The sequence below is a fragment of the Lysinibacillus sp. FJAT-14222 genome (genome assembly GCF_001278875.1).
GTDB classification, from domain to species: domain Bacteria; phylum Bacillota; class Bacilli; order Bacillales_A; family Planococcaceae; genus Lysinibacillus; species Lysinibacillus agricola.
This window is the reverse complement of sequence record NZ_LIYL01000050.1, coordinates 57,672-115,342: the sequence shown is the minus strand read 5'-3', so window position 1 is coordinate 115,342 and position 57,671 is coordinate 57,672. Positions and strand designations below refer to the sequence as shown.

The following is a 57,671-nucleotide window of genomic DNA, read 5'->3' as shown; positions in this document are numbered from 1 at the left end:
AGCTTAGGACAAATTCAATATGGTCCAACGGAAGCTGAAAAAGATTCGACTAAATTCCGTCGATCGTTATATATAGGAAAAGACTTAAAAGCAGGTGACGTTTTAACAGGAGAAAATCTTCGAAATGTTCGACCTGGCTTAGGTTTACCGACAAAATACTATGATTTAGTGCTTGGAAAAACTGTTAAGCAAGATGTGAAAAAAGGAACACCTTTAAGTTGGGAGTTACTACTATGAAAAAGCGTAATCAATTCCTTTCCTACGGTTGCCAATCTATAGATGAAGACGATATAGAAGTAGTTGTAGAAACATTACGTTCCCCTTTTTTAACACAAGGGCCAAAAATTAAACAGTTTGAGCAGGCAATTGCAGATTATGTTGGCGCTCAATATGCAGTTGCTTTTTGCAACGGAACTGCTGCCCTTCATGCAGCCTGCTACGCAGCAGGAATTGGCGAAGGAGATGAAGTCATAACATCTCCTATTACTTTTGCAGCAAGTGCTAACTGTGTTAGATATGTGGGAGGAACAGTTGTTTTTGCAGATATTGATGCAAATACATACAATATTGACCCAGCAGAGATTAGAAAGAAGGTAACGCCGAATACGAAGGCAATTATCCCAGTTGATTTCACAGGTCAACCTGCAGATATGGATACAATTATGGAGATTGCACGTGAAAATAACTTAGTTGTTATTGAAGACGGTGCCCATTCGTTTGGTGCTGAATATAAAGGGGAAAAAGTTGGTACACAAGCAGATATGACCATGTTCAGCTTTCATCCGGTCAAACCAATTACCACGGCTGAAGGTGGTATCATCGTAACGAATAATGAAGAGTATTATCAAAAATTACAATTATTCCGAAGTCATGGTATCGAGCAAACTGAGTATTCGGCTGATCAAGGTGGCTGGTATTATGAAATGACGGATCTTGGTTATAATTATCGAATGACTGATTTACAAGCAGCACTTGGCTTATCTCAAATGGCAAAAATTGATACGTTTATCCAACAACGTCGTGAAATTGCAGCATTTTATACGGAGGCATTTCAAGATATAGAAGGAATTATCGTTCCACAGCAGCTAGAGGGAACTAATTCCGGCTGGCATTTGTATATGCTTCAGCTTGAGGGAATATCTCGTAAGTTTGTGTTTGAACAAATGAGATCTTTGAATATAGGAGTTCATGTACATTATATTCCGGTCTATTGGCACCCATATTATAAGGAACAGGGTTATGAACGTGGAATATGTCCAATTGCAGAAATGTGGTATGAAAAAGCTTTGACATTACCAATTCATCTAAATATGACTGTAGAAGATTTATCAATAATCGTGTCGAATATTAAAGAATTATTAAAACAACCGAAATAAGTAGTATAACAAACAGCTTACTTTTAAAAGAGTAAGCTGTTTTAACAGGAGTTGACGATATGATTAATTTTCAGCCACTAACTGATCTTCCTACAATGAAAATTTCGGAAAATCCAAGCATGCAGCATTATAATCCCGTTACTATGCAAGAGCTTTTTTCGATTCAAAATGTTGCAAATCAGATAAATTCAAAAGCAAAAATTTTTCTAGTTATTGGTGTTGGTGGTTCTTTTCTTGGTGCACGTGCGGTGATTGATGCTTTAACTCCTTATTTCCATACTAATAATGGTGTCGAAATTTTATATGCTGGAAATAATATGAGTGGTGCCTATTTAAAGCAGCTATTGTCTTATTTAGATACGAAGGATGTTTATGTCAATGTTATTTCAAAGTCTGGTTCAACAATGGAGCCAGCCCTTGCCTTTCGAGTTGTGAAAAAATATATGGAGCAACGATATGGTAAAGAAACACGTAAAAGAATAATTGTTACAACTGATTCGGAAAAAGGAATTTTAAAGCAAATTGCCATTAAAGAAGGATATCGCCAATTTACTGTTCCGTCTGATGTTGGAGGACGTTATTCTGTATTTACGCCAGTAGGTTTATTACCAATTGCAGTTGCAGGTATTGATATAGAAGCTTTTGTTCGTGGGGGAAGACAAGCGGAATTAGATTTTTCTAGTGAATCGAATAGTGCAGTCGATTATGCTTGTAATCGTTATGCATTATATAAACAAGGTTATTCAGTTGAACTGCTTGCCTCGTTTGAGCCAAGACTTAATAAATTGCATGAATGGTGGAAACAGCTATTTGGAGAAAGTGAAGGGAAAGAACATAAAGGGCTATATCCTTCAACCGTGAACTATTCGACAGATTTACACGCTATTGGACAGTTTATTCAAGATGGTAGTCGTATTATGTTTGAAACACTTATTCACTTTGATAATATCGAAGAAGATATTGAAATCCCTTTTTCTCCTGAAAATATAGATGGTCTGAATTATTTAGCTGGTCGATCAATGAATGAGGTAAATGCAACATCAAAAGATGGGGTAGCACTCGCACATGAAGAAGGTGGCGTACCTGTTATTCGTATAGAATTGCCAAAATTAGATGCATATCATGTTGGATATTTGATGATGTTCTTTATGAAAGCGTGTGTTATCAGTGCCAACTTACTAGAGGTAAATCCATTTGATCAGCCCGGTGTAGAAGCATATAAAAATAAAATGTTAGAGTTGTTAAAGGAAGATGTGGTGAAGGTTCGTGCATAAAGAATTGTATGAGTTGTGGCGACAAAAAGCGAATAGTATGTATCAAGATGAACTGCTGGAAATTGCTGATAATAAACAAGCGATAGAAGATCATTTCTATCAATTAGTTCCTTTCGGTACAGGTGGGATGAGGGGAAAGCTAGGAGCTGGCACCAATCGTATCAATATTCATACCATACGTTTAGTTGCTGAAGGATTAGCTCGTCAAATTGAATGTCAGGGAGAAACGGCGAAAATAAGTGGTGTCGTTATTGCGTATGATACACGTCATTTTTCTAAAGAATTTGCATATGAAACAGCAGGAGTTTTGGCTGCGCATGGTATACAAAGTTATGTATTCAGTGAAAGTAGACCAACCCCTGAGCTTAGTTTTGCAGTCCGTTATTTAGCAGCTTATGCCGGGGTAGTTATTACAGCAAGTCATAATCCTAAAGAATACAATGGTTTTAAAGTGTATGGGCAGGACGGAGCGCAATTAACACCTCAATTTGCCGATGAAGTCTTTGAACACATGAAAAGAGTAGAAGATATTTTTAAAATCCATTCCCTCACAAAAGATGAATTATTTACATCGGGTTATTGCATTGAGATGCTAGAAAAATTGGATGATGCGTATAATGCTGCCCTAAAAACACTTGTTCAAGCTAATGGTAAAAAGGATGTAAACATAGTCTATACTCCTTTGCATGGTGCAGGTCTTGTGCCGACAAAGCGTGCTTTAAAAGAGGCAGGCTTTACAAATGTACATATTGTTAACGAACAAGCTATTCAAGATGGCGATTTTCCAACAGTGCTGTATCCCAATCCTGAAGAAACTCTTGCCTTTCAAATGGGGATTGCTTTAGGGAAGGAAGTTGAAGCTGAATTAATACTAGCTACAGATCCAGATGCTGATCGTCTTGGTGTAGCGATACTTAATGAAGACCAGTATCAACTTTTGACAGGGAACCAACTTGGAGCTTTATTGTTAAACTATATACTTTCTACAAAGCAACTAGTAGGAAATTTACCTTCGAATGGGGCAGTGTTAAAAACTATTGTAACCTCAGAGTTAGGGACAGCAATTGCAGATAGTTTCAACATACAAACAATAAATACACTTACAGGTTTTAAATATATTGCTGAGAAAATCGCAGAATTTGAAACAACTAGTGAGCATTCATTTTTATTTGGCTATGAAGAAAGCTACGGGTATCTAGCAGGAAGTTTTGTAAGAGATAAAGATGCAGTACAAATTGCGCTCTTAACTGTAGAAATGGCTTCTTATTATAAAGAGCAAAATCTATCACTTTTAGATGTGCTGAACTCCCTTTACCAGCAACATGGATACTATCAAGAAAAATTGTTGTCATTTACATATGAGGGGATAGAGGGGCAGAAGCGAATAACCAATATTATGGAGCACTTTAGAAAAAACAAATCTATCGAAATGGCTGGAATCAAAGTTATAGCAACAGAAGATTACAAAGCAGGATTTACATATCTTGCAAACGGTGAGAAACAAGCGTTATCTTTATCGAAAACAGATGTTCTCAAATATAGATTAAAAGATGGTTCATGGATTTGTATTCGACCTTCGGGAACAGAACCGAAATGTAAGATTTACATTGGAGTACGAAAGGATAGCGAAACAGAAGCATTTGAAGCCATGATTAATATAGAAGAGTATATGCAAAAAATGATTAATTAAAAATTAAAAAACCTCGAATTCTGCATATTGTCTGATTTCGAGGTTTTTTAACTATAGCTTGTCTAAAAATGAAATGAAGACTTAACAAGATACTAAGCATTTGTTTACCAAAAAACGTGAAACTATACAAAATCCTTCCGATAATAATGGTAAGCAATTGAAAAGTTTAGGAGGTTGAGTTAAATGCGTATTGCATCGCAAGGGCAGTCAAATGATACGGTTTCTGCACCAACTAATACAAAAGCAATGAATGTGCAAGAAAATATGACGCCTAATGTTTCAACAGTAACCATCTCTCAACCGGTAGTAGAAAATACATCTACTGTTGGAGAAGAGCAGGAAATTTCAAAGGACAAATTACAACAAGCTATAGATGTTGTAAATGAATTTCTAGAAATAAATCATAGTTCTTCAAAATTTGTCTATCATGAAGGTTTAGATCGCTATTATGTAACAATAGTTAATCGTGATACAGATGAAGTAGTTAAAGAGATTCCACCCAAAAAAATATTAGATGCTTTCTATGAAATGCAAAAGATGGTGGGAATGATTGTAGACGAGAAAATTTAAACGAAAATTAGGAGGAAATAAACATGGTAATGAGAATGGGTGGATTAGCGTCAGGGATGGATATTGATAGTCTTGTAGAGAAGCTGATGCAGGCAGAAAGAGTGCCTTTGAATAAAGCTTTTCAAAAAAAGCAAACATTCGAATGGCAACGTGATGCGTATCGCAATGTAAACACGACACTAAAAAAACTAGATGACTTTTTATACAAAAATACATTTTTACAAAGTCAAATGATGAAAAAAACTGCTACTTCTTCAAATGATAAGTTAGTATCTGTTAATGCAACTAATAGTGCCACGGGTACACTCAATATCGAAAGTGTGACACAGTTAGCCACTGCAACACAACTAGTAGGGAAGCAAACTGAATATACAGGTAGTACGAAATTAACTGAATTAGGTATAACGGAAACATCTTTAGAGTTAAGTTCTATAGATAAAGATGGGAATTTAGCAGCCAAACCTACTACAATTAGTTTCGATCCGAATAAAGATACGGTGAATGATTTAGTTAAAAAGATAAATGAAAGTAAAGCGGGTGTAACGGCTTTATTTGAAAATGGGAGACTTTCTTTAACTGCAAACAATACAGGTAGTGTGAAAAGTGGATCAGGTGAGATTGTTTTCGGAAAAGAAGGAAAAGATGTATTTGACGCGTTAGGCTTTGCAAATGAAGCAGAAGTTTCAAAAAGAGAAGGCCAGAATGCCATTTTACAAGTGAATGGAATTTCAATGGAGCGCTCATCCAATAAAGTGAATATTTCTGGTTATGAAATTATATTAAAGGAAACATTCAACGCTAATGCAGGTGCAAAAGAGCGTTTAATCGTAGCACAAAAAGAACGAGATAATGCGGATAAAGCTTTAAATGGTACAGGTGGATTAAAGGACATTAGAAATGCTGCTCGCGAAACATTTGAAAAATACCGCGATACTGATTACAAAGATGCCTATGAAACTCTTTTTGGCATTAATGAATTAAGTCAAGACCAACAAACGAAATTTAATGGGCTTTCAAGTGTGGGAAAAGTAGCTCATTTAGAAACTACCGATTTAGAGGCACTTAGGGATTTAGGTATAACAGATTTCTCAAATGAAGCTAAAGTGAAAGAAATTATTAGTGATGAGACAAACGGCCTATCAGATGATCAAAGAGCAAAATTAATTTCTTTATCAGGCAAAGATTTAGAAGCATTAAACAGCTCAGATGGGGAAGCATTATTGGAAAGAGCAAAGCAAGTTGATTTTGAAAATTCTTATAAAACGCTTGATAAAAAGTTTTTATCTGAATTATCATCAGAGGATATTAATTTTTTAGCGTCTATTAAAGGTAAGAATAGTGCTGAAATTGACGAAGCATTCGCAGGTGCGACAGAAGATATTCGAAAGAAATTTGATGGTTTAGACCGAGTAGATTTAGGGAAATTGTCTGATTTGGCTGACGATGGCAACTTAGATAAATTCAAATCATTTTATGCGATTGATAAACAAAATCAAGATTATAGTGCTGCATATAAAGCAGCAGAAAATGCTGTTACGGCTGGTGAAAAACGATTAGCTGAAGCAGAAAAATCATTAGAAAATGCTAATGCTGCTGTGGATGCTACCAAAGATGATACATCACCATCTGTAGTAGCTGTTAGTGTGAATTCTACAATAGAAACAGAGTCTATTAAAGATCGCATTAAAGAATTTGTCGAAAGCTATAATGAGATGTTAGATTCGTTAAACGGTTTATTGAAAGAAAAAAAATATCGTGACTACCCACCATTAACAACAGAACAGCGTGAAGATATGTCAGAAAGTGAGCAGAAGCTTTGGGATGAAAAAGCAAAAAGTGGCCTTTTACGTAGTGATTCACTAATCCGTGAAGGTCTGTCTAAAATGCGTACGCAATTTATAAGCCCGGTGAGTGGTCTTGGTGATAAAACGATGGATGCATTGGCTGAAATCGGAATTACAACTTCGAAAAATACATCAGACGGCGGCAAGCTTGTTATTGATGACAAAAAATTGGATGCAGCTTTAGAAAAAGATCCGCAACAAGTTGTTGATATTTTTACAAAAACAGGAAGTGTTACTACAACATATGATGCTGATAAAAAGCGCAATGTTACGGAGGACTCACGAGGAATTACTCAACGTTTGCGTAATGAAATTAAAAATCTTACTCAGAGTATTGAGAAAAAAGCAGGAAGAGAAGGCGCAACAGAACAATCGTATAATATAGGTAAAAACATTGTTGATACGGACAATCGTATCACGAAGTTACAAGCAAAATTAAAAGATATCGAAGCTCGATACTGGAAACAATTCACCGCTATGGAACAAGCAATCAATAAAGCAAATCAACAATCTAGTATGTTCATGCAAGGTTAAGGTTTGGCGGTGTTTCTAATTAGCAAAGTAGGAGAAAATTATGCAACTAATAGATCAACTATTGCAGGTGTCAGCTAATTTATTCAAACTTTTGGGCGATGCTCCAAATGGTGAAGAGCGTGATGAATATATTGACAATATCAATAGCATGTTGGACAAGCGTGGAACAATTATTGAAGGTTTAGTTCAAGAAGGCTTTCGCTTCGATGAACAGAATCGCGTTCATCGTATGTTATTAGAATTAGATAATGGGATAAAAGAACGATTGGCTACTGTCATGAGCGCCGTAAAGCAGGATATGGCAAACCTACAGAAAACGAAAAAAAGTGAAGGGCAATATTTCGATCCATACTCGAATGTTCGTGTGATGGATGGGATGTATTATGACAAAAAGAATTAATATTTACCTATTAGCTTTTCTTCGTAAGATGGTTTAAACTAGTAAATAAGTAACCTTTAAAAGGAGTTGTCCTTTATTGGCAGCAAATTTAACAGCACAAAATGCGTATAAACAAAATAGTGTTACCACTGCTTCCCCTGGCGAGCTTACGTTAATGCTTTATAATGGATGCTTGAAGTTCCTGCACAAGGCTAAACTGGCCATCCAGGAAAAGAATATCCAAGAGAAAAATACGAATCTTCAAAAAGCACAGGCGATTATTAGTGAGCTAATGTCTACACTAAATATGGACATTGAAATTTCTAAGCAAATGCTATCTCTATATGAATATATAAATCATCGTTTAGTAGAGGCAAACATTCAAAATGATGTCACTATTATTGAAGAAGTTGAGGGGCTTGTGACGGAATTCCGTGATACATGGAAGGAAGTTATTCGCATCAATCGACAGCAGCAATTCGGTCAGGGTAACACTGGACAAATTTAGACAACATAAGAGGCCATCGAATGATGATGGTCTCTTTTCTTTGCGAGAAAGACGAGACACGGCATTTAAATCATACAAAAGGGAACCGTTTAAGTAGTCATAAAATAGGCCTTTAATCGGTAAAATATGTTACTTATTCCCTCTAGATGTAAAACATGCATCGTGTCATAATCAAGCTAAATAGATGTTTAGAATAGTATTGGGGTGGGTAGATGATATTTAAGCGCCAGGAAGGTTTTCGATTTAAATTCGATGAGCCTGTTAAAATGACTTTTGCAATATATGAGAATGGCAGAGTCAATCAAGCACAAACGGCAATGGCTGATTTGCTCGATATTAGTCCACGAGGTTTGAAGATGTTTACTGAGGTGGATTTAGGAGTCAATCCTCCTCCTCTAGATTTACGCTTTGTTCTTGATACAAGAGAGGTACGAGCCTATGGTGAAATAATTTGGAGCCGTCCTTTTGGTAATGGTAAGCAGTATGGCGTGAATTTCAATAATCAAGAATCGGTTGAAGATTTGATTGTCGAAGAGTTGAAGCTACGCCGAAGAAAAGAAGCGGATGAGGCAAAACTAAATAATATTAATTCCTAAAAATTTTTGTGAAAAAAAGAATTATTTTAGAGGAATTTCTCATACTTGTGTAGAAATATATAGTATAGCAGTTATAAAGGAGGAGTTTACATGTTAAACTTTAACATTCGCGGTGAAAATATTGAGGTAACTCCAGCTATTCGAGAGTATGTTGAAAACAAAATCGAGAAAGTTGAACGTTATTTTAATGAAGATGTTAACGCCAACGCTAACGTAAATTTAAAGGTTTATAATGACAAGCAAACTAAAGTGGAAGTTACAATTCCGATGAAAAACTTAACTCTTCGTGCAGAAGAGCGTCATAATGATATGTATGCTGCGGTTGACTTAATTGTTGATAAATTAGAACGTCAAATCCGTAAGCATAAAACAAAGGTAAACCGTAAATTCCGTGAGCGTGAAGGTACAGGCCTTTATTTTGCTACAACTCAAGCTGTAGCTGATACAGCTTCAGAGGAAGAAGAATACTCTATTGTTCGTACAAAACAATTTGATTTAAAACCGATGGATCAAGAAGAAGCTGTATTACAAATGAATATGCTAGGGCATGATTTCTATATCTTTACAGATGCGGAATCAAACGGCACAAATATTGTCTATAAACGCAAAGACGGTAAATACGGCTTAATTGAAACAACTTAAATTTTATATGAACAAAAGGCTCTCGCCATAGCGGGAGTCTTTTTTATCTTCATTCAGTAGAAAATTATTATCTCAATAGGTGATGGAATGATTGCAGGTATATTTTTTCTCCAAACGCCTACTGAATAAAGATAAGCCTCTGGCAGATGTCACGGATTTTGAAAGGAGTCAATATATGGATATTAGCCTAAAACCGTCGCTTCCTGCGACAACGGCTAACTGACCTGCGTCGTGCAGGCCTTAGCACAATTCAAAATCCGGACGCAATTACGCCAAGGCGAAATTGATTTGATTTCTTTTCATGCTAAGGACACTGTTTGCATGAAACTGTTACACAATGGTAAAATGAAAGTTGAGACTATATAGGAAGTGAAAAAATTCATGGCAAACCTATTAAATAAATTATTTGATTTCAATAAACGTGAGTTAAAAAAATTAGAAAAAATCGCTGACCAGGTTGAGGGATTCGCTTCTCAAATGGAACAGCTTTCAGATGATCAATTACAAGCGAAAACAGAAGAATTTAAAAAACGTTATGCCGACGGAGAGAATTTAGAATCGATTCGTGCGGAAGCTTTTGCCGTTTGTCGGGAAGGGTCAAAGCGTGTGTTAGAGATGTATCCATTCCGCGTACAAATTATGGGTGCTGCTGCACTTGATGAAGGTAATATTGCGGAAATGAAAACCGGTGAAGGTAAAACGTTAACGGCTACAATGTCTGTTTATTTAAATGCCATTACTGGTAAAGGCGTACATGTTATAACAGTCAATGAATATTTAGCTAGTCGTGATGCTGAGGAAATGGGACATCTGTATAATTTCTTAGGCTTAACGGTTGGTTTAAACTTGAACAGCCTATCGAAAGAAGAAAAACGTATGGCATACGAAGCTGATATTACGTATAGTACAAACAATGAGCTAGGCTTTGATTATTTACGTGATAATATGGTGCTTTATAAAGAGGAACGTGTACAACGTCCGCTGCATTATGCCGTGATCGATGAGGTTGACTCGATTTTAATTGATGAAGCGCGTACGCCATTAATTATTTCGGGTCAGGCTGGGAAATCAGCACAGCTTTATAAACAATCTAATGCGTTTGTTCGTATGTTAAATGCAGAAACAGATTACACATATGAAGAGTCAACAAAAGGTGTTACGTTAACAGATGCTGGTGTTGAAAAAGCGGAGAAGTCGTTCGGTGTTGATAACCTATTTGATTTAACGCATGTACGTTTAAACCATGCCATTAACCAATCGTTAAAGGCACATGTAAGTATGCATAATGATGTTGATTATGTTGTTCAAGATGGAGAAATTGTTATTGTTGACAGCTTTACGGGTCGTTTAATGAAAGGTCGTCGTTACTCAGATGGACTACATCAGGCGATTGAGGCTAAAGAAGGCGTGGAGATTCAAAATGAATCGATGACGATGGCGACAATTACATTCCAAAACTACTTCCGTATGTATCAAAAGCTTTCAGGTATGACAGGTACAGCGAAAACAGAGGAAGAGGAATTCCGTAATATTTATAATATGAGTGTTGTGGCGATTCCAACGAATAGGCCGATTGCTCGTGATGACCGTCCAGACTTAATTTTTGCTTCAATGGATGGAAAATATAAAGCGGTGGCGGCAGATATTGCAGAGCGCCATAGAGCAGGACAACCTGTTCTTGTTGGTACGGTTGCAATTGAAACATCTGAAATTATTTCGAATTTATTGAATAAACATAAAATCCCGCATAACGTATTAAACGCGAAAAACCATGAGCGTGAAGCAGAAATTATTGCCAATGCAGGTACAAAAGGTGCAGTAACAATTGCAACAAACATGGCTGGTCGTGGTACAGACATTAAGCCTGGCGAAGGTGTAATGGAGATTGGCGGTTTAGCGGTAATTGGTACGGAGCGTCATGAATCTCGTCGTATCGATAACCAGCTGCGTGGTCGTTCTGGTCGTCAAGGGAATCCAGGGGTTACTCAATTCTATCTGTCACTAGAAGATGAATTAATGCGCCGTTTTGGCTCTGATAATATGAAGTCCATGATGATGAAACTAGGGATGGACGATTCACAGCCATTACAATCTAAAGTTGTTTCAAGAGCAGTAGAATCAGCTCAAAAACGTGTTGAAGGTAATAACTTCGATGCTCGTAAACGTTTATTACAATATGATGATGTGTTACGTCAACAACGTGAGATTATTTATAAAGAGCGTTATGACGTATTAGAAACAGATAATATGCGTGTGCTTGTTGAGTCTATGATTCAAGAAACGATCGACAATGTTGTCGCATTGTATACACAAGGTGAGCAAAAAGATTGGAACTTAAAAGCACTTGATGACTTTGTCGCAGCAAACCTATTAGAAGAAGGCATTCTGAAGGTAGAAGATTTCCAAGGTAAATCTGCAGAAGAGATTATCCAGCTGATTTCTGACGCTGTGCATGTACGTTATGAAGAAAAAGAAGCAGAGCTTACTCCAGAGCGTATGCGTGAATTTGAAAAGGTTATCTTACTACGTTCAATTGATACGAAGTGGATTGATCATATTGATGCAATGGATCAGCTTCGTCAAGGTATCCATCTTCGTGCATATGGCCAAAATGACCCGCTTCGTGAGTATCAACAAGAGGGCTTTGCTATGTTTGAGGATATGGTCGCTTCCATTCGTGAAGATGTAGCGAAATATGCGATGAAGGCAGAAATTCGCAGTAACTTAGAACGTGAGGAAGTTGCAAAAGGTCAAGCTGTTAATCCGAAAGAGGATGGTTCTCCAGCTCCGAAAAAGCAACCTGTCCGTAAGGCTGAAAATGTCGGACGTAATGATTTATGTCCATGTGGAAGCGGTAAGAAGTTTAAAAACTGCCATGGTGCGGCTCAATAAGTATAAATACGAAAAAGATCATTTTAACTATACGTTAAAATGGTCTTTTTTTGATGTTGGGATATCCTGACGATTTGAATACACCTATACCCCTGGCTAACAATCCAAGGAGGCTCGGCGGGAAGGGAGGAGCATTTATCGGAACAGTCAGGTAAGCTAAACATTGCGCCTCGCTAGAACCCTTTTTTAGACTCTATAAAGATGTAACATGACTGAAAGAAGACCAGACCTTGCACGAAATGAAGAGGACATAAAAAAGTGGAGCCCTTTTCTATTTTTCATAAATCCAAAAAGATAAATTGATAGATAATTCAGAAAAAAGTACACAATACTACAACAATAGGTAAATAGTTCAATAAAAAGGGTAATGTTTATAACTTTTTTCTGATTTATTATGAATATATATGGATAGTCGAAAAGTTTTAAAATGTGATAAGTGTGGGCCTACTTTCTTTGAATAGAGGGGGTGATTCATGTGTGGACATAAAAATCCTCGAGTAGCGTAGTCCTGAAAAGACCTACTCGAGGAAATACATTGGAGTATACCAATATAACTATTAGTATACTCCTTTTTACTAGAAAATATAAATATTATTTAAAGGAGGATTAACATGCATTCTGAAGATATTATGAGTAGTGAAACGATGCTGTATATGCCGGAGTATGATGCCTTTGGAAACTTATGTACACTTGTGATAGAAAGGGATTATCAATATATATCCAAATTAGCACCGACAAAATTGATGGATTTTAATTTACGTTATTTTGGTTCTAGTTTAAGAGGTGCCTTAGATGGATCGAAGATGATACTTGGTAAGCTAAACAAAAATCCAATAGTGGTCCATGAGCGAAGTAATATCGTATGGTTCCCAAGTAGATCTGCTCTACATCCTGAATGTATCTGGTTCGCTGTCCACCATATTGATGACTATCAAGTGGTGGATAAAAAGAGGACAAAAGTAACGTTTATGAATGGAAAGAGAATTATTGTGGATCTGAGTATGAGAGCATTTGAATATCGAATTCAAAGAGCGTTTTTACTAAAATATAAACTGGAGAAACGAACAAAGTACTTACTTGTTCAAAATGATCGCGCTAAAGTATTTCAACGTATGGCAAGCCACAGTTCTATGTTTGAGGATGAAGCTTAAGGCGAATAGCTATCGCACTATTTAGTTATGTAAATCATGCTGTATTGTTAAAAAAGTATGTTTTCCGACGTAAAAACGTTATAATAAAAAAATACGGGGCTTACAAAAAATAGAGAAATGAGTATTTTGCATGCATTTCTTATACAGATTTGAATTTCTATAGAAATCTGTGAAACTTGACTGTGGGAAATTGCTCCTGCTGTCTCAGACTGTTGGTACAGAATAGTTTTACAAGATAGCCCCATTAAAAATGTTCGGAGGATTTAACAATGATTGAATTAGCAGATGTACGTAACGCGTTAGACACTTCAGCCAAAAAATTGGCGGATTTTAGGGGGTCTCTTTGACTTAGAAAACAAAGAGGCACGTATTCAGGAACTAGATGAAATGATGCTTGAGCCAGGCTTCTGGGATGATCAGCAAGGCGCACAAGTAATCATTAATGAGAGTAATGGCTTAAAGGCAATTGCAAATGAGTATAAAGATTTATTGGAAACATATGAAAACTTAGATATGACACTAGAGCTATTGCGAGAAGAGCCTGATGAAGAATTGCAAGAGGAGCTGGGCAACGAGCTAGCAGAATTCCAGCAAAAAATGGGCGATTTTGAGCTGCAATTACTATTAAGTGGCCCATATGACCAAAACAATGCAATTTTAGAGTTGCACCCAGGAGCAGGTGGTACGGAATCTCAGGATTGGGGCTCAATGCTGCTTCGTATGTACACACGCTGGGCAGAAAAACGTGGCTTTAAAGTCGAAACAGTTGATTATCTTCCAGGGGATGAAGCAGGTATTAAATCTGTAACATTATCCATTAAGGGTCATAATGCTTACGGCTATTTACAAGCAGAAAAGGGTGTCCATCGTTTAGTACGTATTTCACCGTTTGACTCTTCTGGTCGTCGTCATACATCATTCGTTTCTTGTGATGTTATGCCTGAATTCGATGATAATATTGAAGTTGATATTCGCACAGAGGATTTAAAAATTGATACGTATCGTGCAACAGGAGCAGGTGGTCAGCATATTAATACGACAGATTCAGCTGTTCGTATTACGCATATTCCAACTGGTACTGTCGTACAATGTCAGGCAGAACGTTCACAAATTAAAAACCGTGAAAAAGCCATGACGATGTTAAAAGGGAAGCTCTATCAATTAGAGATCGAAAAGCAACAGGCACAGCTAGATGAAATCCGTGGTGAACAGAAGGAAATCGGCTGGGGTTCACAAATTCGTTCATACGTATTCCATCCTTATTCAATGGTGAAGGATCATCGTACAAATGAAGAAACAGGTAATGTAGGAGCGGTGATGGATGGTGATGTAGATCCATTCATTAATGCATATTTACGTTCAAAGATCGGGTAATGAAAGTCCCTCGGAGGCACAGTAACATTGTGCTCCTGAGGGGTTTTTTTTCTGATTCTAATCAAAAAGGTGGATGATACGGAGTGTCTTGACTAATTTCCTTACGTTCATTCATGTAATGTTTATAGAGCATCGATGCATTGACAAATTGTTTGCTAATTGAAGCATATTGAATGGGTAGCTCAATTTGTTTATCGTTTTTCAGAGTGACGATACAGCCCATTTTACTCGGGACAATATTTGAAATGGCGTGAAGACCGATCCAAATATTGTGGATGGAGTTTGGCGAAAAGGTTGGTAGAAAAATACATGGATAACCATAATCATAAGCAACAACGATTGGAAGCTTATGTTGATTGCCGAAGAAGCGTTTGGCGGAATGTTTTGCTGCCTCATAGGTTGTCCCTAGTGAAATACAAGATTTTCGTAATATATGCAGTGGCTTCCGTGTGACGATGAGTTCATTATGCTTGTCGATTACCCGTGTGAAAATTTTAGAGTCGTACTGAATTGGCTGAAGTAAATAGGTGTTGAAAGACATTAAATATCCATTGACATAGTTTGCTGGCATATATGTAGTGCCTCCTTTTTCTATTTATTATTGAAGTGTAGAACATGAAAATGAATTCAGAAAATATAGATAAATGTAAAAAACCATTGATATATCAAGCAATTGCATAGATAAATTGCTTGAAATTGCACAAGATTAATAGTAAATCGAAGTGATTTTCAGTTCTTAAGCATTGATTTTTAATGTCAATTTTCATATAATTTAGAAAAGGATCGAGGTGAGATCGTTGGATAAATATTATTCGTATACAGATTTTCTAAAAGCCGTTGGTCAGTCAAAGAAAGTTGATGAGGCAGAGAAATTATTGAACGAGATTTATTTAGATTTATTTTTAAATCATATCCAGCGTAAGCATCGTGAAGAGCAGCTCATGGTTCTGATAGATAGAGCACTCGATGACAAAGATGAAAAAGCATTTCATCTATACGCAGACGAACTAGTAGCTTTACACCAAGATGCAAGTGAATAATATGACGAGCCCGCTCTCTGTTATTGGAGAGCGGGATTTTTTTGTGATTTTATTTGCCAAATTGATGATTGGATATCTTTAATTTAAAATCTTTCCCTAAAATTTTTTTATAGTGTCACAAATCCCCATTAATTTCAGTTATATAAGTTAGAAAGGAGGGGAGACATTTGACTGTACCGAATAAATCCAAGGAAAATGCCAAATTAGATATAAAATCTATCGTGGAACAAGTTCAAACAGGTGATATTCAAGCCTATACAGAAATAATTCGTTGTTTTCAAAAGCCAATCTATATTTACTGCTACTATCTTTTAGGAAGCAAAGAAGAAGCTGAGGATGCTTCACAAGATATTTTTATAAAGGGATTAGAGAATATTAATAATTTTTCTTATACTGTTTCTTTCTCTGCATGGCTTTATAAAATTGCTCATCATCACTGTATTGATTTAATTAAAAAGAAAAATAAAGGCTATAAATTTTGGACAAGTTTTAAGAAAGATCATGCGAACGATCACACGCATGAACAAGAATTTCAATACGGCGATATCATTCATGAGTTATTAGAACAGTTAAATGTGGATGAAAGAAGGATTCTGCTACTTCGATCGATAGAGGAATATAGCTTCGACGAAATCGCTTCTATTATGGAACTTAAACCAACGACTGTTCGAAAAAAATATGAACGATTACGTAAAAAATTGATGAAAAAGAATAAGTTAGGAGGGGAAATTTATGAACACTCGTTCAAAACAGGAGGATAAAGAGTTAGATCAGTTAGAAAGATTCATTCGAGAAACCCCTATGGAAATTGATTTAGTTAATCGTACAATGAACAAATATGAAAGCAGTCGTTATACAAAGCAGCCAGAAAGTTCTAGAACCTCTAAGAAAATACGTCAAAGAGTGATAATGATAGCGGCTTCCACAGCAATGATTTTTAGTCTAATATTGGTCACTAGCTTAGTGTCACCAACTTTGGCTGCAACGATAAAGCAAGTACCCGTACTATCATCTATTTTTAAACTTGCGGGTGATCTTGGTCTGCAAACTGCTGATGAAAAAGGGCTCTCAACGAAACTGAATACAAGTGCTACACATGATGATTTTACATTAAATGTATCGGAAGTAGTGTATGATGGTACGCGTGTTTCAATTGCTATTGAACGACTTCATACGGAGGGGGAATTATCAAAAGAAACTTTAATAGATCGTATCAGTAATATTGAATTTTTTATAAATGGTGATCCCCGTAGTTCTTTTGCTCCGGATCCGGAAAATGCAATGAATGGATTTAATATATACTCAGGTAAAGATAATGATTCTGCCATTATTGAAATTGTAGATGAGAGAAATCAAGGGGGGCGTCCTTTTCCCGAACAGTTTGATTTAACATTGAGTACTACAATAACTGGTATACAGGACCCTTTAAAAATCGAAATTCCTGTGAAAAATAAAATTGAAGACACTGTAACTTTACAACCTAATGTAAGTCGACAATATGATAATATTCATTTTACTATTGAAAAGATCCAGCTTACTCCTATTACAACCAATATAACGACAAGACCCATTTTAACAGACAATTCACCTATCGCAGAGCTCGCAATGGGAATAGATGTTGTTGATGAACAAGGGCATAAACTAAAACTAATTGGTGGCCTTGGTTCGTATGAGTCAAATGGTAGCGATATGATTATGGATCATCGATATACACCTTTTGAATCCATTCCAAAAACAATAACCCTTAAGCCTTATATACATCTCTTTAAAGAATATCCAAAAGGTGAATATCAAATGGATGAAAATGGGGAACCAAAGATTCAATATATTCCTGAGCTGGAGGTTACACTACCTATTAACTCACAAAAATAAAAAAGTAGAGAACGTGAGATTTGCCTCACTTTCTCTACTTTTTGGTATTTCAAAATATTTACTTTAAAAGTGTAAATACCAAGTGGATCCCCATTAGATTTAAAAGCTTTCACTTGAGCCATCCCTACTCCTTGCGACTAATATACTATTAATTTTAGTTTATAAATAGGAATATTATTTATAAATATCATTTAAGTATATAAACATCCATTTATTATAATAGAAGTAACTTCAATGAAGATATTGTATTTGATATCTTATTTGACGAGCAGAACCTAGAAATATTCTCTTTTTTTGTTGAACTATTTTGAAAAAAAGAAAAATATGCTAAACTTAGCATTAAGTGAATAGCAAATGCAGAATAAAGGTGCTCTTTTAGGAGCTTAATAGGGAATTCGGTGCAAATCCGAAGCTGTTTCCGCAACTGTAAGTGTAGATGACTACAGAAATTACCACTGTCAAACGAGGAAAAATGCCTCCAGTAGATGGGAAGGTTCTGAATAGGATACACGAGCCAGGAGACCTACCTTTATTCCATCGTATTAACTCTCTTCGGAAGCTAGGAGAACTTACGGCAAATAGATGAACAGGCAAATTGTGTTTTTGTGCCTTTTTCTGTTTTCCTTAGATGCTCTCCCTTTTGTTGGAGAAGCATCTTTTTTATTTTTTGAGTTAATTGCAAATATATTCACCTATAACAAGATCAGGAGGAGAGAAATGGACTTTTATAAGAAATGGTTGAATATAGCGATTGTCTTCATCTTATCATTTTCGCTATTGTCACCTGCTGCTCTAGCAGAAACGCAGCAAATTGAAGCAAGTGATTTAGAAACGATTGAGTTAGAATCTAGCTCTACTATTAATGATCAATCTAATGGTGAAGAAGTTAGTATATCCCAAAAAAATACAAATATTGCAGACGAAGAAGTAGTAATTGATAGATCATCATTACAAACGGCAATTGATAAGGCTAAACAAGCCAAATCATCATTTAAAGTCAGTGCTGATGGAAACGATATAGACCCTGTCGATTACTGGGTAACTCAAGCTGCAATAGATGTGTATACAAATGTAATCCTATCTGCACAACAACTATTAGCAGATGAACATGCAATTCAAGAAGACATTGATGCGAAAGTATTAGCACTAAATCAGGCCACAGAGGAATTGGATAGTGCGAAAAAAGATGGTACAAAATCAAATGCTGAACTAACAACTTCGCAGGCTTACAATACTGTTGCTCAATACATGGTAGATAAACTATCCGAACCTAAATTCGGTTATGAATGGTGGATTATCACATTAGCTCGCGGTGGCTACGAAGTTCCAGCTGGCTATTACGATACTTATTATAAAAATGTCGTTGACTATGTTGTTTCTAAAGATGGCGTGCTAGATCAACGAAAATATACAGAATACTCACGATTAATTATTGCCCTTACAGCTATTGGTCAGGATCCAACAAATGTTGGTGGTTATAACTTAGTTGAAAAACTATCTGATTTCGATAAAGTTGTTTGGCAAGGTGTGAACGGTGCTTATTTCGGGTTAATTGCTCTTAATACTTGGGACTTTGAACTATCTGAAACAGCTACTACAACACGTGAAAAACTTATTGAAAGAATTTTAGAAAAGCAATTAGATGATGGTGGTTGGGCTCTATCGGGGACAAAGGCTGACCCTGATATGACAGCAATGGCTATCCAATCGCTAGCACCATACTATAAAACGGATTCAAAGGTAAAAGATGCTGTCGACAAAGCACTAACTACTTTAGCTGATTTACAATTACCAAATGGTGGTTATAAATCATGGGGGTCGGAAAATTCTGAAAGTGCTGCACAAGTTGTCACTGCCCTTACTAGCTTAGGTATCGATGCGGACAAAGACCCTCGCTTTGATAAAGTTATAGCGAATATTATGACTTATTACAGCACAAAAGAAGGTGGCTTTAAACACGTTTTAAGCGAAACGCAAGCAAATGGAATGGCTACAGAGCAGGTTGGCTATACATTAGCTGCGTATCATCGTTTGCTTAACGGTCAAACAGCGCTATACGATATGTCAGATACGAAGTCTAAGGATCCTTCAAACCCTGGAGATGGTGGTAATCCATCTAACCCTGGGGATGGAGGTAATCCTTCGAACCCTGGAGATGGTGGAAATAACAATAATTCCGGCAACGGCGAAGATAATCCAGGAGGAAATCGTCCAAATGGACATACCACGTTCTCAATCACAATCTCTTCTTCGGAGGTTCCACTAAAAGAAACAAAAGTTGAGCTTTATCCAGGAGAAACAGTATTCGACGTATTAAAACGTGTAACAAAGCAAAATGGTATTGCATTAAGCTACCGTGAAACACAATATGGTACTTATATCGATGGCATTAATGGTCTTTATGAATTTGATCGTGGTCCATTAAGTGGTTGGATGTATCGTGTAAATGGTTCTTTCCCTTCTTACTCTGCAGCACTTTACACATTATCACCTGGTGATAATGTTGAATGGCTATATACGCTCGATTTAGGTAAAGATGTCGGTGGGTACGTTGATGGAATTGAAGGTGGTGGCTCTTCAGCTGGAGGAAACAAAGAATGTAAAGAGAAAGATTGTAAAGAAGTAGAAACGAAATGTCCTAACAAAGATGAAAAGTGTGCTGAAGAAACAAACAAAGATAATAAAGATGGTTCTATAGCTGAGATTACTATTGAAAATGGTAGTAATAAAGCAATTATTACATCAGAAGATATTCAAAAACATCTTGAAAAGAACATTAAAAATTTTGTTATTCAAAGTGAAAAGAATTTCAAAATAGAAATACCTACTTCTATATTTAGTGGCATTAAGCTTACTGAAAAAGAACAAGTAAAGGCATCCGTAACGAAAGATGCTAAAAATAAACAATTCACTGTCACATTCGAAATTGAGAATGCTAATGGTAAATCAAAGTCAATTTCTATAGATAAAGAATATTTAAAAGTGACATTACCAGCTAACGAATTAAAATCAAATACAGTCGTTTTACAACTTGTTGGTGGCGAATACAAACCTGTTCCACATAAAATTGTGAACGGTGAAATTGTCCTATTCACAAAAACAAGTGGTACCTTCGTTTTAAAAGAAAGTACAGTAACATATAAGGACATTGAACATTTAGTATACAAAGAAGAAATAGAATTTTTGGCGAGTCGACACGTTATTCAAGGAACTACATCAGAGACATTCGAAGCGAATATATCAATTACTCGTGCGCAATTTGCAGCATTAGTTAGTCGCGCACTTGGTTTACAAGCAACAGGTGAAAATCCATTTGACGATACAAAAGGCAAATGGTATGCGACAGAAATTCAAGCTCTGTACGAGGCGGGTATTACAAAAGGTTCAACTGCTTCAACATTTAACCCAGAGAAACCAATTACACGTCAGCAAGCGGCTGCATTGATGGCACGCATTTTAGAATATTTAAATGCGGATGTGAAAGCTGGTGGAGAGATTAACTTTAAGGACGCTAACAATATTAGCTCTGAATACCTCCCTTATATTAAGCTATTAAATAGTCTTGATATTATGACAGGTATGCAAGATGGTTCCTTTGATCCTACTTCTTCAATTACTCGTGGGCAAACTGCGAAAATTTTAAAACGTACGTTAAATATCTCAGGCATCATGTAATTTCTTTACTAACCCAAACGCTCAACGCATTTGGGTTAGTCCCTTTTTAAAGAATGGAGGTTGTTCAAATGAGAAAAAAATTATCGATGTTTATCATAGTACTTGCTCTGTTACTTTCTACTGTGACTCCGATCTCTGCACAGCAATTATCAACTGTAGATGCTTATCGTACGACCGGTCAATTTATGGTGAATAAAGCACCAAACCCTTCTTTTGGCAATGAGTGGTTTATTATTGCACTTGCACGTGGTGAATACAATGTTCCAAAAGGCTATTACGACAAATATTATGAAAATGTCGTGAAACATGTACAATCGGTAAAAGGTGAATTACACAATCGTAAATATACAGAATATTCCCGTTTAATCATTGCGCTTACTGCTATCGGAAAAGATCCTACAAATGTAGGCGGCTACAATTTAGTCGAAAAATTAAGCGACTTTGACAAAGTAGTATGGCAAGGTCCAAACGGTGCTTTTTTTACATTAATTGCTTTAGATACATGGGGCTTCGAGCTACCTAAAACAGCAACAACTACACGCGAAAAGCTTATTAAACACATACTAGCAAAGCAATTGCCTGACGGTGGATGGGATTTAACAGGAGTAAAGGCAGATCCAGATATGACAGCAATGGCTATTCAAGCTCTTTCAACTTATCAAGATCGGGCAGATGTTAAAGCGTCCATTAATAAAGGTCTTGATGTATTGAAAAACTTACAAGGTGCTAATGGTAGTTACCAAAGCTGGGGAACGACAAACTTAGAAAGTGTAGCACAAGTTATTACAGCCCTTGCTAGTTTAAATATTGATGCCAACAAAGATCAGCGCTTTAATAAGTTATTTACAAGCTTTTTCACCTTCTATAATGCAAAAGATGGTGGCTTCAAGCATGTATTAACAGAACCAGTAGCTAATGGCATGGCAACAGAGCAGGCTTCTTATACATTAGCCGCGTATAATCGACTGCTTGCGGGCAAAACAAAGCTATATGATATGTCTGATAAAAAGCCCAATAAACCATCAACACCAGCTCCCCCTACTAAAGTGAGCTTTAAGGATATTGAATCTCATTGGGCAAAATCTGATATCGAAGCCGCAGTAGCTAAAGGATTATTAAAGGGCTATGAAGATAATACATTTAGGCCAAATAATAATTTATCCCGTGTACAGGCTGTATCAATTTTAGTTCGCGCTCTTCATTTAACAGGTTCCGGAAATGCACCGTTCACGGACATTAGTTCATATAACGATGAAACAAAACAAGAAATTGCTGCGGCTTACGAGGCAAATTTATTAATGGTCAAGTCAAATAAGTTTTCACCTTCCTCTCCTATTTCACGTGAGGAATTAGCAGTGATGCTTGCGAAAGCTTATACACATAAAACAGGCAAGCCATATATTCCAAAAAATATCGCACCTTTTAATGATATTGCAAAGTTATCAAAGGAATCTCAACAAGCAATTACATTCTTATATGATTTTGAAATTGCACAGGGCGCAAACGGCTCGTTTAATCCAACTCATTTTATTACACGTGCACATGCAGCTAAAATGTATGTTAATTTTTTAAAGGTAGTTGAGGAATAATATGAAAAAAAGTTTATATTTTTTACTAGTATCATTTCTAGCTCTATTTTTAACAGCATGTAATATTCAAACAGTTGAGCAATTCGAGCAGATGGAGGAGCAGGAGCGGAGTGCGGACGCCCCTCCTTCTTCTGAACAACCTGAAGCTAAAGAACAAACTCCCTCAGTAGAAAATGAGACCGCTGAGGAAAAGCAGAAAGTAGAGGAGCCTGAGTCAGATGAGAAGATTTCGCCCGAGGGAGAAGAGAGAGCACCTCAGCAAAAAGTAGAAGGGCAAAAAGCACAGCAAGAAACGAAAGAAGTAAAACAACAACCAAAACAAGAAGCTGAGAAAAGTCAAGAAGTCGCAAAATCATCAAGTACAAAAACTAATCAGTCTACAACAAAGCAAGATGATGATAAACAAAAAGCAAATACTTCAACAACAGAAAAGCAGCGACAGCCAGCACCTAAAAAACGCACTGTTACAATTGCAATTCGTGTTGATACATTACTAAAGCATTGGGATAAGTTAGACGCCTCCCTACAAAGTGAGAAATACGTACCTAAGAACGGCATCATTTTAAAGACAACAACATACGAGCTGCTATCAGAGAAGGATACTGTTTGGGATGTGCTACAGCGTGCAACGAAGGAGCATAAAATTCAAATGGAATATCAAGGAGCCAACGAAAATATTTATAACAGTGTCTATGTAGAGGGTATTAATCATTTATATGAATTTAGTGCTGGTGAATTAAGTGGCTGGATGTATAAAGTAAACGGTGTTTATCCGAATTATGGCTGTAGCCAATACGTATTAAAAGATGGCGATGTCATTGAATGGAACTATACAGTCGATTTAGGGCGCGACTTAGGACATTATTGGGATGGTAACTAATGAAGGCATTTGAAACATTTCACCCTATCGTACTTTTTTCTTTTTTTGTCGCGTCTATCGGCTTATCCATGTTTTTTGTGCATCCAGTCTATTTAGCTATTACAATTTTCTCAGCTATAAGTTTAAATCTAGCTTTACGCAGACAGCTTTTTTTTAAGGACTGGAAGCTATATGTACCTCTGTTTTTCTTAATGGCGATTATTAATCCAATGATTAGCCATAATGGTCAGCTCGTATTGCTTTATATAAATGGTAATGCACTTACTGTAGAGGCAATTATGTATGGTATCGCAATAGCCACAATGATTATAGCTATTATGCTATGGTTTAGCTGCTATAATGACCTGATGACATCAGATAAGTTTATTTATTTGTTTGGAAAAGTGTCGCCAGCATTATCACTAACATTGTCGATTTCATTGCGATTAGTTCCGCGTTTTAGGCGTCAACTCGCTCAAATTGTACAAGCACAAAAAGTGATTGGGATGGATTACACAGCTGGGTCCCTATGGCATCGTATCAAATGTACAGTGCGTATTTTATCTATTTTGATTACTTGGGCATTGGATAATGCCATTGAAACGGCGGATTCTATGAAAGCTCGTGGCTATGGTGTCAAAAAGCGAACTGCCTTTTCTCTTTTTATTTTTGAGCGTCGCGATGGCGCCGTTTTGGCAATGATTATAGTGCTTTTTCTTAGCAATTTAGTGGCAAGTTTTATTGGTACTACAGCATTTTATTTTTATCCAACTTTCGGAGAGATTAAATGGGATTCTGTAAGCATTCTATTTTATAGTAGCTATTTTATTCTACTCACTATTCCAGTAGCTATCGAAATCAGGGGGGCATTAAAGTGGCGATCGTTAAAATCGACAATGTAAGCTTTACTTATCCTAACGAAGAAAATCTTGTATTAAAAAATATTAATTTAGAAATTCAGCAAGGCGAATTTATCGTGCTAATAGGACAATCAGGCTGTGGGAAAAGTACCTTGCTGCGCCATTTTAAACGAGAATTGCATCCTCATGGAACAATGACGGGTAATATTTTCTATAAAGATTGTGACTTGGAGCAGTTAAAAGCTGAAGTTGCAGCTGCGGACATTGGCTATGTATTTCAAAATCCCGACAACCAAATTGTAACAGATAAAGTATGGCATGAGCTTGCTTTTGGACTGGAGAACTTAGGGGTAGATTCACCAACCATTCGCCGTAGAGTAGCTGAAATGGCCAATTTCTTTGGCATCCAAAAATGGTTTCATCATAAAACAGCCGAGCTTTCTGGTGGTCAAAAGCAGTTATTAAACTTAGCATCCATTATGGTGATGCAGCCAAAATTGCTACTACTTGATGAGCCAACATCGCAATTAGATCCAATTGCTGCTTTAGAGTTTATTCAAACATTGCATCGACTAAACAAAGAATTAGGTATTACCATAATTTTAATTGAGCATCGACTGGAAGAAGTGTTACCTCTAGCTGATCGCGTACTTATTATGGATGAAGGTAGGATCTTATTGGACGGTTCTCCTAAGGGAATTTTAAATGGTTTACCAGCAAATCATGCCATGATTACAGCATTACCTGCGGCAACGAAGATTTTCCACTTACTGAACGGTACGGGACCGATCCCTCTTACTATTCGTGAGGGACAACATTGGCTAAGTAACCAACCATACAGTTTTGCTCCCTTGAATACACTTCCTACAATATCCTCGGTCAATACAGATATTGTATTAGAGGCAAAAGATATTGCTTTTCGATACGAAAAAAATGGTATGGATATTGTCCATCATTTTAATTTGCAGGTGAGGGAGCAGGAATTTTTAACGATAATAGGTGGAAATGGTACTGGAAAATCTACGGTTCTTTCTATTTTAACGGGGCTACAAAAACCTTACCATGGCAAAATACTCTTATTCAATAAGGCGTTAAAAAGCTATAGTAATAAACAATTGTACCAACAATATATAACTTTATTACCGCAGGATCCAAAAACATTATTTGTACAAAAAACGGTGCTTCAAGAGCTAGATGATATTGCCCATTTACATAAAGTAACAGATGGAAAGGTTCAAGAAACGATTCAATTGTTTAAATTAACCCATTTATCAAATCGGCATCCGTATGATTTAAGTGGGGGTGAACAGCAGAAGCTAGCACTCGCAAAGCTTTTGTTAATAGAACCTAAAATATTGCTATTAGATGAGCCGACGAAGGGTCTTGATGCACATGCGAAAGAAGAACTCGCAGACATATTAAAAGATTTACGAACTAAAGGTATGACAATCATTATGGTGACACATGATATTGAATTTTCTGCACAACACAGCAGTAGATGTGCTCTATTTTTCGACGGAAGTATTGTATCTGAAGGTGAGCCACGAGCATTTTATAGTGGAAATAATTTTTATACAACAGCAGCACATCGAATATCAAGAGATATATTGAGCAATGCCATTACTTGTGAGGATGTAGTTACCTTATGCCAAAAAACATTCGTTTAATTATTTCACGCATTGTCATCCTTGTGTTAATTCCACTTACTTTATATGCGGGCATTACAATATTTGCTGACCGAAAATATTATTTTATTTCGATTGTCATTATGATTTTAGCGTGTGTGCCGTTCTTCCTATCATTTGAGCGTAGAAAGCCACAGCCACGGGAAATTTTAATCATAGCAGTGATGTCTGCTATATCAGTGGCGGGGCGTGCCTTATTTATTGTTACACCTGGCTTTAAGCCTGTGGCAGCTATTACAGCTATTACAGGGTTTTCGCTTGGTGCGGAAGCTGGCTTTTTAACAGGAGCAATTTCTGCATTAGTATCGAATATGTTTTTTGGACAAGGTCCTTGGACACCATTCCAAATGTTTATGTGGGGAATGATTGGTTTTGTTGCTGGTTTGTTAGGTAAAACTGGTATAATGCATAAAAAAATCCCACTTGTATTATTTGGTATTGTTGCAGGTGTATTCTTTTCATTTGGCATGGATATTTGGGGAACAGTTTCAATGTACGGTGTTTTCAGCTGGAAAGCATATGCACTGGCATTAACTTCTGCAGTACCTTTTATGATAATCTATGCTGTTTCTAATGTAATTTTTCTACTATTGTTAGCTAAACCAATTAGAGAAAAACTAGAGAGAATAAAAAATAAATATGGGATTTTACAATAGACCTTTGTAGTCAAAAATTGTCTTATTCATTAGCCACAAAGGAGTGAAGAGGAGAGCCCAGTAAGTAAAACAGATATCTCATTGTTAGAAATAATTATATCAACAGGTAGCTTGTAAAAATGAGTTCGGTAATACACCGAACTTATTTTTTATGACAAGCAGTTATGCAATCTAGTTAATCAGTTTTAATGGTAACCCGATCAGTTCTACAATCAAGCTGATCGGTTCTACCGTTAACCCGAGCATTTATTCAATCTAGCTGATCAGTCAACCCGATCAACTCTTCAATCAACCTGAGCGTTTCTCCCCTAACTCGATCAAATCTCCCTAGAATTCGCTTATCTTTAATAGACCCAATTTCAACGAGCAATTCATCATCAAACATTGAAATTCCTGCTAAGGTCATGTATTTACATTTTCCCTTCTCGATTAGCTAACATTTGGAAAGGGTAATCTATTTATAGATAGGCTGTAATTGAATTTTTTGGTACATACGTTCTATCGGAATCATCTTAAATATAGCAAATAAAAAAATATTTACAAACATTCGTTCGTTAAATGTTCGAAATTTTAATAATGCTATGCTAAAATATATGTATCAAATTGGTAGGAAAGGACGGGGACATGTGTGCAAGCATTTGATTTACAAGCGCCATATACGCCTAATGGCGATCAGCCACAGGCAATTGCGGAATTAGTGGAGGGTGTATGTGCAGGTAAACGTCATCAAACATTGCTCGGTGCAACAGGAACAGGAAAAACGTTTACGATTTCTAATGTCATTAAACAAGTAAAAAAACCGACACTTATTATGGCGCACAATAAAACATTAGCGGGTCAATTATATAGTGAGTTTAAAGAGTTCTTCCCTAATAATGCAGTTGAATACTTTGTCAGCTACTATGATTACTTTCAGCCTGAGGCCTATGTACCGCAGACGGATACTTATATCGAGAAAGACTCAAGCATTAATGATGAAATTGATAAGTTGCGTCACTCTGCGACATCTGCATTATTCGAGCGTGATGATGTCATTATTATTGCATCCGTGTCCTGTATTTATGGTCTAGGTTCTCCAGAAGAATATCGTGAAATGGTCGTGTCTGTGCGTACTGGGATGGAAATTGAACGTAATCAGTTGCTTCGAAAACTGGTCGATGTACAGTATGAGCGTAATGATGTGAGTTTTACACGTGGTACGTTTCGGGTACGTGGTGATGTAGTGGAAATATTCCCTGCATCTCGTGATGAGCATTGTATCCGCGTGGAGTTTTTTGGGGACGAGATCGACCGAATTCGCGAGGTGGATGCGTTAACTGGAGAAATACTAGCAGAGCGTGATCATATAGCTATTTTCCCAGCATCCCACTTCGTTACACGAGAAGAAAAAATGCGAAAAGCCATTGAAAATATTGAAAAAGAGTTGGAGGAGCGTCTAGCTCTTTTACGTGCAGAGGATAGATTATTGGAGGCACAGCGTTTAGAGCAGCGTACTCGTTATGATTTAGAAATGATGGGTGAAATGGGCTTTTGCTCAGGTATCGAAAACTACTCGCGTCATTTAACATTGCGTGAAGCGGGGGCAACTCCATATACGCTACTTGATTATTTCCCTGATGATTTTTTACTTGTTGTCGATGAAAGTCACGTTACTTTGCCACAAGTTCGAGGGATGTATAACGGTGACCAAGCACGTAAAGGTGTACTAGTTGAGCATGGCTTCCGTTTGCCATCAGCACTAGATAACCGCCCTTTACGTTTTGAAGAATATGAGAAACATATACATCAAGCTATTTATGTATCAGCAACACCCGGCCCGTATGAGCTTGAGCATTCTCCGGAAATGGTGCAGCAAATTATTCGTCCAACTGGGCTGCTTGATCCACAAATTGAAGTACGTCCTATTGAAGGACAAATTGATGATTTAATCGATCAGATTCAAGATCGTATTGCTCGTGATGAACGGGTGCTCGTTACAACATTGACGAAAAAAATGTCAGAGGATTTATCAGCTTATTTGAAAGAAATGGGCTTAAAGGTGGAGTACTTGCATTCAGAGATTAAGACGCTAGAGCGATTTGAAATTATTCGCGAGCTGCGCAAAGGTACTTATGATGTTCTAATCGGCATTAACTTATTGCGTGAAGGGCTAGATATTCCTGAGGTTTCTCTTGTGGCGATTTTAGATGCTGACAAGGAAGGATTTTTACGTTCAGAGCGTTCATTAATTCAAACGATTGGACGTGCGGCGCGTAATGCTAATGGTCATGTCATTATGTACGCAGATAATATGACGGATTCGATGAAAAAGGCGATTGAGGAAACGAAGCGTCGTCGAATAATGCAAATGGCGTATAACGAGGAGCATGGCATTACGCCGAAAACGATTGTTAAGAAAATTCCTGATGTTATTCGTGCAACACAGGTGGCAGAGGAAGAAGAGTCTTATGTAGCGAAGACAACAAAAGGTAAGAAGTTAACGAAGGAAGAAAGAGAGCAATTACTTGCTTCCCTAGAAGTAGAAATGAAGGAAGCAGCAAAGGCGCTAGATTTCGAACGAGCTGCTGATCTGCGCGATACAATATTTGAATTGAAGGTAGAAGGGTGAATGGCTTGTGAAAAATACTGAAATAGTCGTGCAGGGCGCACGAGCACATAATTTAAAAAATATTAATGTCACAATTCCACGTGATCAACTAGTAGTGCTAACAGGTTTATCAGGCTCAGGGAAATCGTCATTAGCGTTTGATACGATTTATGCCGAGGGACAACGTCGTTATGTAGAATCACTTTCAGCCTATGCACGTCAATTTCTTGGGCAAATGGACAAACCAGACGTCGATGCGATAGAGGGGTTATCTCCTGCTATTTCAATCGATCAAAAAACGACGAGCCGTAACCCACGTTCTACTGTTGGTACAGTAACGGAAATCTATGATTATTTACGTTTGCTATTTGCGCGTATCGGTAAGCCTATTTGTCCGAATCATGGTATTGAGATTACCTCCCAAACGATTGAGCAAATGGTCGATCGACTATTATTTTATCCAGAAAGAACGAAAATGCAGCTGCTTGCCCCAATGGTATCAGGGCGTAAGGGAACGCACGTAAAGCTACTGGAGGATTTAAAAAAGCAAGGCTTTGTTCGAGTACGTCTCGACGGGGAGCTACGTGATTTAGATGATGCGATTGATCTTGATAAAAACAAAAAGCATTCAATAGAAGTAGTCGTGGATCGTGTTGTTATGAAGGAAGGCGTCGCGTCACGTCTTAGTGATTCCTTAGAGACAGCATTACGTTTGGCAGATGGCCGTGTACTTGTCGACGTGATGGAGCATGAGGAATTATTATTTAGTGAACATCATGCCTGTCCATTATGTGGATTTTCAATCGGTGAGCTAGAGCCCCGAATGTTTTCATTTAACAGTCCATTCGGAGCTTGTCCAAGCTGTGATGGTTTAGGCTCGACGCAAGAGGTAGATCTTGATTTAGTAGTACCTGATTGGGATCGAAGTTTATTAGAGCATGCTATAGCACCATGGGAACCCACTAGCTCTCAATATTATCCACAGTTATTAAAGGCGGTATGTGATCATTATGATATTCCGATGGATGTACCTGTAAAGGATCTTCCGAAAGAAAAGATGGATAAAATTTTATATGGTTCTGGAAAAGATAAAATCCACTTCCATTATGAAAATGAGTTTGGCAATGTTCGAGATCAAATGATTGAATTTGAAGGTGTTGTACGTAATGTGGAGCGCCGTTTTAAGGAGACATCTTCTGATTACGTGCGTGAACAAATGGAAAAATATATGGCACAGCAAGCGTGTCCGTCTTGTAAAGGTTATCGTTTAAAGCCTGAAACATTAGCTGTAAAAATAGCAGATAAGCATGTTGGTGAAGTTACACAGTATTCCATTCAGGAAGCTGATACATTTTTCAAAGAGCTAGATTTATCAGAAAAAGATATGAAAATTGCTCGACTTGTCTTACGTGAAATTGAAGAACGTCTAGGCTTCCTCGTAAACGTGGGATTAGATTATTTAACGTTAAGTCGAGCGGCAGGAACACTTTCAGGGGGAGAAGCTCAACGAATTCGCCTTGCGACACAAATTGGCTCGCGTTTAACAGGTGTCCTCTATATTTTAGATGAACCATCAATTGGCTTGCATCAACGCGATAATGACCGTCTCATTAGTACGCTGCAAAATATGCGTGATATTGGCAATACGCTTATTGTTGTCGAGCACGATGAAGATACAATGCTGGCGGCGGATTATCTCATTGATGTTGGTCCTGGTGCAGGTGTGCATGGTGGTCAAATTGTTGCAGCAGGGACACCGCAGGAAGTAATGGAAAATGATAAATCTTTGACGGGGCAATATTTAAGTGGTAAGAAGTTTATTCCACTGCCAATTGAGCGACGCAAACCGAATGGACGCAAATTATCCATTAAAGGTGCTAAGGAAAATAATCTTCACAATGTGAAGGTGGATGTACCACTTGGATTATTCGTGGCCGTAACAGGCGTTTCAGGGTCAGGTAAATCAACACTTATTAATGAAATTTTATATAAATCATTGGCTCAGAAACTTAACCGTTCAAAGGTGAAGCCGGGTGAACATAAAGAAATAACAGGGATTGATGAACTAGAAAAGGTTATTGATATTGACCAATCACCAATCGGTCGTACACCTCGCTCCAATCCTGCTACTTATACAGGTGTTTTTGATGATATTCGAGATGTTTTCGCAGTAACAAATGAGGCAAAGGTACGTGGCTATAAGAAAGGTCGCTTTAGCTTCAACGTTAAGGGAGGTCGCTGTGAGGCTTGTCGTGGTGACGGAATTATAAAAATTGAAATGCATTTCCTACCAGATGTTTATGTACCGTGTGAAGTCTGCCATGGGAAACGTTATAACCGTGAAACGCTTGAAGTGAAATATAAAGATAAGAGCATTGCGGATATTTTAGATATGACGATTGAAAACGCAGTCGTATTCTTCGAAAATATTCCGAAAATCCAGCGTAAGCTACAAACCATCGTGGATGTAGGATTAGGCTATATGAAATTAGGACAACCTGCCACAACGTTATCTGGTGGTGAGGCGCAGCGTGTAAAATTAGCCTCTGAATTACACCGTCGTTCAACAGGTAAATCATTCTATATTTTAGATGAGCCGACAACGGGCTTACATGCAGACGATATTGCACGTTTACTCATTGTTTTACAGCGTCTTGTAGAAAATGGCGATTCAGTGCTAGTGATCGAACATAATCTAGATGTCATCAAGACAGCGGACTACATTATCGACTTAGGGCCTGAAGGTGGCGACAAAGGTGGCACAATTGTTGCGACAGGTACACCTGAAGAAGTCGCAGAAGTAAGTGGCTCTTATACAGGAAAATATTTAAAACCGATATTAACAAGAGATCGTATGCGTATGGAAGCTGCTTTAGCAAAGGCTTCTCAATAAAGTAATTGTTCGCAAATTCCCTAAAGGGGATTTGCGAATTTTTTTTACGTGCGCCCGGCATGCGGATGTCGATAAAAATTAAAAGTTGGGTGACATTATGTTAAAACGTATGTTATGTGGATAAGTTGACTGTAGTAAGCCTAAAAAAAGATATATCCCCAATATTTTCATTTTTATGGTGAAACTTTTCACAAAATGATTCGTATAAATACTATAACGAACTGAGGGAGGCTATTTTAATTATGCAAAATGAACGTCAACGAATTTTAGAACTTGTGGAAAAAGGAACAATTTCAGCGCAAGAGGCGATTACATTATTAGAAGCATTAGAGCAACCTAGCAAGTCCACTCAAAATGTTATGAATGATGTGTCAAAAGAGGACCAGCATTCCTCAACAGAAAAAGAGTCAGTATTTAAAGATGAAAGTCACAAAGATGAAACGAAAAAAGATGAAGATTTTACGAAATATTTCCAAGAAGAGATGCGAGATTTTCGTAAAGATTTAACACAAATTGGTTCACTCTTTATGGATATGATGAATACGGCAGTAAAAAAGGTAAAAGAATTTGATGTAACCTCTCCGTTTGGTGATAAAGTAGAGTTTACTCATACGGAAGAAGTTGCAGCTGAACATGTAGACAATATAATTGCTGAATTACCGAATGGCAATTTTTCATTAGAATCTTCTGAAGGAGATAGCTTCCAAGTTATTTGCAAGGTGAAGGCACCACTTGTTAATGATAGTGAAGAAGAAACGCGTGCTCATTTCCTAGAGCAATTCGTGGTGAAGGAAGATGAAGGTTCACTACGAATTTTAAGTCAACTAAAGCTTGTTCAAGTAAATGTTAAAGTACTTGTACCAAAGGATAAATTGGAGAAACTATCAGTACGTTTAATGAACGGTAGTGTTACTTTACAAGATACGGATTTCGAGCAATTAAAAGTAAAGACATTAAATGGTGCGATTAAAGGCTCTAAGTTTAATTTTGGGAAGGCAGAAGTGGATTCTTCTAATGGCTCGATTGAATTAACAAATGTTCGTGGTAAAGATTTAGAAGCTGAGACATTGAATGGTCGTGTATATTTGGATGGCGCATTGGATGAAGTTGAAGCAAAATCGGTCAATGGACATGTTGTTGTTACAACTTGCTCTACCAATTCATCAAAAATCAAAGCGCAAACAGTTGCAGGAGCTGTTGAATTGTATGTGCCACGTACAATATCGTTAAGCGGTAAAATTGTTACGAATTTTGGTAAAGTAGATGTTGGTATTCAAGATGCTTCAAAAATTGAATCACAGGATCAATTCTTATCAAAAGTAGTACGTTTTGATAAAGAAGTAGAGGATGCTAATCGTCTATTTATCGAAGGCGAGTCTAAAACAGGTGCAGTTTTAATACGCTATACAACAACTGACGAGCAGCATATTTAAGTAACAAAAGCATTCAGGCTATGCGAAACAGCATAGCTTGAATGCTTTTTTATTGCTTGAAAAGTTAAGAAAACAGAAATCGACTTCTACATATTGAGGTCGATTTCTGTTTTCTTGTATGTCGAGTTTTATGACAATTTCGTCTCGAAAATGGCAATGAAGGAACGAAATAGCAAGAACTGCCACGGAATGAAATGAAACTGTAATAAAAAAGGGAGATATAGAGTGCTATAATAGTTAACGAAATACCTCTTACATAGGTAAGAGATTTAGGTGGTTTAAATATGATAGAAATGAAAAATGTGACAAAGAAGTACCCAAGTGGCGTTGTTGCGGCAAATGGGATTTCCGTTAACATAAAGCAAGGTGAATTTGTTTATGTTGTAGGTCCAAGTGGTGCAGGTAAATCGACATTCATTAAGTTAATGTACCGCGAGGAAAAAGCTACTTCAGGAGAAATCACTGTTAATGGCATAGATTTAGCTACATTAAAAAATAAAAAAGTACCTTTTTTACGTCGTCAGCTTGGAGTCGTTTTCCAAGATTTCAAACTACTTCCTCGTTTGAATGTCTATGAAAACGTGGCATTTGCACTAGAGGTAATTGAAGAGGAACCAGTGGAAATTCGACGTCGAGTAATGGAGGTTCTGGAGCTCGTGGGGCTGAAGCAAAAGGCGAGAATGTTCCCTAATGAACTTTCAGGTGGCGAACAGCAGCGTGTTTCGATTGCGCGCTCTATTGTCAATGTACCGAAGGTCGTTATTGCAGATGAACCTACCGGGAATCTTGATCCTGAGACATCGTGGGATATTATGAATTTATTTGAGGAAATTAATGCAAGAGGTACAACTATTGTAATGGCAACCCATAACCGTGAAATCGTGAATACGATTCGACGTCGGGTAATTGCGATTGAAGGCGGAATGATTGTCCGTGATGAGCACGGAGGTGATTACGGCTATGAAATTTAATACGGTGAAACGTCACTTCCGAGAAAGTCTAAAGTCACTTGGCCGTAATAGCTGGATGACCATTGCTTCAGTAAGTGCAGTTACAGTTACATTAATATTAGTGGGCGTATTTGCGCTTATTATGATGAATTTAAATAAAGTAGCATCTGATTTAGAGAACGATGTTGAAATTAAAGTATTAATTGATGAAACAGCTGATGAAGCTGCTGAAAAAGCACTCATGGAAAAAATAAAGAAATTGCCAGATATCGAAGAGATGAACTATTCGACAAAGGAAAATGAGTTAACCAAATTAGTAAAAGATTTTGGGGAAGATTTTAAACTATTTGAGCAAAGTAATCCATTACGTAATGTTATTTATGTGAAGGCTTCAGATCCTCAGCAAACGGCTACTGTCGCTAAGAAAATTGATAAATTCGAGAATACATATAATGTTATGTATGGTGAAGGCAAAGTAGAAAAGCTTTTTAACGTCTTGAATATTAGCCGTAACGTAGGGACAGTGCTTATTTTAGGGTTATTATTTACAGCGATTTTCTTAATTTCTAATACAATTCGAATTACGATCATTGCACGTGGTGATGAAATAGAAATTATGAAACTTGTAGGAGCAACAAACTGGTTCGTGCGTATCCCATTTATATTAGAAGGCATGTGGCTCGGAATTTTAGGTTCTATTATTCCGATTACGGTTATCGCAACCCTATACCACAATGTATATAAAATTATTGCGCCTCGATTACAGGGTGAACTTGTTCAAGTACTTGATTTCTCACCTCTTGTGTACCAAGTAAGCGGTCTACTATTACTCATTGGTGTCCTAATCGGTGTTTGGGGAAGCTTCATGTCAGTACGTAAGTTTTTAAAAATTTAGCTTTCGTTAGGCTTATCATAAAAAGTTGGGATGACATTTTAAACGTATTCCATATATATAAGTTGATTGGAAGAAGGTTGGGCGACACCTAGGGGATTAGCGAGCCATGCGAGTGAAGCGGCTCATCGAACGCCCCAGGAAAGCGCCCGGTTGGAAATGAAATCAACCCAATAGGTTATCATTCAAAATAATTAGTCGAAAAGGAGTTCAACCGGTGAAAAGTATGGCGAAAAACTCAATAAAAACACTTGCTGCAGCATCTGCACTATTTCTTTTTATCCAAACTCCATCAGCGTATGCCAATAGTTTATCGGATTTAAAAGATGAAAAAAGACAAATTGAATCAAAGAAGGATGGCTTAGATTCATCCATCAAAAATAAAACAAATGCTATTACAGCAAATGAAGACAAGCAACAAAAATTATTAGATCAAATTCAAACATTAAATGCTGAAATTGATAAAACTAATAGCAATATCAAAAATGTATTGGCAGAAATTCAATCTACAAATAAAGAAATAAAGTCTTTAGAAGATTCCATAGCAGAGCTTCTGCGCAAAATTGAAGAGCGTGATTTATTGCTAGAGGATCGTGCTCGTGCCATTCAGGCGGGTGGTACCGTTAGCTATTTAGACGTACTACTTAGTTCTAATAGCTTCGTAGATTTTATCGATCGATTCTCTGCTGTCAATGCATTGCTTGAAGCGGATCGACAAATTATCCAAGATCAAAAAGAGGACAAGCAAAAATTAGAGGAACAAAAGCAAGTCTTAGAAGGCAAACGCCAAAAGCTTGAAGATAAAAAAGCTGAACTTGATCGTTTAAAAGCATCATTGGATGGACAAAAAGCTGAGAAAAACAAATTAATTGATCAATTAGAAAAAGAACAAGAAAAGCTGAAGTCAGAAAAAGTATTGCTTGAGAAAGAATATTCTGAGGCACTTGAAATTAGTGATGAATTACAACAAAAGATCATCGATGAACAAAAACGATTAGCTGAAGTTGCCCGTCAACAAGAAGCGAAACGCAAGGCAGACGCAGCAGCAGCAGCGAAGGCAAACGCAGCAGCGAAGGCAGCAGCCCCAACCAAGGCATCTAATTCAGGCAATAGTGGTGGTGGGTCTTCTTCAACAGTCACTGCTCCACAATCGAATGGTACATGGATTAAGCCAACAAATGGTCGTTTAACATCGCCATATGGCTGGCGTAATATTGGTGCTGGTTCAGAATTCCACTATGGAGTCGATCTTGCCAATGGTACAGGTACTCCAATTTGGGCAGCTGCTGACGGTGTTGTTTCCTATGCGGCACCACTTAGCTCGTATGGTAATGTTGTCATCGTTACACATTCTATCGACGGTCAAATCTATACGACAGTGTATGCACACTTAAATTCCTTCAACGTTAGTGTTGGCACAGAAGTATCCCAAGGCCAACAAATTGCTACGATGGGTAGCACAGGACGTGTAACAGGACCGCACTTACACTTTGAAGTGCATATCGGCGCTTGGCAAGGACAAGCAGTCGGAAGTGTCAACCCATTAAAATATATTCCGTTGTAAAAATAATGAAAGCTATACATTAGAATTCCATCTAATGTATAGCTTTTTTAGTTAGGTTTTTTCAAGCGTGATGTTAAGAACCAAAACTGATGGATAGAATCATCGAATCGACGGATAGAAGAAGCAAAGTGACTGATAGAATCATCGAAATGACGGATAGAACGCCCTTAAGGGAGGGGGAGTCGGCGGAACTTTTAGGGAAGCCTCATAATGTGAATCACCTCAGCATTCATCGGGAAATTTAAACATTGAACTTAAAATTGTTTTGGTAGATAATTGTTGGAAATATTTTTCCTAGTTGTGCCACATTTTATGTTAGTATTAGTAATATAAATACCTTGTGGGGTATTACAATATATTTGCTCATAAAAAGCATATTCTTTTCATGTTTTCCGAAGATTTTTTGAACACAGTGTGAAATAACAGTTCATATAAAGATTGTATGCTATGCTGAATCTAACTTTACTTGCGGAGGATTTATTAGGTGAATAATACAGAATGGTTCTCTATTAGGACACTAACATTACCAGCAACAGCTGTCGCTCTTCTTGCGGCATTTTTCATTGTATGGCTAGTATTACGAGTACAATTTCCGAAGAAATGGTCGGAGGTATATGGAGACGCAGCCCTTACTTTTATTCTTGTTTGGAAATTTAGCATAATTGTTACTGATTTTAAAGCTGTTATTGCTCAACCGTTTGCACTCCTTTATTTCAATGGTGGAACAATCGGTGTCTTTTTAGGGGTAATGGCAGCATCGCTACAGCTTTGGCGGAAGCGACAAAAATTACAGTTTGACGCAACTGGAATCACTGCCTGTAGCTGGGCAATCATTTTAACGCAATCGATCTATCAATGGCTTGTGGTGTTATTAAATGACAATCAGACCACTAGCGAAGTAAGTACTTTAATTGTGCTAAGTACACTAACAGTCCTCATATTATGGAAAATAACGGCTATCAATCGTGCATTATTTTTATATACGATTGGGCTTATGATTGTTGCCTTCTTTCAGCCGCATGGTTTATGGCAACCGGCTGTAGGTGTGAGCGTCATATTACTTATACTAGGTATAGCGATTTGCAGGCAATATTTACATAATATTGTTCAAAAAGAAAGCATGGGAGGTAAGGAATGAAAAAAAATATAGGGCTGCTCGTCGTCGTGTTGTTAATAGCCGCGATGATTGGTACATATGTAAAACAGCAGATTGATAAGGATCGTGAAATTGAAACAGCTTCTCTTGGAAAAGAAATGGATGACCGGAAGATTGGTTTAAACAACGGAGATACACCACCGGATTTTACTTTAACAAGTTTAGATGGTAAAAATGTGACATTGAGTGAGCTTCGAGGAAAGAAAGTCGTGTTAAATTTCTGGGCAACATGGTGTCCACCGTGCAAGGCAGAAATGCCACATATGCAAAAATATTATGAACAAAATGCTAAAAAAGATAATGTAGAAATAGTAGCTGTCAATTTAACACAGGGTGAACGTGATGTAACAGATGACGCAAAGATTGATACCGTAATGACATTTAGAGATAGCTTTGAGTTAACATTCCCTATTTTACTTGACATGAAAAACGAAGTTGGCTTAGATTATCAAGTATTAACGATTCCTACAACATATTTTATTGATTCAAATGGATATATTCAACGTGCAATTAGAGGGCCAATGAATGTTGATATGTTAAAGAGCTATGTGGAAGCATTAGACTAAACAATAGAAGATAAATTCAAAGAATCTGCTCGTTTTCTCATAGAAACGAAGCAGATTTTTTTATGTGAATATTTACTTGTTTATAGAATACCCGCGCAAGGAAGGGAAATACCCGCGATTCACGCAAGAATACCCGCGCAAGGAGGAGAAATACCCGCGATTCACGCAAGAATACCCGCGCGAGGAAGGGAAATACCCGCGGTTCACGCAAGAATACCCGCGCGAGGAAGGGAAATACCCGCGATTCGCGCAAGAATACCCACACTAGAAAGGCAAGTACCCGCGCTAGCCGATAGAATACCCACGAAACAAAAAGCATAGTATTCACCAAATTATTTTGAAGCTTAATCTTGTATGTTTGAAAAATAAAAGTCATACAGTAAAAGAGACGGAGGAGGGAAGGTTTGCGCAAAATAATGGCTGGTGTCGGCGTACTTGCTAGTAGTTTATTGTTAGGTAGTGGATTTTATTTTGACTGGTTTAATCTAGGGGATAAAAAGGAGCCAGTCGTCACAGAGGTTGGATCAATCAATGAAGCGTTGAATTTAATTGAGAAAAAATCTGTATACAGTACGGAAAAAGACGCATTGGTGGAGGGGGCACTTCGTGGTATGGCCGACGCTATTAAGGACCCTTACAGCACCTATTATTCGAAGGAAGAGGCAGAACAACACCGACAAATGTTAGCCGAGGAAAGAGTGGGCATTGGTATTGAGCTAACTGAAAGTAACGGGAAATTTATTGTTGTGTCTCCTGTCCGTTCGTCCCCAGCAGATAAAGCAGGAATGCGCTCTCTCGATGAAATTGTACAAGTTGATGGCGTTCGAGTAGATGGTAAAACGATGAGTGAATTAATGCATTTAATTCAAGGAGAAAAGGGGACGAAAGTAACTATTGTCGTCTATCGTCCAAGTGAAGATAAACATATTAAAATGACGATGGAACGAGCAGCAATTTCTAACAAAACAGTATCAAGTGAAATATTGGACGTAGAAAATACTCCGATAGGCTATGTAGAAATCGCACTTTTTGGTGAGAAGACGGCAAATGAGTGGGTTGCCGAAACAAGTAAATTGCTTCGAAAAGATATAAAAGGGTTAGTTATTGATGTGCGAGATAATCCAGGTGGTTATTTACATAGCGTCGCAGCGCTACTGAGCACTGTATTGGAGAATGGCAAAGTGTTTGCGTATATGCAAAATGCTGAAGGTGCTATGGAACCATTAAAAACGGAATCAAAAAGCTTTGATGAAAAATATTTACAGACAATGTACAAAATGCCGATTGTTATTTTACAGAATGCAGGCAGTGCATCGGCTAGTGAAGTTCTTAGTGGTGCTTTAAAAGGTTGGGGACGCGCCTCAATTGTTGGTGTCAAGAGCTTTGGGAAGGGAACAGTGCAGGAATCTTGGTCTCTGACAAATGGTGGGGAGCTTAAACTGTCCACAAATAAATGGCTCACACCAAAACGTGAATGGATTCATGGGCAAGGTATTGAGGCTAATTTAGTTATTGAACAAAATGAATTATTTGCTTTTCAAATGCATCCATTATCAGGGAAGTTTAAAGAGGGCGATATGAGTGAGGAAATTGCTTATACGCAAAATGCTTTGAAAAAGCTAGGCTATAAAATTGCTCGTTTAGACGGTTACTTGGATGAATCGACGGAGGAGGCTGTTAAGCTTTATCGGGAGGATAAGAAGTTAAAACAGGCAGAAGAGAATATTTATATAGATACTACCTTCTTTAACAGTTTAAATGAAACGTTGAAAAAATATAAAGAAGATCGCCAAAATGATTTACAGTTCCAAATGGCGACAAGCTTTTTACTGCACAATATTGAATAGTGAATAATATAAATCTGACTTGCACCGTGCATATTTCAAAATCCGTGACATCCGCTGAATAAAGAAAAAATAAGAATAGTAAGCTTTCTACTAGTTTGTACTACGCAAGAGTGTAGTCGTTTGATACAATAAATTCATAGTATTTAAGACAGAAACGGCGGGTGTTCGTATGGTTAGTGATATATTAATAGAAATTGTGACAGCGATTGGCCGCTTCTTACTCAACCCATTAATTTATATTGCAATTTTATTTGCGATTTTATTAGGTTATAGTCGTGTAAAACAGGAGCGTAAATTTTTTAATAGACGTATTATTTGGGGTTGGACAGAGCTAATTGGGCAATGGAAATATGGTTGGCTATATGCCCTTCTCATTTCGCTAGTAAGCGTTGGTTTAGGTTTAACAGTGCCCAAAGCTTTCTTAATGATTTTAATAGCCATTTCTGCATTAGCATTATTACTGTTCTTCATTAATGCACTTTCACCAATCTATACGATGGGGCTTGCTACTTTAGCAATATGGGCGATGTTTCAATATAATTGGACATTTTCTTGGTGGAAAATCTCTTTAGAAGGTGTAAATTTATTGGCCGGTCCCATTGTAACGATTACTATTTTAGCTGGTCTATGTGTGATTGCTGAGGGCATGTTAATTCGTCGAATAGCAATGAAGGTAACGACACCGCGAGTTGAAAAAACGAAGCGAGGTATGCAGGCAATTGTCTATCGTTCAAGAAATGTATGGGTACTGCCAATCTTCTTTGTAATGCCTGGTAATATTATTCCGGCAGATTTTCCGTATTGGCCACAGTTTACAATAGGAGAGAGTACCTTTGCACTCGTACTATTTCCAGTCGTTATAGGATTTTCAAAGCTTACTAGAAAAGAATTACCGGCTTTGCAATTGCCTAAAATTGGCCGATCAGTGCTAATGCTAGGACAGGTAATTTTAATAGGTGGACTTGCAGCAGCCTTGGAGCCAGTCATCGGCTTTATAACGTTGGCACTTGGTGTAGTGAGTCGTATCATTATTTCAATCTTCTATGCGCTGCAAGATAAAACGGAAATTTATGCAGTTGCACCAAGCTCAAAGGGTGCTATAATTGCGGCTGTCCTACCGGATTCACCAGCTGAAAAAATGGGCTTACTGGCAGGGGAATGTATTCGTAAAGTAAATGGGCATTCCATTTATACTGAAAATGATTTATACGAAGCTTTGCAATTAAATGCTGCACATTGCCGTCTAGAAATAGTAGATCGTAACAATGAAGTACGCTTAACACAGCATGTTATCTATAGCAATGATCATTACCGTATAGGATTATTACTAGCTGAGCCGAGGGATATATGATGGATGTTTTCGGGAAAATGATGTTAGCGTTATTTTTGCCAGCATTACTCGTGTTATTGTTTACAAGAATTACGTATAATCGTTATGTGGCACTAATATTGGCGATTGCTCTTATTGCGGCATCTGTATATGCAGGTTATACTTCCCCGCCTATTATATTTGTTATCGATGCATTTTCGTTAACAGTAGGCTTTTGGTTAGCGAGTAAAATGAAAAAAAATAAAGGTCTTGTTTAAAAAGGGTCAGTCCAAAGTGATAGCTTCACTTTTAGGACTGACCTTTTTACATGAAAAAACGAACAGCTGCCATAATAATAACCCCAGCTACAACTGTAATAGATAAGCTTTTTGTAACGAGTGCAATAATAAGTGTTGGCACAAATGTAATAAAGACAGGCCAATCGAGTGTGACGATTTTTCCACTTTCAGTATCCAGTAAGTTTTCAATAACAAGAGCGCTTAAAATGCAGACAGGGATAAAGCTTAACCACTTCATTACAACGTCTGGTAGTTTCACACTTCGTACGAACATAAAAGGAATGATACGTGGTAGCCAAGTTACAAGTGCACAGCCAATGATGAGCCATACCATAGAAGCGGTTGTCGTCATTTATCTGTCACCACCCCTATAGTTGCTACAATAACTGTTGCAAGAAGAACAGCCACATGCGAAGGCACAATATAGGAAAGGCCATACATAATGACAGCCATATAACCGATTAACATAAGATAATGCATTATTTTACTTTTCCCTACACTGCCAAGTTGGAGTACAAGAAGTGCCACAAACATGGCGATCAATGCGAAATCTAAGCCCCATTTTTCAGGGTTTGCCACCCATTGCCCCAAATATGCGCCAGCTACACAAGAAAGAATCCAAAATGAGTAAGCAGTGATATTCAGCCCATCCATCCATTTGCCATATAGCTTACCAGTTTGCATTTGCTTTGTAACAGCTACACCGAATGTTTCGTCTGTTAATAATGTGCCGAAACCAACATTTCTGAGCATGGAATAGCGTGTAAAATGAGGAGCTAATGTTAAACTCATTAATAAATGACGTAAATTTACGACAAAAATGGTTACAATAATAGCAGAAGCAGGACTATTTGTTAGAAGAAGTGCACAAAAGATAAATTGTGCGGAGCCTGCATAGATGAGTATAGTTAAAAGTGCAATTTCGAGTACAGATAATCCAGAAGCGGAACCTACAACACCGAAAGCGAGTCCTATACTAATATAGCCAAGTAAAGTGGGAACACAATCTTTAACGCCTTGTAAAAAGCTATCGTCTGGCGTGTTTGTTGTTTCATTCTGAAATTCTGTTGTACTTGTCATAAATAGGTCATCCTTTCTTAAAAATTTCCATGTATACTAATGATGGAATAGTTTGATAGTTCTTAATGTTTATTAAAGTATACATATGTCTGATAAAATAAACAATAGAAATTGGTGAATAAAAATGGAGCAAATGAGTCGAAATTTAGCATTTCAATTAAAGAAGATTCGGCAGCAACGTCAATTAAGCTTAGACGATGTTGCCAAAGCTACAGGGGTAAGTAAAGCTCAACTTGCACAAATTGAAAAGGGAGAGGCGAATCCTACAGTATCAACGATTTGGAAAATCGCTGCGGGTATGCGTACTTCATTTTCGTGCTTATTACAACCTCCTACAGCTCATTTCATGAAATATAGTAGTAAGGATGCGCCACATGTAGATGAAGACGAGGGACGATATCGTGTGTATTCCATTATTCCTTATAATCCAGAACGTGGCTGGGAACTTTATAAGATTGAAATGGAGCCTGGCGCCTCTAGCAGGAGTGAAGCCCACACGGAAGGGGTAGAAGAAACTGTGACTGTTATCCAAGGACAAGCCACCATTTCTGCTGGAGATATGCATGAATTACTAGAAGAAGGGGATACACTAGTATTCTCAGGACATCAGCCACATGAGTATAAAAATACATCGGAAAAGTTAACAATTTTACATTTAATTTTGCAGTATAAATAGAGGTGTTGATTTTGAATGAATGGTTTACTGTAGAAAATATTGAGCAAATTACGGCACAATATCGAACATTTGGCCCGGTCATTGGTTTATTATTACCTTTTATAGAGGCGTTTTTACCGTTTTTACCTTTGGTCGTGTTTGTTGTGGCCAATGCGAGCGCATTTGGTTTATGGCTTGGTTTTTTATTATCCTGGCTAGGATCTGTAGCTGGTTCATATGCAGTATTTTTGCTTGTTCGACATTTTGGCAAGCATCCCAAGCTTCGATTTGTAACAGGCAGTAAAAAGGTAGAAAAGCTAATTAAATGGGTAGATATGAATGGGATAAGTCCCCTGTTTGTATTACTTTGTTTTCCTTTTACACCCTCAGTCATTGTAAACATCGTAGCGGGGCTATCTCATATGCATAAAAAGTTTTATTTAGTGGTATTATTGGCAGGGAAGTTCGTTATGATTTTAGGAATGAGCGTGCTTGGCTATGATTTAAAATCACTCTTAACAAGCCCTGTAAGACTGATTATTGCAGGTGTTGCGATTGTCGTGCTTTGGTGGGTTGGCAAGCTTATAGAGAAACGATTAAACTCGCGTGTAGAGAGAGATTTAAAACAAGCGCGAAAATTGACGAAAAATCATCAATAATGAAAGTTGAATATGCACATCCAGCCCCTTGTATCATGTAAAATGAGAGAAGGGGTTTTTATCTTTCAATAAGAGTAGACAATGCTCGAGTAACATGAGTGGCTCTCAGATAAAACACTAAAATGCACAGTTAGAGTAGCAAAGCGCTGGGACCTATACAATAACTGCTCAGGTAAAACAGCAAAGTGATCAGGTCCATGCGAAAACTGCTCAGGTTGAGTCGTGAAGTCCTGGGGATATAAGATTAAATAGATTATTAACAGGAGGGGAAAAGCATGACATTGCGTATTGTATCAGGACGTTCAGGAACAGGTAAATCAACGTTTATTCATCATGAGATTATCGAGCAACTAAAATCAGATCCGTTGGGAAATCCAATTTTTGTGATTGTTCCTGACCAAATGTCTTACTCAACGGAGTATGAGCTAACGAATAAGCATGGCTTGCAAGGCTTAATCCGTGCGCAGGTCATGACATTTAAACGATTAGCATGGCTAGTGTTACAGGAAACGGGTGGTATTGCTCGAAAAGAAGTAAATGGCTATGGCTATCGAATGCTTATCCGCAAACTTTTAGAGGAACAAAAAAGTGAGTTTTCATTATTTCGACAAGCAGCTGGGAAACGAGGCTTTACGGAGGAAATAGAATCGCTATTACGGGAGTTTAGTCGTTATAGTGTAAATAGTTCAGTGTTAGCTGAAGTGACAGCATCTTTGAAGGTCATTGATGCGCCTCATACTTTGCAAGCGAAAACGAATGATTTACAAGTAGTTCTACAAGCTTTGGAGGAACGACTTGGCACGACGTATGTCGATAGTGAGGGGTATTATCCGATTTTAACCGAGCAACTGAAATACTCCGAGACGATGAAGCAGGCAACAATTTATATAGATGGTTTTACAGCATTTACTGTAAGAGAATTAGAGCTTGTAAAAGAGTTATTAAAGGTGACGAAACAGGTAACGGTAGTTCTTCCGTTTGACCATATCGAAGAAGTTTATGATGAGCAGTCTTTATTCTATGAAGCCGCTTCTACGAACCAACGTTTACACGACATTGCAAATGAAGAGGGCATTGAAGTGGATGCACCATTGCACTTCTACAATACGCATCGTTTTCAATCTGAAGATTTACAGCATATGGAATCGCGATTTGCAGATATTGTGCCTCAAACGAAAAAAACTTCAGGTGATGTAATGGTACTTGAAGCGTCCAATCGACGTGCAGAGATACATGCCATTGCCCGGGAAATAACAAAGCTAACAAGGGAGAAGGGTTATCGTTATCAGGATATAGTACTTCTTTATAGACAAGCAGAAGTCTATGACCCGCTTATTACAACGATTTTTCAGCAATATGAAATTCCTATTTTTACAAATTCGAAAAAGACGATGCTGCATCACCCTTTAATTGAGCTTAGTCGATCTGCTTTAGAGGTTATCACTTCTAATTGGAAATACGAACCAGTTTTTCGTAGTGTAAAAACAGATTTATTTTTCCCATTACATGCTGAGCTAAATGTTTGGCGAGAGCGTGCGGATCGTTTAGAAAACTACTGTTTAGCACAGGGCGTCTATGGTGAGCGCTGGTTTGAGGAAGCTCGATGGTTTTACAAGAAGTATCGTGGACTTGAATTCCATTCACGCGTGCAAACAGATGAAGAACGTGCCATGCAAGCAGAAATCGAGGCTATTCGCGATGAAATTCGTCAGCCGCTAAAATTGTTACAGGACAAGCTGGAAGTAGCGACAACAGGTCGAGATGTAGCGACAGCTTTATTTGAATTGATTGAAAGTTTACATGTTTATGAAAAGCTTCAAGCAATGAAAGACCGTGAACTGGATCGAGGTGATGCATTAGCTGCAAGTGAGCATGATCAAGCATGGAAAGAATGGATTGCCGTGCTCGATCAGTTTGTCTATATGTTTGGTGAGCAGGAGATGTCTGTGGAGGCAGCGGCGAAAATTTTAGATGAGGGCTTTGATACATTAGAATTTTCTCGTATCCCACCTACATTAGATGAGGTCATGGTAGCAACGGTTGACTTAGCCCGTTTATCGAATATAAAGGTCGCTTTTGTCTTAGGGATGAATGATGGCGTCTATCCAACTCGTATGGAGTATGAGGGATTGCTGTCAGATACTGAACGTGAATGGTTTAATCAAATTGGTTATGAGCTTGCGCCAACATCTAAAAATCGTTTACTGCAGGAGAATTTCTTGCTATATCGTGCTTTAACGACGCCATCCGATAAATTATATATGTCCTACCCAACAGCAGATGAAGAGGGCAAGGCGCTATTGTCCTCACTCTATATTAAGAAAATTATCGGCAATGATAAAACGGCTGGGCTTTTGAGTGGTGTCCAGGTTGAGCGAGTTGTGATTGATCCAATTGAATTACTGGAAGAAAGTGCTTTACCGTATATACGTCATCCACGTACAGCTTTAGCACATTTAATGGTGCAAAAACGCCAAGCTGAGCATAGCCGCGAGCTTGCACCAGAGTGGCTTGCTTTACAAAAATTTTATAAACAGGACCCTTATTGGGCACTTGTTTTTGAACGAGTTTTACATCCAATCACTCATAAAAATGAAGCAGAGCCATTAGAAAATTACATCACTCAGGAATTATACGGTCAAAAGCTAACATCTAGTGTGTCGCGTGTTGAGAAATTTTTCCGTTGCCCATTTTCGCATTTCACAACGTATGGGCTTCGTCTAGAAGAGCGGGCAGAGTACAGACTAGAAACATTTGCAATGGGCGATTTATTCCATGAGGCATTGAAATGGATTACTGAAGAGACACACCGTCAGCAGCTATCATGGATACGTTTAACAAAGCAACAAATTAAACAATTAGCACGACAAGCCGTTGAGCAAATTGTGCCGGTATTTTCACATCAAATTTTACTGTCAAGCGCACGTTATCGCTATATTCAGCGCAAGCTTATTCGTATTGTCGAGCGAACAATGACGGCACTTACACAGCATGCGAATGTATCTCACTTTAAGCCAATTGCCATTGAGGCATCGTTTGGACCTGGGCAAAATGAACAGCTACCACCACTTGAAATTGATTTAACAGGTGGTAAGAAAATGTTTATGCGAGGTCGTATTGATAGGGTAGATAGTGCGTCTATTGATGACCGCTCTTATTTACGGATTGTCGATTATAAATCATCAGCTCGTGATTTAGATTTGAATGAGGTTTATCACGGATTGTCTCTTCAGGTACTAACGTATTTAGATGTAGCGATGGAAAATTCCTCTTATTGGCTACCGGGTGAGGCGGAACCAGCCGGGGTTCTTTATGTGCATGTCCACAATCCAATGCTAAAGCTTGATAAGGATTTAAGCGACAGTGAAATTGAGGAAGATCGATTAAAACAATACAAAATGAAAGGTCTTTTATCAGAAAATGCGGAGTCCATTTTATCGATGGACGAGCAATTAGAGGAATCGAGTGGGCATTCAAAAATCATTCCTGTCTATATGAAAAAAGATGGGACACCATCAGAATCTCAGTCACGTATTGTACCTGTTAATGATATGAAAAATCTACAGCATTTTGTACGGCGCAAGCATCAAGAGGCTGGTAATGGAATTTTAGCAGGGGATACCTCTATTAGTCCTTATAAACTAAAAACAAAAACAGCATGTGACTACTGTCAATTTGCGGCTGTTTGTCAATTTGACCCATCTGATGGCAAGCAAAGCTATCGTCAGTTACAGCAAGCAAAACCGAATGATATCGTTGACAAAATTTGGAAGGAGATGAAGTAAGTTGGTACAAAAAATACCCGAAAAGCCAACGGAAGTGACATGGACTGACGACCAGTGGAAGGCAATTTATGCAAGCGGCCAGGATACACTTGTATCGGCTGCGGCAGGCTCTGGTAAAACGGCAGTTCTCATTAATCGCATGATTGAAAAGGTAGTTGCAAAAGAGAATCCAATCAATGTCGACGAGTTACTTGTCGTAACATTTACAAATGCATCCGCTGCTGAGATGCGTCATCGTATGGCAGAGGCACTTGAAAAGGCTATTGCAGAAAATCCAACTTCCAATCATTTAAGACGTCAGTTAAGCCTTGTCAATAAAGCACAAATTTCAACACTGCATTCTTTCTGCTTAGCTATTGTGAAGCAGTATGCCTATATGCTAGATATTGATCCAGGCTTTCGTATAGCAAATGAGGCAGAGGTTGCTTTGTTAAGGGACGATATATTAGCAGAAGTATTAGAAGATGCTTACGATTCTGAGGATGAGGCACAGATTCAAGCAATCTATCGTCTTGTTGATAGCTTTACATCGGATCGTGATGATCAGGCGATAGAAACCTTAATAAGCAAGCTTTATGATACATCCCGCGTTCATACAGAGCCTCAAAAATGGCTTCGTAGTCTACCAGAGACATATGACTTAGCTGCAGACGTGACAATTGATGATTTAGAGCTGTCGAAATATGTGAAATTAACAGTCAAGCATAGTCTTGACGAGGCTTTCGTTTTAATTTCTGAAATGCGAGCCATTACGCTACAGCCTGAGGGACCTGCACCATATGCTGAAACAGCAGAGATTGATTTTGCCATGATTCAAGAAGGCATTCGCATTAGTCGTGAAGGAACGTGGCAGGAACTCTTTGATTATTTCGCAACTGTGAAATGGTCAACTTTAAAGCGTGTATCAAAGGATGCTTTAGTGGATGTGGAGCTACAGGAGCTTGCCAAGAAAAAACGTGAGGCAGCTAAAAAAATTGTCAACAAACTTAAAGAGACCTATTTTGTTCGGACTCCTGCACGCTTGCTTGAAGAAATTCGCTTAATGGGTCCGACGATAGGAACATTAGTCGAATTGACAAATGTTTTTAGTGAGAGGTTCCGCATGGCAAAATTAGAACGAGGAATTATTGATTTCTCGGATCTAGAGCATTTCGCATTGCAAATTTTAACGGTAGAAGTCGAAGGTGAATTACAACCTTCACCTATTGCACTAGATTTGAAACAGCGTTTTAAAGAAGTACTTGTTGACGAATACCAAGATAGTGCGACACGTTGCTAATTGAAAAGATTAGCCACTAGCATATTTGCTAGGAGAACTAAGAAATCAGATGAGTCGAATGATGAGGTAACGCTCTGAAAGGCTCGACCTAATCCTCCGAATAGCATCAGCATAGGCAATTATGATGGTGTTATAAGCTCGGTGAAGTCAGCTGAATATTACCCTAATCGAAAGAAGGAAAGCGAGATAGAGGTATCTTGTGTGGTAGATAGGCTGGGGTTCTATAAGAGAATCTATGGTTAGAATTTAGGTTAAACAACAATCTAATGACGAAATTCCGAATGTACGGCTCTAGAGGTATAGCCATTCGAAAGGGTGGTCCGCCACGCGCGGGTTAGTGAGGTGGAGTAAGAATTGTCTTTATGAAACACCTTATGATGTTATAGGCATCATCCAGCTAACAGGGCTAGAGGAATGACCTAAGGATTCTGTATGAAAAGATATGGTTCTTGGAACGTGGGAAGCTGACTACGTGGAGAGATTGTACTCGACGAAACGGTACGAGGGAAAACGAATTCATCGTATAACCTTGTTTTAAGTTAGTGAAAGTGATGGCACAGTACCTAGGAAGCCGTGATAATAAGCGGTGGAGGGATAGCCATTAGTTAGTTAATTGAACACTCATACTATATTTCATGATTTTCAGGTTCGAGTAGGACTAAGAGAAATGGAATCACTGAACAATCTCTTGATTGATAAAGGTGAGTACATTGACTGAAACGGTTAACGCCAATAAGGGATTAGGCTTTACGGAAATGAAATAATAGGATGAAGAGCAATTAATTGATGGAACGCCGTATGAGGGGAAACCCTCACGTACGGTGTGAATGGGGGGAAAAGCTAGAGATTACTTCAAAGGCTTACCTATCCATATCAAATATGCTGCAAGAAACAATATTACAGCTTGTGAAAACAGGTAGTGAGCAAGAGGGAAATCTCTTTATGGTTGGGGACGTAAAACAAAGTATTGTGCGCCCATAAGGGTATTGTATATTTCACCATTTGGCGGTGAATAAACTATAGAAACGGTTTATATATCAACCGACTTATCTTGATGGGAAACCAAAGAGGGAGTGTAGCATGTCGGTTAAAGTCATAAGTTAGCCTAAACGGAAAGGCTACGACTGAATGGCAAGATATAAAAGATTCATATAAGGAAGAAGGCTAAACTGCTTGAAGAATAGTCCGAGTGGGGTCATGCTTAACCATCTAGGAAACCGTTTGAAACCTAGAATCTATTCTGTTCAGCGTATTAGATGCTTGCGACTGAACATGGGAACGTGTACTAGATTGATGCACAATCCCAGTTTCTGATTGACGAAAGAATAGACACACTTCAAGATTGAAGAAAAGGATGAACGTTCCTTCCGACAATGAATCAAGCCTGTATACAATATACTAAATGGGGATTACCTAAGTTGGAGTGCCACAAGGCTATGTACACGGGTACTGAAAATCCAATATGGTAACGGAGCTCTCGTAGTAGTCGGAGATAGGGAAAGCCTATTACATGGCGAAGGAGAGCAGCTTATAACGTATAAACAATGAGGAAAGGAGCGAAATGCTCTATGCAAAGTTCAGAAATTGTCTTATACAATCTATCGAAACAAGCAATGAAAGACGGATATACATTTGACCGTCTATACAGACATTTATACAATGAAGATTTTTATATAAAAGCCTATACGAAGATATACAAAAATAAAGGTAGTGCAACAAAAGGTATTGATGGAGAAACAGCGGATGGATTCGGGGAAGAAAAAATTCAAGCAATCGTTGATACGTTGAAAAATGAAAGCTATCAACCGAAGCCAGTTCGTCGTATTCATATCCCAAAGAAAAATGGTGGTACACGACCACTTGGTATCCCTACGTTTACAGACCGTATTGTACAAGAAGTTTGTCGTATGATATTAGAAGCCATTTATGAGCCTAAATTTTCAAATCATTCGCATGGTTTCAGACCAAAAAGAAGTTGTCATACAGCATTAATCGAAATGAAGAAAACCTTTACAGGGGTAAATTGGTTCATTGAAGGCGATATAAAAGGATTTTTCGATAACATCAATCATCAAATTTTAATTACTATTTTAAGAAAACGTATCAAAGATGAAAAATTCATTCGTTTAATGTGGAAGTTCTTAAAAGCAGGATTCGTTGAAAATTGGCGATTCCAAAAGACGTATAGTGGAACTCCACAGGGCGGAATTATTAGTCCGTTACTAGCGAATATTTATTTAAATGAATTTGATGATTATATTGAAAAAGAATTAAAGCCTTCTTTTGATTTAGGTGAACCAAAAAAACGTAAACGTAATACTGAATATCGAAAATATGATATGCGTAACCAACGTTTGCATAAAAAAATTAATGCAACAGAAGATGAAGTTTTGCGAAAAGAAATGATTGAAGAATATAAGGCGAATAAGAAAATTTTGCTTAATTTACCGTACTATGAGTCGAACACGGACACATATAAAGCAATAAAATATGTACGTTATGCAGATGATTTTATTGTTGGCGTCAATGGTAGTAAAGAAGATTGTGAAATGCTTAAGCAAACAATGAAAGACTTTCTACAAAATTATTTACAACTTGAATTGTCAGAAGATAAGACGCTCATTACGCATAGTACAAAGTTTGCGAACTTTTTAAGCTACGATATATCAATTAGCCATGATTTAAGTACGGCAAAAGATAAAAACGGTGTTATTAAACGTAAATATAGAGAATATGTACAATTACGAATACCTAAAGGAACAATTGAAAAAGTAATCGTAAAAAATAAAATGGTCAAAGACATTGATGCGAAACAATGGGATATGTTGCATCGAACAAGATTAGTTGGACTTTCTGATTTAGAAATCATCGAAACGTATAACGCAGAGCTACGTGGTTTATATAATTATTATGCTCTAGCGGAAAATGTAAACCAAAAAATGTGGCAATTACGTTATGTAATGGAATATAGCTGTTTAAAAACACTTGCAAATAAATACAAATCCTCAGTAGCAAAAATGAAGGTTAAGTTTAAACAAGGTAAGTATTGGGGAGTAAAATACGAAACAAAACAAGGTGAAAGAATAGCATATTTCTATAAAGATGGTTTTGAAAAAAGGAAAGAAAGCGTCAAAGCAACAATAGATGAACTACCTAATCTTTATGTATATCAAGGCAGAAATGATGTAGAAAAACGACTAAGTGCAAGACAATGTGAATTATGTGGAGACAATCATCCCGATACAAAATTCGAAATTCATCACATAAATAAAGTGAAGAATTTAAAGGGAAAAGAATATTGGGAATGGACAATGCTCGCTAAGCAAAGAAAAACGCTAGTCGTGTGTGATAAATGTCATAAAGAAATTCATAAACAACGATAGATTTGTTATAAGTGGAGAGCCGTATACTCTGAGAGGAGTACGTACGGTTCGGGGAGGGGTTCACTGGAAACCTACTACAGAAATGTAGCAAGGCGCTGGGTTCCTACTCTACTACCGTTTTCGTTTAGCAGAACCAAAGCTCTTTATGCGAAAGTATAGCGAGTTTCTAGAGATCCCAGATTTGACAGGAATGCGAATCGATTTAAACGCTAATTTCCGTAGTCGGAAAGAAGTGTTGAACGCTACAAACTATGTATTTGCACAAATTATGGGTGAGCGCGTTGGAGAAATTCTCTATGATGAAAATGCTTCATTAAAGCCAGCAGCTCCGTATAATGACGGAGAAGTTCCAGTAGAGCTAGTCATCATGCATCCTCCTGGAGAAGAAGCGCTGGACGAAGAGGCAGAAGATATTGCTAGTGAAGCCTCTGAACTAGAGGAATTAAAAAAATCACAGTATGAGGCACGTTTTATCATTGAGCGTATTCGGCAGATGATGGAGGATGGGACAACCGTATTTGATACAAAAACGAAGACAGAACGTCCTTTAAAATATAGTGATATAGTGATCTTAATGCGTTCAATGACATGGTCAACAGATTTAGTGGAGGAATTTAAGCTTGCGGGAATTCCTCTTTATGCGGAGTCCTCCAAAGGATATTTCGATGCGCTTGAGGTCATGATTATGCTGAACGTACTGAAGGTTGTCGATAATCCATATCAGGATATTCCTTTGGCATCAGTGCTACGCGCTCCATTTGTTGGCTTAACAGAAAATGAGCTAGCAAAAATACGGCTAGCAGATTCAAAAGCGCCGTTTTATGATGCATTAAGGCAATTTATTCGAAGTGATGGGCATGGTGTACAGACTGACACTTTTGTGAAGCTTCAACGTTTTATGCTGGCATTTGAAAACTGGCGGGATTTAGCGCGCCGTGGTTCATTGTCAGATTTAATTTGGAAAATTTACTTAGACACGCATTATTACGAGATGGTTGGAGCGATGCCAAATGGCAAGCAGCGTCAGGCCAATTTACGTGTTTTACACGATCGGGCATTAATGTATGAGAAAACAGCCTTTCGAGGACTGTTTCGTTTTTTACGCTTTATTGACCGTATGCGTACGCGTGGTGATGATTTAGGAACGGCCAAATCAATTGGAGAAAAGGATGATGTCGTGCGTCTTGTAACCATCCACTCTTCAAAAGGTTTGGAATATCCTGTTGTCTTTGTCGCAGGGATGGGGCGACCGTTTAATAAAATGGATTTCCACAATCCATATTTATTCGATCAAGATTTTGGCCTTGCAGTGAAGGCGATTGATCCAGAAAATCGTATTACGTATACATCCCTACCTTTTTTAGCTCTAAAGGAGAAAAAGGAGCTCGAAATGCGTGCTGAGGAAATGCGTGTATTATACGTAGCAATGACACGTGCGAAGGAGCGACTTATTTTAGTAGGGTCTGTGAAAAATTGGAGTAAAACGCTCGACAATTGGCAGGATGCACAAAGTTTGCCGGTAGATGCCCCGCTTCAGGAGTATTTACGTGCGCGAGCTAATAGCTACTTTGACTGGATTGGGCCTGCAGTTGCAAGGCATGCAGATTTTACAGCAATTGCTACTTCCACTTATAAGGCACCTGAAGATGTATCACATTGGTGGGTACGTGCTGTCGATACGAGACATTATACGTATGATTTGCAAGCGTTAGAGGATGAGGTACAGCAATTGCTCGAAACGCCTAATGACGTAGAGTTATTATCAGAAATTACGACGCGCTTTCAAGCACAGTATTCATTTCAAAAATCAACACAAAAACGCTCAAAAACATCTGTTAGTGAAATTAAGCGTTTAGAAAATTTACAGCGGCAGGAGGAGCCTGAATATTACTTTTCAGTACCTTCTAAGCAAAAAATGACAACCATTGCGCCACGTCCAAGCTTTTTACAGGACAAGCAGCTAACAGGCGCAGAAATCGGAACAGCTGTCCACACAGTCATGCAGCATGTACCTCAAAACGGCTTTACGGATGTACAGGAGGTTAAGGCGTTTGTCGCTGATTTAGTGGCAAGGCAGCTATTGACGGAGGCTGAGGGAAAGGTTGTTCCATGGAAAAAAATATATAATTTCTTTACAACAGACATTGGACATCGTTTTAAAAAGGCAAAAACAGTCCGGAGAGAAATGCCATTTACGATTAGTAGAGTAGATGAAGATGGCGATGCTCAAATTGTACAAGGGATTATTGATTGCTTATTTGAGGATGAAAACGGTGAATGGGTCTTGCTTGATTATAAGACAGATCGCATCCAATCACATTTTGCTGAGGAGCCAGCGCTAACGAAGGAACTCTTAGGCAGATATGGTGTGCAACTCAGAGTTTATAGTGAGGCAATCGAATCTATTCTTCAAATCAAAGTGAGTGACAAAGTTCTATATTTATTAGATATTGAGCGAGCTTTACATGCATAAGTAAACGCGGTGAAAATAGGGCATCTGAAGTAGTTTACAAGAGTAGACGCCCTGTTTTCACTAAAGCGTTATTAAATAGAGGAGGCTATTTTGTGGATTTAAAACCGACAATGTTGCAGGAACGCATCGCAACATTAGATATTTTACGAGGTATTAGCTTACTAGGCATTTTACTCGTAAATATATTTGCCTTTTATTTGCCGATGCCATATATTGATTTGGCATCATGGTTTACAACACCGTCAGATATGGTGTGGCAGCAAAATTTAGATATTTATGTACAAAGTAGCTTTTATCCACTATTTGCCATGCTATTTGGCTATGGATTCGCTATGCAATGGCAGAAAGCACAAAGTCGTGAACAAAATTTTTATTCGATAGGACTGCGAAGACTTTCTGTATTATTTGTATTTGGTTTTATCCATGCTGTGCTAATTTGGTGGGGCGACATTTTGATGATGTATGCATTTTGTGGCGTATTTTTATTGCTATTATTACGTCTACATCCGATTTGGTTATTGTCAATCGGTATTATCATTTACGGTATTATGCAAGCTTTTATGTTATTTATTGTAGGATTTATTAATTTTAATACAGAGATTGATGAGTATTTAGATATAACTTCAGTAGAGCAAGCGATAACTGCTTATGGAACGGGGAGTTGGGTAGATGCATTTATGCAACGTTTAACCGATTTATCTATTCAGGCTGGGATAGGCATGTGGTTTGTAGCATTATTTACAATTTTACCATATATGTTAATTGGTGCCGCAGCCTCTAAATGGCGTTTAGTGGAACGAGCAAAGGAGTTAAAATGGCTTTGGCTGACGTTAGCAATAGCCGGGGTGGCAATTGGTATTTTTGTAAAGAGCTTACCTATCATGTTGACGCGTACGCATTTATTAGACTACTTGAAAGTATACATAGGTGGTCCAATTTTATCAGTTGGCTATATTGGGATTATTGTATTACTTTGTTTACTGCCAGTTGTACCAAAGTTACTCAGTCCTTTTGCAAAAATGGGGCGCATGTCGTTAACGATGTACATACTTCAATCGATAATTGGAACATGTTTATTTTATCAATTTGGATTTGGCTGGTATGGAAAAGTGAGCGTTGAAACAGGCGTGTTAATTGCAATCAGTATTATTGTTGTACAAATGATTGTGGCGGAAATTTGGCTAGCGAAATGGAAACAGGGTCCGTTAGAGGCTTTATGGCGGAAATTAACATATAAGGCGAATACTAAAGCGGGATAATTGTGTGAAGGTGCTCGACTCTCTTGCAAAAATCGAGCAATCTGCGATGGAAATCAGCCTTCATTTTTAATGTGATGGCAACATAAAGTGAATGAATGCGTCTTGTATAATAAGAATAATTTATTGCGATTTGGCTCATTAACAAAAGTTGGGGATAGCATTTGTTAAAACGTATATTATGCAAATAGTTGATCTTCGTTACGACTGGGCGACTCCTTGGGGATCAGCGTCACAGATGTGACCCTGCAGCGAAGCGTCAGCAACAAAGCGCCTAGTCGGAACGGAAATTAACTCCACGTTATGGTGAAGAGCCTGCGAAATATTAGGAATAAAAATAGTTGTCGCAAAAGTAAGGCAATTCCTATAATATTGTTGTATCATGTAGAAAAAAGAAGGAGCTCTGAAAATCATGAAAATTTTATCATTTAAATTAGGTGGACATGTAAGCTTTGGACCAAAAGTAAAAAAAGAAGAAGCGGTATGGGATGTACTCGCTATTCAAAATGAACTTCAAGTTCTCCCTTCTTTTTCAAGTT

At 37.8% G+C, this 57,671-nt stretch carries 45 protein-coding genes, 2 pseudogenes and 1 riboswitch (2 of these 48 cut by a window edge); of the genes and pseudogenes, 43 read left to right on the top strand and 4 right to left on the bottom strand.

What is annotated here, in order from left to right; translation table 11 throughout:
* The 13 genes from pseI to prfB all read left to right on the top strand — a co-directional run.
* Positions 1 to 237 carry the final stretch of a pseudaminic acid synthase gene (pseI, locus tag AN161_RS21395; RefSeq protein ID WP_053596356.1) on the top strand. 810 nt of this gene lie to the left of the window's left edge, so only the last 237 of its 1,047 coding nucleotides appear in the window; its start codon lies off the left edge, out of view; it ends in the stop codon at positions 235 to 237.
* Positions 234 to 1,376, top strand: coding sequence for a UDP-4-amino-4,6-dideoxy-N-acetyl-beta-L-altrosamine transaminase (gene pseC, locus AN161_RS21390; RefSeq protein ID WP_053596355.1), 1,143 nt, complete (start codon positions 234 to 236; stop codon positions 1,374 to 1,376). Before pseI ends, pseC begins: the two co-directional genes overlap by 4 nt.
* A 59-nt stretch (positions 1,377 to 1,435) precedes the next feature.
* Entirely contained in the window at positions 1,436 to 2,650 is a 1,215-nt protein-coding gene (locus AN161_RS21385) for a glucose-6-phosphate isomerase (RefSeq protein WP_053596354.1), read from the top strand.
* Positions 2,643 to 4,340: a phospho-sugar mutase gene (locus tag AN161_RS21380; protein ID WP_053596353.1), complete on the top strand. Its 1,698-nt coding sequence runs from the start codon at positions 2,643 to 2,645 to the stop codon at positions 4,338 to 4,340. The genes AN161_RS21385 and AN161_RS21380 overlap by 8 nt, the downstream gene beginning before the upstream one ends.
* A 183-nt stretch (positions 4,341 to 4,523) precedes the next feature.
* Positions 4,524 to 4,910, top strand: coding sequence for a flagellar protein FlaG (locus AN161_RS21375; RefSeq protein WP_053596352.1), 387 nt, complete (start codon positions 4,524 to 4,526; stop codon positions 4,908 to 4,910).
* A 23-nt stretch (positions 4,911 to 4,933) separates the two neighbouring features.
* Positions 4,934 to 7,288: a flagellar filament capping protein FliD gene (gene fliD, locus AN161_RS21370; protein ID WP_053596351.1), complete on the top strand. Its 2,355-nt coding sequence runs from the start codon at positions 4,934 to 4,936 to the stop codon at positions 7,286 to 7,288.
* A 40-nt stretch (positions 7,289 to 7,328) separates the two neighbouring features.
* Positions 7,329 to 7,688 (top strand): flagellar protein FliT, encoded by a 360-nt coding sequence (locus AN161_RS21365; RefSeq protein ID WP_053596350.1) that lies wholly within the window; start codon positions 7,329 to 7,331, stop codon positions 7,686 to 7,688.
* A gap of 76 nt (positions 7,689 to 7,764) precedes the next feature.
* On the top strand, positions 7,765 to 8,175 hold the full coding sequence (gene fliS / locus AN161_RS21360; RefSeq protein WP_053596349.1) for a flagellar export chaperone FliS: 411 nt from the start codon (positions 7,765 to 7,767) through the stop codon (positions 8,173 to 8,175).
* Between the two features lie 212 nt (positions 8,176 to 8,387).
* Positions 8,388 to 8,771: a PilZ domain-containing protein gene (locus AN161_RS21355; protein ID WP_053596348.1), complete on the top strand. Its 384-nt coding sequence runs from the start codon at positions 8,388 to 8,390 to the stop codon at positions 8,769 to 8,771.
* A 90-nt stretch (positions 8,772 to 8,861) separates the two neighbouring features.
* Positions 8,862 to 9,413 carry a ribosome-associated translation inhibitor RaiA gene (gene raiA / locus AN161_RS21350; RefSeq protein ID WP_053596347.1) on the top strand — a complete coding sequence of 184 codons (552 nt, stop codon included), beginning with the start codon at positions 8,862 to 8,864 and terminating at the stop codon, positions 9,411 to 9,413.
* A gap of 381 nt (positions 9,414 to 9,794) precedes the next feature.
* Entirely contained in the window at positions 9,795 to 12,305 is a 2,511-nt protein-coding gene (secA, locus tag AN161_RS21345; RefSeq protein ID WP_053596346.1) for a preprotein translocase subunit SecA, read from the top strand.
* A gap of 611 nt (positions 12,306 to 12,916) precedes the next feature.
* A complete protein-coding gene (locus AN161_RS21340; RefSeq protein WP_053596345.1) occupies positions 12,917 to 13,456 on the top strand; it encodes a competence protein ComK in 540 nt (179 codons plus the stop codon).
* 272 nt (positions 13,457 to 13,728) lie between these two features.
* A protein-coding gene (gene prfB, locus AN161_RS21335; protein ID WP_143115021.1) for a peptide chain release factor 2 occupies positions 13,729 to 14,830 on the top strand; the annotation gives its coding sequence in 2 pieces (ribosomal slippage) (positions 13,729 to 13,800 and positions 13,802 to 14,830; 1,101 coding nt in all).
* Between the two features lie 61 nt (positions 14,831 to 14,891).
* On the opposite strand, the gene AN161_RS21330 is transcribed toward prfB, so the two are convergent.
* Positions 14,892 to 15,401, bottom strand: coding sequence for a competence protein ComK (locus AN161_RS21330; protein ID WP_053596344.1), 510 nt, complete (start codon positions 15,399 to 15,401; stop codon positions 14,892 to 14,894).
* 226 nt (positions 15,402 to 15,627) lie between these two features.
* Between AN161_RS21330 and AN161_RS21325 the strand changes: the two genes are divergently transcribed.
* From AN161_RS21325 to AN161_RS21285, 9 genes are all read left to right on the top strand, one after another.
* Positions 15,628 to 15,870 (top strand): IDEAL domain-containing protein, encoded by a 243-nt coding sequence (locus AN161_RS21325; protein WP_053596343.1) that lies wholly within the window; start codon positions 15,628 to 15,630, stop codon positions 15,868 to 15,870.
* Positions 15,871 to 16,037: 167 nt separating this feature from the next.
* Positions 16,038 to 16,631, top strand: a complete 594-nt coding sequence (locus AN161_RS21320; RefSeq protein WP_053596342.1) for a sigma-70 family RNA polymerase sigma factor — start codon at positions 16,038 to 16,040, stop codon at positions 16,629 to 16,631.
* Positions 16,603 to 17,742, top strand: coding sequence for a DUF5643 domain-containing protein (locus AN161_RS21315; RefSeq protein ID WP_053596341.1), 1,140 nt, complete (start codon positions 16,603 to 16,605; stop codon positions 17,740 to 17,742). Before AN161_RS21320 ends, AN161_RS21315 begins: the two co-directional genes overlap by 29 nt.
* A gap of 348 nt (positions 17,743 to 18,090) precedes the next feature.
* Positions 18,091 to 18,288: riboswitch (cobalamin riboswitch) on the top strand.
* 171 nt (positions 18,289 to 18,459) lie between these two features.
* A complete protein-coding gene (locus tag AN161_RS21310; protein ID WP_053596340.1) occupies positions 18,460 to 21,417 on the top strand; it encodes an S-layer homology domain-containing protein in 2,958 nt (985 codons plus the stop codon).
* Between the two features lie 68 nt (positions 21,418 to 21,485).
* Entirely contained in the window at positions 21,486 to 23,006 is a 1,521-nt protein-coding gene (locus AN161_RS21305) for an S-layer homology domain-containing protein (protein ID WP_053596339.1), read from the top strand.
* A gap of 1 nt (position 23,007) precedes the next feature.
* Positions 23,008 to 23,886 carry a DUF4430 domain-containing protein gene (locus AN161_RS21300; protein ID WP_053596338.1) on the top strand — a complete coding sequence of 293 codons (879 nt, stop codon included), beginning with the start codon at positions 23,008 to 23,010 and terminating at the stop codon, positions 23,884 to 23,886.
* Positions 23,886 to 24,767, top strand: a complete 882-nt coding sequence (locus tag AN161_RS21295; RefSeq protein ID WP_053596337.1) for an energy-coupling factor transporter transmembrane component T — start codon at positions 23,886 to 23,888, stop codon at positions 24,765 to 24,767. Before AN161_RS21300 ends, AN161_RS21295 begins: the two co-directional genes overlap by 1 nt.
* Positions 24,740 to 26,392 (top strand): ABC transporter ATP-binding protein, encoded by a 1,653-nt coding sequence (locus tag AN161_RS21290; RefSeq protein WP_053596336.1) that lies wholly within the window; start codon positions 24,740 to 24,742, stop codon positions 26,390 to 26,392. The genes AN161_RS21295 and AN161_RS21290 overlap by 28 nt, the downstream gene beginning before the upstream one ends.
* Positions 26,371 to 27,066, top strand: coding sequence for an ECF transporter S component (locus AN161_RS21285; RefSeq protein WP_053596335.1), 696 nt, complete (start codon positions 26,371 to 26,373; stop codon positions 27,064 to 27,066). Before AN161_RS21290 ends, AN161_RS21285 begins: the two co-directional genes overlap by 22 nt.
* A 250-nt stretch (positions 27,067 to 27,316) precedes the next feature.
* Here AN161_RS21285 and AN161_RS31145 read toward each other — a convergent pair whose 3' ends face one another.
* Positions 27,317 to 27,451, bottom strand: coding sequence for a hypothetical protein (locus tag AN161_RS31145; RefSeq protein ID WP_277815968.1), 135 nt, complete (start codon positions 27,449 to 27,451; stop codon positions 27,317 to 27,319).
* Between the two features lie 243 nt (positions 27,452 to 27,694).
* On the opposite strand from AN161_RS31145, the gene uvrB reads away from it, so the two are divergent.
* The 12 genes from uvrB to AN161_RS21230 all read left to right on the top strand — a co-directional run bounded on the left by uvrB (position 27,695) and on the right by AN161_RS21230 (position 42,541).
* Positions 27,695 to 29,674, top strand: coding sequence for an excinuclease ABC subunit UvrB (uvrB, locus tag AN161_RS21280; RefSeq protein ID WP_053596334.1), 1,980 nt, complete (start codon positions 27,695 to 27,697; stop codon positions 29,672 to 29,674).
* Positions 29,675 to 29,681: 7 nt separating this feature from the next.
* Positions 29,682 to 32,546 carry an excinuclease ABC subunit UvrA gene (uvrA, locus tag AN161_RS21275; protein ID WP_053596333.1) on the top strand — a complete coding sequence of 955 codons (2,865 nt, stop codon included), beginning with the start codon at positions 29,682 to 29,684 and terminating at the stop codon, positions 32,544 to 32,546.
* A gap of 242 nt (positions 32,547 to 32,788) precedes the next feature.
* Complete coding sequence (locus AN161_RS21270) at positions 32,789 to 33,979, top strand: DUF4097 family beta strand repeat-containing protein (protein ID WP_053596332.1); 1,191 nt, start codon at positions 32,789 to 32,791, stop codon at positions 33,977 to 33,979.
* Positions 33,980 to 34,263: 284 nt separating this feature from the next.
* Positions 34,264 to 34,950, top strand: coding sequence for a cell division ATP-binding protein FtsE (ftsE, locus tag AN161_RS21265; RefSeq protein WP_053596331.1), 687 nt, complete (start codon positions 34,264 to 34,266; stop codon positions 34,948 to 34,950).
* Positions 34,940 to 35,824: a permease-like cell division protein FtsX gene (gene ftsX, locus AN161_RS21260; RefSeq protein ID WP_053596330.1), complete on the top strand. Its 885-nt coding sequence runs from the start codon at positions 34,940 to 34,942 to the stop codon at positions 35,822 to 35,824. The genes ftsE and ftsX overlap by 11 nt, the downstream gene beginning before the upstream one ends.
* Before the next feature lie 214 nt (positions 35,825 to 36,038).
* Positions 36,039 to 37,385, top strand: coding sequence for a M23 family metallopeptidase (locus AN161_RS21255; RefSeq protein WP_053596329.1), 1,347 nt, complete (start codon positions 36,039 to 36,041; stop codon positions 37,383 to 37,385).
* 484 nt (positions 37,386 to 37,869) lie between these two features.
* Complete coding sequence (locus tag AN161_RS21250; protein WP_053596328.1) at positions 37,870 to 38,523, top strand: hypothetical protein; 654 nt, start codon at positions 37,870 to 37,872, stop codon at positions 38,521 to 38,523.
* On the top strand, positions 38,520 to 39,107 hold the full coding sequence (locus AN161_RS21245; protein WP_053596327.1) for a TlpA disulfide reductase family protein: 588 nt from the start codon (positions 38,520 to 38,522) through the stop codon (positions 39,105 to 39,107). The genes AN161_RS21250 and AN161_RS21245 overlap by 4 nt, the downstream gene beginning before the upstream one ends.
* A 64-nt stretch (positions 39,108 to 39,171) precedes the next feature.
* Positions 39,172 to 39,375: a hypothetical protein gene (locus AN161_RS29065; RefSeq protein ID WP_143114972.1), complete on the top strand. Its 204-nt coding sequence runs from the start codon at positions 39,172 to 39,174 to the stop codon at positions 39,373 to 39,375.
* A gap of 136 nt (positions 39,376 to 39,511) precedes the next feature.
* Entirely contained in the window at positions 39,512 to 40,954 is a 1,443-nt protein-coding gene (locus tag AN161_RS21240; RefSeq protein WP_053596326.1) for a S41 family peptidase, read from the top strand.
* A gap of 169 nt (positions 40,955 to 41,123) precedes the next feature.
* The gene (locus tag AN161_RS21235; protein ID WP_053596325.1) at positions 41,124 to 42,305 is read left to right on the top strand and encodes a PDZ domain-containing protein; all 1,182 of its coding nucleotides are present in this window, start codon (positions 41,124 to 41,126) and stop codon (positions 42,303 to 42,305) included.
* Positions 42,305 to 42,541: a DUF2198 family protein gene (locus AN161_RS21230; RefSeq protein WP_053596324.1), complete on the top strand. Its 237-nt coding sequence runs from the start codon at positions 42,305 to 42,307 to the stop codon at positions 42,539 to 42,541. The genes AN161_RS21235 and AN161_RS21230 overlap by 1 nt, the downstream gene beginning before the upstream one ends.
* 46 nt (positions 42,542 to 42,587) lie before the next feature.
* Here the strand turns inward: AN161_RS21230 and AN161_RS21225 are convergent, their stop codons facing one another.
* Together AN161_RS21225 and AN161_RS21220 are read right to left on the bottom strand one after the other, a co-directional pair.
* Entirely contained in the window at positions 42,588 to 42,914 is a 327-nt protein-coding gene (locus AN161_RS21225) for an AzlD domain-containing protein (protein ID WP_053596323.1), read from the bottom strand.
* Positions 42,911 to 43,642 carry an AzlC family ABC transporter permease gene (locus tag AN161_RS21220; RefSeq protein WP_053596322.1) on the bottom strand — a complete coding sequence of 244 codons (732 nt, stop codon included), beginning with the start codon at positions 43,640 to 43,642 and terminating at the stop codon, positions 42,911 to 42,913. Before AN161_RS21220 ends, AN161_RS21225 begins: the two co-directional genes overlap by 4 nt.
* Before the next feature lie 124 nt (positions 43,643 to 43,766).
* Between AN161_RS21220 and AN161_RS21215 the strand changes: the two genes are divergently transcribed.
* The 9 genes and pseudogenes from AN161_RS21215 to AN161_RS21175 form a co-directional block, all read left to right on the top strand.
* Positions 43,767 to 44,318, top strand: coding sequence for an XRE family transcriptional regulator (locus AN161_RS21215; RefSeq protein ID WP_053596321.1), 552 nt, complete (start codon positions 43,767 to 43,769; stop codon positions 44,316 to 44,318).
* Between the two features lie 11 nt (positions 44,319 to 44,329).
* Positions 44,330 to 44,956, top strand: a complete 627-nt coding sequence (locus tag AN161_RS21210; RefSeq protein WP_082340267.1) for a TVP38/TMEM64 family protein — start codon at positions 44,330 to 44,332, stop codon at positions 44,954 to 44,956.
* A 275-nt stretch (positions 44,957 to 45,231) separates the two neighbouring features.
* Complete coding sequence (gene addB, locus AN161_RS21205) at positions 45,232 to 48,741, top strand: helicase-exonuclease AddAB subunit AddB (RefSeq protein WP_053596319.1); 3,510 nt, start codon at positions 45,232 to 45,234, stop codon at positions 48,739 to 48,741.
* Position 48,742: 1 nt separating this feature from the next.
* A pseudogene (locus AN161_RS21200) lies at positions 48,743 to 50,005 on the top strand (UvrD-helicase domain-containing protein); the annotation flags it as partial.
* Between the two features lie 801 nt (positions 50,006 to 50,806).
* A complete protein-coding gene (locus AN161_RS29060) occupies positions 50,807 to 51,001 on the top strand; it encodes a UvrD-helicase domain-containing protein (RefSeq protein WP_075807313.1) in 195 nt (64 codons plus the stop codon).
* A 587-nt stretch (positions 51,002 to 51,588) separates the two neighbouring features.
* Positions 51,589 to 53,403, top strand: coding sequence for a group II intron reverse transcriptase/maturase (gene ltrA / locus AN161_RS21190; RefSeq protein WP_053596317.1), 1,815 nt, complete (start codon positions 51,589 to 51,591; stop codon positions 53,401 to 53,403).
* 23 nt (positions 53,404 to 53,426) lie between these two features.
* Positions 53,427 to 55,876: pseudogene (addA, locus tag AN161_RS21185) on the top strand (helicase-exonuclease AddAB subunit AddA); the annotation flags it as partial.
* Between the two features lie 92 nt (positions 55,877 to 55,968).
* Entirely contained in the window at positions 55,969 to 57,135 is a 1,167-nt protein-coding gene (locus AN161_RS21180; RefSeq protein WP_053596316.1) for a DUF418 domain-containing protein, read from the top strand.
* 409 nt (positions 57,136 to 57,544) lie between these two features.
* Positions 57,545 to 57,671: the 5' portion of a fumarylacetoacetate hydrolase family protein gene (locus tag AN161_RS21175; protein WP_053596315.1), read on the top strand. 776 nt of this gene lie beyond the right edge of the window; 127 of the gene's 903 nt are visible here — the first part of the coding sequence; its start codon is at positions 57,545 to 57,547; the stop codon falls past the right edge of the window.

Excerpts from the sequence above, each read along its gene's own strand:
- raiA (WP_053596347.1), top strand. The coding sequence starts at position 8,862 with ATGTTAAACTTTAACATTCGCGGTGAAAATATTGAGGTAACTCCAGCT.
- ftsE (WP_053596331.1), top strand. The coding sequence starts at position 34,264 with ATGATAGAAATGAAAAATGTGACAAAGAAGTACCCAAGTGGCGTTGTT.
- AN161_RS31145 (WP_277815968.1), bottom strand. The coding sequence starts at position 27,451 with ATGTTTGATGATGAATTGCTCGTTGAAATTGGGTCTATTAAAGATAAG.
- addB (WP_053596319.1), top strand. The coding sequence starts at position 45,232 with ATGACATTGCGTATTGTATCAGGACGTTCAGGAACAGGTAAATCAACG.
- AN161_RS21330 (WP_053596344.1), bottom strand. The coding sequence starts at position 15,401 with ATGCCAGCAAACTATGTCAATGGATATTTAATGTCTTTCAACACCTAT.
- AN161_RS21220 (WP_053596322.1), bottom strand. The coding sequence starts at position 43,642 with ATGACAAGTACAACAGAATTTCAGAATGAAACAACAAACACGCCAGAC.
- AN161_RS21215 (WP_053596321.1), top strand. The coding sequence starts at position 43,767 with ATGGAGCAAATGAGTCGAAATTTAGCATTTCAATTAAAGAAGATTCGG.
- ltrA (WP_053596317.1), top strand. The coding sequence starts at position 51,589 with ATGCAAAGTTCAGAAATTGTCTTATACAATCTATCGAAACAAGCAATG.
- AN161_RS21365 (WP_053596350.1), top strand. The coding sequence starts at position 7,329 with ATGCAACTAATAGATCAACTATTGCAGGTGTCAGCTAATTTATTCAAA.
- AN161_RS21315 (WP_053596341.1), top strand. The coding sequence starts at position 16,603 with ATGAACACTCGTTCAAAACAGGAGGATAAAGAGTTAGATCAGTTAGAA.
- ftsX (WP_053596330.1), top strand. The coding sequence starts at position 34,940 with ATGAAATTTAATACGGTGAAACGTCACTTCCGAGAAAGTCTAAAGTCA.
- AN161_RS21245 (WP_053596327.1), top strand. The coding sequence starts at position 38,520 with ATGAAAAAAAATATAGGGCTGCTCGTCGTCGTGTTGTTAATAGCCGCG.
- AN161_RS21225 (WP_053596323.1), bottom strand. The coding sequence starts at position 42,914 with ATGACGACAACCGCTTCTATGGTATGGCTCATCATTGGCTGTGCACTT.
- AN161_RS21305 (WP_053596339.1), top strand. The coding sequence starts at position 21,486 with ATGAGAAAAAAATTATCGATGTTTATCATAGTACTTGCTCTGTTACTT.
- AN161_RS21270 (WP_053596332.1), top strand. The coding sequence starts at position 32,789 with ATGCAAAATGAACGTCAACGAATTTTAGAACTTGTGGAAAAAGGAACA.
- AN161_RS21285 (WP_053596335.1), top strand. The coding sequence starts at position 26,371 with ATGCCAAAAAACATTCGTTTAATTATTTCACGCATTGTCATCCTTGTG.
- fliD (WP_053596351.1), top strand. The coding sequence starts at position 4,934 with ATGGTAATGAGAATGGGTGGATTAGCGTCAGGGATGGATATTGATAGT.
- AN161_RS21340 (WP_053596345.1), top strand. The coding sequence starts at position 12,917 with ATGCATTCTGAAGATATTATGAGTAGTGAAACGATGCTGTATATGCCG.
- AN161_RS21235 (WP_053596325.1), top strand. The coding sequence starts at position 41,124 with ATGGTTAGTGATATATTAATAGAAATTGTGACAGCGATTGGCCGCTTC.
- secA (WP_053596346.1), top strand. The coding sequence starts at position 9,795 with ATGGCAAACCTATTAAATAAATTATTTGATTTCAATAAACGTGAGTTA.
- AN161_RS21375 (WP_053596352.1), top strand. The coding sequence starts at position 4,524 with ATGCGTATTGCATCGCAAGGGCAGTCAAATGATACGGTTTCTGCACCA.
- AN161_RS21385 (WP_053596354.1), top strand. The coding sequence starts at position 1,436 with ATGATTAATTTTCAGCCACTAACTGATCTTCCTACAATGAAAATTTCG.
- AN161_RS21295 (WP_053596337.1), top strand. The coding sequence starts at position 23,886 with ATGAAGGCATTTGAAACATTTCACCCTATCGTACTTTTTTCTTTTTTT.
- AN161_RS29060 (WP_075807313.1), top strand. The coding sequence starts at position 50,807 with ATGGAACGCCGTATGAGGGGAAACCCTCACGTACGGTGTGAATGGGGG.
- AN161_RS21300 (WP_053596338.1), top strand. The coding sequence starts at position 23,008 with ATGAAAAAAAGTTTATATTTTTTACTAGTATCATTTCTAGCTCTATTT.
- AN161_RS21310 (WP_053596340.1), top strand. The coding sequence starts at position 18,460 with ATGGACTTTTATAAGAAATGGTTGAATATAGCGATTGTCTTCATCTTA.
- AN161_RS21355 (WP_053596348.1), top strand. The coding sequence starts at position 8,388 with ATGATATTTAAGCGCCAGGAAGGTTTTCGATTTAAATTCGATGAGCCT.
- pseC (WP_053596355.1), top strand. The coding sequence starts at position 234 with ATGAAAAAGCGTAATCAATTCCTTTCCTACGGTTGCCAATCTATAGAT.
- AN161_RS21230 (WP_053596324.1), top strand. The coding sequence starts at position 42,305 with ATGGATGTTTTCGGGAAAATGATGTTAGCGTTATTTTTGCCAGCATTA.